Origin of the sequence: Sinosporangium album (assembly GCF_900100605.1) — a bacterium.
Taxonomy (GTDB): Bacteria; Actinomycetota; Actinomycetes; order Streptosporangiales; family Streptosporangiaceae; genus Sinosporangium; species Sinosporangium album.
Window position 1 is genome coordinate 1 of the sequence record NZ_FNCN01000016.1, and the last position, 57,671, is coordinate 57,671.

The 57,671-nt window shown below is 68.2% G+C and carries 44 protein-coding genes and 1 riboswitch (1 of these 45 running past the window's edge); of the genes, 24 read left to right on the plus strand and 20 right to left on the minus strand.

What is annotated here, in order from left to right:
• Positions 1–604 precede the first annotated feature (604 nt).
• Together BLQ73_RS17690 and BLQ73_RS17695 are read right to left on the minus strand one after the other, a co-directional pair.
• Complete coding sequence (locus tag BLQ73_RS17690; protein WP_093171578.1) at positions 605–1,465, minus strand: hypothetical protein; 861 nt, start codon at positions 1,463–1,465, stop codon at positions 605–607.
• Positions 1,462–2,010, minus strand: coding sequence for an RNA polymerase sigma factor (locus tag BLQ73_RS17695; protein ID WP_093171579.1), 549 nt, complete (start codon positions 2,008–2,010; stop codon positions 1,462–1,464). Before BLQ73_RS17695 ends, BLQ73_RS17690 begins: the two co-directional genes overlap by 4 nt.
• 1,674 nt (positions 2,011–3,684) lie before the next feature.
• On the opposite strand from BLQ73_RS17695, the gene BLQ73_RS17700 reads away from it, so the two are divergent.
• Positions 3,685–4,071 (plus strand): cell division protein SepF, encoded by a 387-nt coding sequence (locus BLQ73_RS17700; protein WP_093171580.1) that lies wholly within the window; start codon positions 3,685–3,687, stop codon positions 4,069–4,071.
• A 168-nt stretch (positions 4,072–4,239) separates the two neighbouring features.
• Here the strand turns inward: BLQ73_RS17700 and BLQ73_RS17705 are convergent, their stop codons facing one another.
• The 4 genes from BLQ73_RS17705 to plsX all read right to left on the minus strand — a co-directional run bounded on the left by BLQ73_RS17705 (position 4,240) and on the right by plsX (position 11,184).
• Positions 4,240–5,565 carry a hypothetical protein gene (locus tag BLQ73_RS17705; protein ID WP_245691163.1) on the minus strand — a complete coding sequence of 442 codons (1,326 nt, stop codon included), beginning with the start codon at positions 5,563–5,565 and terminating at the stop codon, positions 4,240–4,242.
• A 305-nt stretch (positions 5,566–5,870) separates the two neighbouring features.
• On the minus strand, positions 5,871–7,595 hold the full coding sequence (argS, locus tag BLQ73_RS17710; protein ID WP_093171581.1) for an arginine--tRNA ligase: 1,725 nt from the start codon (positions 7,593–7,595) through the stop codon (positions 5,871–5,873).
• Positions 7,596–7,613: 18 nt separating this feature from the next.
• Positions 7,614–10,088 carry an HAD-IC family P-type ATPase gene (locus BLQ73_RS17715; RefSeq protein ID WP_093171582.1) on the minus strand — a complete coding sequence of 825 codons (2,475 nt, stop codon included), beginning with the start codon at positions 10,086–10,088 and terminating at the stop codon, positions 7,614–7,616.
• A 52-nt stretch (positions 10,089–10,140) separates the two neighbouring features.
• Positions 10,141–11,184 (minus strand): phosphate acyltransferase PlsX, encoded by a 1,044-nt coding sequence (gene plsX, locus BLQ73_RS17720; protein WP_275936297.1) that lies wholly within the window; start codon positions 11,182–11,184, stop codon positions 10,141–10,143.
• A 314-nt stretch (positions 11,185–11,498) separates the two neighbouring features.
• On the opposite strand from plsX, the gene BLQ73_RS17725 reads away from it, so the two are divergent.
• Together BLQ73_RS17725 and BLQ73_RS17730 are read left to right on the plus strand one after the other, a co-directional pair.
• The gene (locus tag BLQ73_RS17725) at positions 11,499–12,818 is read left to right on the plus strand and encodes a KamA family radical SAM protein (protein WP_093171584.1); all 1,320 of its coding nucleotides are present in this window, start codon (positions 11,499–11,501) and stop codon (positions 12,816–12,818) included.
• Between the two features lie 600 nt (positions 12,819–13,418).
• On the plus strand, positions 13,419–15,857 hold the full coding sequence (locus tag BLQ73_RS17730; protein WP_093171585.1) for a hypothetical protein: 2,439 nt from the start codon (positions 13,419–13,421) through the stop codon (positions 15,855–15,857).
• Positions 15,858–15,998: 141 nt separating this feature from the next.
• Here the strand turns inward: BLQ73_RS17730 and BLQ73_RS32495 are convergent, their stop codons facing one another.
• From BLQ73_RS32495 to BLQ73_RS17745, 4 genes are all read right to left on the minus strand, one after another.
• On the minus strand, positions 15,999–16,211 hold the full coding sequence (locus BLQ73_RS32495; RefSeq protein WP_218125917.1) for a hypothetical protein: 213 nt from the start codon (positions 16,209–16,211) through the stop codon (positions 15,999–16,001).
• Positions 16,212–16,297: 86 nt separating this feature from the next.
• The gene (locus BLQ73_RS17735; RefSeq protein WP_093171586.1) at positions 16,298–16,831 is read right to left on the minus strand and encodes a YbhB/YbcL family Raf kinase inhibitor-like protein; all 534 of its coding nucleotides are present in this window, start codon (positions 16,829–16,831) and stop codon (positions 16,298–16,300) included.
• Positions 16,832–16,956: 125 nt separating this feature from the next.
• On the minus strand, positions 16,957–17,787 hold the full coding sequence (locus tag BLQ73_RS17740) for an ABC transporter ATP-binding protein (protein WP_093171587.1): 831 nt from the start codon (positions 17,785–17,787) through the stop codon (positions 16,957–16,959).
• Positions 17,780–18,715 carry an ABC transporter permease gene (locus BLQ73_RS17745; protein WP_093171588.1) on the minus strand — a complete coding sequence of 312 codons (936 nt, stop codon included), beginning with the start codon at positions 18,713–18,715 and terminating at the stop codon, positions 17,780–17,782. Before BLQ73_RS17745 ends, BLQ73_RS17740 begins: the two co-directional genes overlap by 8 nt.
• 765 nt (positions 18,716–19,480) lie before the next feature.
• On the opposite strand from BLQ73_RS17745, the gene BLQ73_RS17750 reads away from it, so the two are divergent.
• The 5 genes from BLQ73_RS17750 (at position 19,481) to BLQ73_RS17770 (ending at position 25,163) form a co-directional block, all read left to right on the plus strand.
• Positions 19,481–20,998, plus strand: a complete 1,518-nt coding sequence (locus BLQ73_RS17750; RefSeq protein WP_245691164.1) for a peptide ABC transporter substrate-binding protein — start codon at positions 19,481–19,483, stop codon at positions 20,996–20,998.
• Positions 20,999–21,225: 227 nt separating this feature from the next.
• Positions 21,226–22,167: an ABC transporter permease gene (locus BLQ73_RS17755; RefSeq protein ID WP_093171590.1), complete on the plus strand. Its 942-nt coding sequence runs from the start codon at positions 21,226–21,228 to the stop codon at positions 22,165–22,167.
• Positions 22,160–23,113, plus strand: coding sequence for an ABC transporter permease (locus tag BLQ73_RS17760; RefSeq protein ID WP_093171591.1), 954 nt, complete (start codon positions 22,160–22,162; stop codon positions 23,111–23,113). Before BLQ73_RS17755 ends, BLQ73_RS17760 begins: the two co-directional genes overlap by 8 nt.
• Before the next feature lie 12 nt (positions 23,114–23,125).
• Positions 23,126–24,163 (plus strand): ABC transporter ATP-binding protein, encoded by a 1,038-nt coding sequence (locus tag BLQ73_RS17765; RefSeq protein ID WP_218125910.1) that lies wholly within the window; start codon positions 23,126–23,128, stop codon positions 24,161–24,163.
• Positions 24,147–25,163, plus strand: a complete 1,017-nt coding sequence (locus BLQ73_RS17770) for an ABC transporter ATP-binding protein (protein WP_093171592.1) — start codon at positions 24,147–24,149, stop codon at positions 25,161–25,163. The genes BLQ73_RS17765 and BLQ73_RS17770 overlap by 17 nt, the downstream gene beginning before the upstream one ends.
• A 218-nt stretch (positions 25,164–25,381) precedes the next feature.
• Here the strand turns inward: BLQ73_RS17770 and BLQ73_RS32500 are convergent, their stop codons facing one another.
• Together BLQ73_RS32500 and BLQ73_RS17780 are read right to left on the minus strand one after the other, a co-directional pair.
• Positions 25,382–25,786 carry a hypothetical protein gene (locus tag BLQ73_RS32500; protein WP_093171593.1) on the minus strand — a complete coding sequence of 135 codons (405 nt, stop codon included), beginning with the start codon at positions 25,784–25,786 and terminating at the stop codon, positions 25,382–25,384.
• A gap of 136 nt (positions 25,787–25,922) precedes the next feature.
• Positions 25,923–27,203 carry a S8 family peptidase gene (locus BLQ73_RS17780; protein WP_143020314.1) on the minus strand — a complete coding sequence of 427 codons (1,281 nt, stop codon included), beginning with the start codon at positions 27,201–27,203 and terminating at the stop codon, positions 25,923–25,925.
• Positions 27,204–27,448: 245 nt separating this feature from the next.
• On the opposite strand from BLQ73_RS17780, the gene BLQ73_RS17785 reads away from it, so the two are divergent.
• Genes BLQ73_RS17785 through BLQ73_RS17795 form a run of 3 tightly spaced genes read left to right on the plus strand, consistent with a single transcriptional unit; the run spans position 27,449 to position 29,307 of the window.
• Entirely contained in the window at positions 27,449–27,802 is a 354-nt protein-coding gene (locus BLQ73_RS17785) for a DUF3263 domain-containing protein (protein WP_093171664.1), read from the plus strand.
• A 40-nt stretch (positions 27,803–27,842) separates the two neighbouring features.
• A complete protein-coding gene (otsB, locus tag BLQ73_RS17790) occupies positions 27,843–28,685 on the plus strand; it encodes a trehalose-phosphatase (protein WP_093171595.1) in 843 nt (280 codons plus the stop codon).
• 46 nt (positions 28,686–28,731) lie between these two features.
• Complete coding sequence (locus BLQ73_RS17795) at positions 28,732–29,307, plus strand: hypothetical protein (RefSeq protein WP_143020315.1); 576 nt, start codon at positions 28,732–28,734, stop codon at positions 29,305–29,307.
• Here BLQ73_RS17795 and BLQ73_RS17800 read toward each other — a convergent pair.
• Entirely contained in the window at positions 29,304–30,782 is a 1,479-nt protein-coding gene (locus tag BLQ73_RS17800) for an alpha,alpha-trehalose-phosphate synthase (UDP-forming) (protein WP_093171597.1), read from the minus strand. The two genes, BLQ73_RS17795 and BLQ73_RS17800, sit on opposite strands and share 4 nt — an antisense overlap.
• A 152-nt stretch (positions 30,783–30,934) precedes the next feature.
• Between BLQ73_RS17800 and BLQ73_RS17805 the strand changes: the two genes are divergently transcribed.
• The 5 genes from BLQ73_RS17805 (at position 30,935) to groL (ending at position 37,493) form a co-directional block, all read left to right on the plus strand.
• On the plus strand, positions 30,935–31,498 hold the full coding sequence (locus BLQ73_RS17805) for an RNA polymerase sigma factor (RefSeq protein ID WP_093171598.1): 564 nt from the start codon (positions 30,935–30,937) through the stop codon (positions 31,496–31,498).
• 98 nt (positions 31,499–31,596) lie between these two features.
• Positions 31,597–31,740, plus strand: a riboswitch (SAM riboswitch).
• Positions 31,741–31,754: 14 nt separating this feature from the next.
• Positions 31,755–33,023, plus strand: coding sequence for a threonine synthase (gene thrC, locus BLQ73_RS17810; RefSeq protein WP_093171599.1), 1,269 nt, complete (start codon positions 31,755–31,757; stop codon positions 33,021–33,023).
• 43 nt (positions 33,024–33,066) lie between these two features.
• Positions 33,067–33,345: a MoaD/ThiS family protein gene (locus BLQ73_RS17815; RefSeq protein WP_093171600.1), complete on the plus strand. Its 279-nt coding sequence runs from the start codon at positions 33,067–33,069 to the stop codon at positions 33,343–33,345.
• Positions 33,346–34,897: 1,552 nt separating this feature from the next.
• Entirely contained in the window at positions 34,898–35,098 is a 201-nt protein-coding gene (locus tag BLQ73_RS17820) for a cold-shock protein (protein ID WP_055507665.1), read from the plus strand.
• A 769-nt stretch (positions 35,099–35,867) separates the two neighbouring features.
• Positions 35,868–37,493, plus strand: coding sequence for a chaperonin GroEL (gene groL, locus BLQ73_RS17825; RefSeq protein ID WP_093171601.1), 1,626 nt, complete (start codon positions 35,868–35,870; stop codon positions 37,491–37,493).
• Positions 37,494–37,728: 235 nt separating this feature from the next.
• Here the strand turns inward: groL and BLQ73_RS17830 are convergent, their stop codons facing one another.
• Positions 37,729–39,822, minus strand: a complete 2,094-nt coding sequence (locus BLQ73_RS17830) for a HelD family protein (RefSeq protein WP_420820020.1) — start codon at positions 39,820–39,822, stop codon at positions 37,729–37,731.
• 277 nt (positions 39,823–40,099) lie between these two features.
• Here BLQ73_RS17830 and BLQ73_RS17835 point away from each other — a divergent pair, with 277 nt between their 5' ends.
• Positions 40,100–40,393: a hypothetical protein gene (locus BLQ73_RS17835; protein WP_093171602.1), complete on the plus strand. Its 294-nt coding sequence runs from the start codon at positions 40,100–40,102 to the stop codon at positions 40,391–40,393.
• 587 nt (positions 40,394–40,980) lie between these two features.
• Here the strand turns inward: BLQ73_RS17835 and BLQ73_RS17840 are convergent.
• From BLQ73_RS17840 to BLQ73_RS17850, 3 genes are all read right to left on the minus strand, one after another.
• The gene (locus BLQ73_RS17840) at positions 40,981–42,627 is read right to left on the minus strand and encodes a DNA repair helicase XPB (RefSeq protein WP_093171603.1); all 1,647 of its coding nucleotides are present in this window, start codon (positions 42,625–42,627) and stop codon (positions 40,981–40,983) included.
• A gap of 99 nt (positions 42,628–42,726) precedes the next feature.
• The gene (locus BLQ73_RS34635; protein WP_093171604.1) at positions 42,727–43,395 is read right to left on the minus strand and encodes a DUF4190 domain-containing protein; all 669 of its coding nucleotides are present in this window, start codon (positions 43,393–43,395) and stop codon (positions 42,727–42,729) included.
• An 89-nt stretch (positions 43,396–43,484) separates the two neighbouring features.
• Positions 43,485–45,920 carry a helicase-associated domain-containing protein gene (locus tag BLQ73_RS17850; RefSeq protein WP_093171605.1) on the minus strand — a complete coding sequence of 812 codons (2,436 nt, stop codon included), beginning with the start codon at positions 45,918–45,920 and terminating at the stop codon, positions 43,485–43,487.
• A 189-nt stretch (positions 45,921–46,109) separates the two neighbouring features.
• Here BLQ73_RS17850 and BLQ73_RS17855 point away from each other — a divergent pair, with 189 nt between their 5' ends.
• Positions 46,110–46,508: a cold-shock protein gene (locus BLQ73_RS17855; RefSeq protein WP_093171606.1), complete on the plus strand. Its 399-nt coding sequence runs from the start codon at positions 46,110–46,112 to the stop codon at positions 46,506–46,508.
• A 129-nt stretch (positions 46,509–46,637) separates the two neighbouring features.
• Here BLQ73_RS17855 and BLQ73_RS17860 read toward each other — a convergent pair whose 3' ends face one another.
• Positions 46,638–48,140 carry an MFS transporter gene (locus tag BLQ73_RS17860; protein ID WP_093171607.1) on the minus strand — a complete coding sequence of 501 codons (1,503 nt, stop codon included), beginning with the start codon at positions 48,138–48,140 and terminating at the stop codon, positions 46,638–46,640.
• Between the two features lie 211 nt (positions 48,141–48,351).
• Between BLQ73_RS17860 and BLQ73_RS17865 the strand changes: the two genes are divergently transcribed.
• Together BLQ73_RS17865 and BLQ73_RS32505 are read left to right on the plus strand one after the other, a co-directional pair.
• Positions 48,352–49,167, plus strand: a complete 816-nt coding sequence (locus tag BLQ73_RS17865; RefSeq protein WP_093171608.1) for a DUF3027 domain-containing protein — start codon at positions 48,352–48,354, stop codon at positions 49,165–49,167.
• Positions 49,168–49,207: 40 nt separating this feature from the next.
• On the plus strand, positions 49,208–52,429 hold the full coding sequence (locus BLQ73_RS32505) for a sacsin N-terminal ATP-binding-like domain-containing protein (protein ID WP_176955523.1): 3,222 nt from the start codon (positions 49,208–49,210) through the stop codon (positions 52,427–52,429).
• Between the two features lie 22 nt (positions 52,430–52,451).
• Here the strand turns inward: BLQ73_RS32505 and BLQ73_RS17875 are convergent, their stop codons facing one another.
• The gene (locus BLQ73_RS17875) at positions 52,452–52,745 is read right to left on the minus strand and encodes a DUF2530 domain-containing protein (protein WP_245691165.1); all 294 of its coding nucleotides are present in this window, start codon (positions 52,743–52,745) and stop codon (positions 52,452–52,454) included.
• 205 nt (positions 52,746–52,950) lie between these two features.
• Here BLQ73_RS17875 and BLQ73_RS17880 point away from each other — a divergent pair, with 205 nt between their 5' ends.
• The 3 genes from BLQ73_RS17880 to thpR are packed head-to-tail and all read left to right on the plus strand — an operon-like array spanning position 52,951 to position 55,395.
• Positions 52,951–53,412 (plus strand): MarR family winged helix-turn-helix transcriptional regulator, encoded by a 462-nt coding sequence (locus tag BLQ73_RS17880; protein ID WP_093171609.1) that lies wholly within the window; start codon positions 52,951–52,953, stop codon positions 53,410–53,412.
• A gap of 26 nt (positions 53,413–53,438) precedes the next feature.
• The gene (locus tag BLQ73_RS17885; RefSeq protein ID WP_245691166.1) at positions 53,439–54,869 is read left to right on the plus strand and encodes an MFS transporter; all 1,431 of its coding nucleotides are present in this window, start codon (positions 53,439–53,441) and stop codon (positions 54,867–54,869) included.
• Positions 54,823–55,395 (plus strand): RNA 2',3'-cyclic phosphodiesterase, encoded by a 573-nt coding sequence (gene thpR, locus BLQ73_RS17890; RefSeq protein ID WP_093171611.1) that lies wholly within the window; start codon positions 54,823–54,825, stop codon positions 55,393–55,395. The genes BLQ73_RS17885 and thpR overlap by 47 nt, the downstream gene beginning before the upstream one ends.
• A 120-nt stretch (positions 55,396–55,515) precedes the next feature.
• Here thpR and BLQ73_RS17895 read toward each other — a convergent pair whose 3' ends face one another.
• Positions 55,516–56,484 carry an aldo/keto reductase gene (locus BLQ73_RS17895; protein ID WP_093171612.1) on the minus strand — a complete coding sequence of 323 codons (969 nt, stop codon included), beginning with the start codon at positions 56,482–56,484 and terminating at the stop codon, positions 55,516–55,518.
• A gap of 123 nt (positions 56,485–56,607) precedes the next feature.
• Here BLQ73_RS17895 and BLQ73_RS17900 point away from each other — a divergent pair, with 123 nt between their 5' ends.
• Positions 56,608–57,671, plus strand: partial view of a hypothetical protein gene (locus BLQ73_RS17900; RefSeq protein WP_176955524.1) — the 5' portion only. The gene runs 103 nt beyond the window's last position; the window shows 1,064 of its 1,167 coding nt (coding positions 1–1,064); it begins with the start codon at positions 56,608–56,610; its stop codon lies off the right edge, out of view.

Consider the following 57,671-nt stretch of genomic DNA (forward strand, 5'->3'; position numbering starts at 1 on the left):
GGGAGGGTGTGGGAGAGTAGGTCGCCGCCGGACAATTTTATATGAGAGGGGCCATCCTGTGTGGGGTGGCCCTTTTCTTGTTTTGGGGGGTTGCCCGGGGTGGGGCGGCCCCCCTTTTTTTGTTGTTTTGGTGTTGTCGGTGGGGTGTGGGGTTGCCGGCGGGGTGTGGGGGGTTCTGGTTTTGTTTTGTGGGGGCCGGGTGGCCCCCTTTTTTTTGTGGGGATGGAGCTGGACCGCCAAGGCGCTGAGCTGCTGTTCTAGGGGCTGGCAGAGCGAAGAGAAGGACAGCCATCGCCTTCGGCGGCTCGACGACAACCTTCATCGACCCGCGGCTCTGCGCGGCCATCGCCGACCGGCTCACCGGCGGTCGGCGCGATCATCGAAACCAGAACCGATTCCTGTCGGCTTGCTCGGATCCGCGTGGCGGTCGAACACGCCAATGCGGGATAACGAAGACGGGGACCTTGGACACGGCGTCTTCCTCGCGAGTAGCCCCGACGCAAGCAATGCATCGGGGCTACCGGCGAGGAGGGACACCGCCTCCGAGGTCCCTCTCTCGTTGGGGACGCCCGGGTCCGCGTATGTCTATCGAGCTTGCATTCGGTCAGAAGCCGGGCGGCCGGGTCGCGTCCGGGCCCGGCACGACGCGTAGAACGATCACGCCGTCGTTGGAGGTTTCAGCCGATGAGACCGACCATCCTGGATCGATGCGAGAAGCAGGCACGTTCTGCTCGTTACCACCGTCCCTGCCCCCATTCCCGGTCGGCCAGTCGAGCTCATAGGCCACCTTCAAGTCATGCTTGCGCACGAGGCGCACCGCCTGTTCGACGGAGGTTCCCTGGATCTTGACACCCGCCAGCGCCTCACCCGGCCAGGTGGCATCGGCGCGGAAGGCGTACTTTTCGCCGGGCTTCGCGGGACGGCCCAGGAAGAACTGCGCGGGCCCATTGATGTCCGTGGCGATGCGGAATGCCTCCAGGCATCCATTGACGTGCTCGGCGCAATCGGACACGATCGCCGCCGCGCCCGCCTCAAGGTCAGGCCTGTCGAACCCGAAGACGGGTTCTTGTTCCTGCGGCGACACGGGGACCAGCCTCACTGTGACCTCATCCAGACCGACCGTGTGGAAGGCCTTTTCCAGTTCGGCGGGCGTGGGATCACGGACGGTGATGTAGAAGGAGTACCAGTCGCCATCGCGGTCGATCGTCACGGCCTGGGTGGCATACACCTGCTCGGATGCTCCAAGCAGGGACGGCCCGACGACCAGGGCCCCGGCCAGAACGACGGTCGCCGCCAACCCGAGCAGAGCCCGGCGTGGAGTCGGCACGAAACGCCGCCGGGCCGGAACCCGCTCCAACAGGACGATCTCCGCTAGCAGCGCGTCCGCCCCCGCGGAGAACGCGCGGCCGGCCAGATCCTTGTCCAGCACCCTCGCCCGGTCCTTGAAGATCTGGTCGTAGTTCACCGTGACTCCTTCTCGATGAGAGTCCGCGCTTCGACACAGACTGTTGGGCGGATCTTCTTCAGGGCCTTGGCGAAGCGCTTGCGGGCCCGGTGCAGGCGGACGCGGGCGGCGTTGCGCGAGCACCCCAGCACCTCGGCGATCTGTCCGGAGTCGAGCTCCTCCCAGATGGCCAGAGCCAGCAGCTCGCGATCATCGTCCGAAAGCGTGTCCATGGCCTGGCGCACCTCGTCAGGCCCGCTCAGGGGGGAGGTCGCAGGGTAGTGAGATTCGGCTTCGGCGGTGAGCTCGGCGTGCCGGGTGGCTCTGCGTCGCTCGCCACGGCGGTGGTTGGCCAGGACCCGCCGGGCCACGCCGTACAGCCAGAGAGTGCCGGCCTCGCCGTGCGGGAGCTCATCCATCCGCCGCCAGGCGATCACATAGGTCTCGGCCACGACATCGGCCGCGTCCTCGGCGGACGAACAGCGCCGCATGGCGTAGCCGAAGATCTGCTCGTAGGTTCGCCGGTAGACGGCCTCGAACCGAGGCCGGTTGTCTGTTTCATCCACGCGTCATCCTCGTCAGACCTTTCGAACGCACAGGGGGTTTCAATCACTATGTGTCCGCGAGTGGCCGCAGAATTACAGGCCCGCACGATTCACGTTCTGCCAGCACTTCATCAGGAGCGGTTCAGAGCCCGAAAGGTCAGTGGCCGTGCGTACGCACCGTTACGGCGAGAAGCGCGCCGATGCGGACCGTGTTCAGCTGAGGTGCTGAAGTTGATGGAGGGCGAGCGGCCCAAGCAGCCCGCCCTCACACGCTCAGGGCAAAGGGGGCATGAGGCTGCGCCGACTGCAACTGAATACCATCCCGGATCCACGGCGCGACGTGCAGGTGCTCGTGTCCCGATGCACCGGGGCGAGGCGGGGGCGGGAGGTCGGCTTCTGCGGTGGGCGCGCTGTCGGCCAGGACCCAGGTTTGCAGAAGGAGCGTGGTACGGCGGGGTGCTGGATCACTGGATCGAGGAGTGGCGGGGGCTGACTTCCTTCTGAGGCTGGGAAGCCGCTTTTCCGGGTTTCCGGGTTTCCGGTTGCGCGGTGTGGCTGGGGGCCGGGCAGGGGCAGGCGGTTGGTGGTTCGCGGGGAGTGGTGCCTGTAGCCCGATGATGTATGTGCTCTTGCCGGTTTGCGGTCTGTCTGAGGGGGCTCGGGTGATCCGCTCGGTGGACAATTGTCGGCCGCCGCGGGGGATGGTGGGGTGAATCCTGTTAACGGTGGCGATGTAAGCGGTTTCTGTGGTTCGGGGGTGAAAATGGGAGGGGTCGGTTTACCGGGGTGAGGGATTTGTTGATTTGCGGTTCCAGGGGATGGGTGGTGTGGATTATTCGGGGTGTTTGGTGTGGATGTATTGGCTTGACGGCAGGGCTTTGGTGGCGGCTTTGGGGATGGGGATAGGACTCGCTGGAGCCGTCAAAGGTTGTAGCTGATTTTGGCGTCGGCTCGGCTTACTTGCAAGTAGGCTGAGGGGAAGTCTTTGCCTCTGGGGCGGGTGTTCGGCGACTCGCAATCAGGTGGTCCGTGATGTTTATTTTTGTATTCATCGCTGATTGTTGGGCGCTCGTGCTGCTTATTCATGGGTCGCCATGACATGCCTGCCGGAGGGGAAAGTTGGTTTTCTCTGTCGAGGTGGTGGCCGTCGATGTCGTATATGGGGGGCGCGGCGCTATAGGTCGGTCGAGGGGGTGAGGTTTATGGGGCTCGTGCCATACCTGGGGGTGGGGTCTGTGTGTCGGGCTTGTGGTCTGTAGTTCGCTGCTTCAGGCTCGGTTCTGGCCTGGTGTATTTGGGTGAGCGGCTGAAAATTTCGGCTGTGTGAATTCTTTTGCATTCGAGGCTTCTGGATGGGTCGGTCTCTGGGGGCACCCTTCGGGCTGGGTGGGGGCCCGTGGTATGGGTGGTCGTGGTAGGTGGGGTTGGTGCTGAAAATTGGTGAAATTCGGGGTGATGTGGAGGTGAGACGAAGCTCGATTGGGGGAAGGCTCGGGTGGATGTACCGCTGCGCGGTGGTTCGTGGGGTTCCTTGCCTGGGGAGGGCGAGGGTTTAACCAGGTGAAACTAGGGCGCAAGCCGTACAAACTGGAATGGGCACTGGGCGTGTCGCATGGCGAACTCCGAATCGTCGGTTACCGTCAAATGTGTCGGGACTAGCCGTATGCGGCGAGTTCCTGGGGAAAGGACAAGCCGATGGGGACAGTGCGCAAGGTGGCAAGTTACCTTGGCCTGGGCGGAGCCGACGAGTATGACGACGTCTACGATGATGATGACGTCGAGTATGAAGAGTGGGCGCCCGCCTCGGAGCGTGCGGCGAAGCGATGGGGGAGTGTCAGCACGCCAAGCAAGATCTTGATGATTCAGCCGCGGAAGTACAACAGCGACGCGCCGCTGATCGGGCGGCACTTTCGGGATGGTCAGGCGGTCATCCTGGATGTCTCGGACATGCCTGCGCCGGATGCGACGCGGATGGTGGACTTCGCCGCGGGGTTGGCGTTCGGGTGCGAGGGGCGCATCGACCGGATCGCGGAGAAGGTGTTCCTGTTGGCGCCGTCCACCGTTGAGGTGGACCTTCTGTGAGCCGCGGGCGCCCTGGGCTGCTGCTGTACGGCTGACGCGCTGTGACGACGGTCCCCGTCCATGCCGCTTGGCGACCACGATGTATGCCTTCCCCAGGCCGCAGTGGTCTCCCCCCAAGCGCAGCGGGATGGAGCGACCGCTGCCGGCGGGCGATAGCCGCATGCGGGTTCAGCCGGCGCGCGGGCCTCGGCGGAGGAGGCGGGTGAGTTCGGTGAGGTCGGACGCCGCGGTTTCGGCGCGCTGTTCGGCTTCGCGCGCGTAGTCGTGCAGGGCCCACACGGCGCCTTGGGCGAGGTCGCGGAGTTCGGCTATGCGGGCTGTGACGTAGGCGTCGTCGGCGAGTCGCTGTTTTCGGCGAGCCCACAGGCGGTGGCCGGCGACGGCGGCGAGGATCGGGGCGGGTGCGACGAAGAACCACGATGCGGCCACGCCGACGATGATGGCGACCGCGCTGAGGGCGAGCAGGACATAGGGCAGGGCGAGGCCGCCGCGCCGCGGGGTGCCCTCGGCGAGGATCGCCTGCTCGGCCGCGGCGAGGGAGTCGACATCGGGGCCTTCGGGGTGCAGCAGGATCCGGTGGCCGAGCACGGGCACGCTGACGCTGGACGGCGGCGGGTGCTGGGTGAGGTGCTGCTGCTGTTCCGCCATGGAGCGGATGGCGGAGGTGACGACGTGGAGGGCGATGGTCGTCAGGTGGGGGTCGGCGCCCGGTCGCAGGTCGTCGAGGAGGTGGCTGGCGAGGGAGGCCATGGGGGCCTCGGGGCCGGAGGCGCCGATCAGGGTGCGCAGCACCGCCAGGGGCTCGTCGTGTGACCAGGCCGCGGTGGGGCGGGCACCGCGGTTGTGCAGGGGAGCGGTGGAGTGCTCCTTGGCCTGGCGGGTCGAGGTGATCTCGATGCATCGGGCTTTGAGCCGGGTGAGCCGGGCCGACGCCTGGGTGGGGGTGGCGATGTCGGGCACTTCCGCGAGTTCGGGGAAGTCGGACAGGGACGACGGGATGACGACGGCGGGTTCGTCCGGCACGAGGGCCCGCAGCCATTCTTCGGGTTGAGCCTGGTCTGCCACGGCCACGCCGTCGAGCTTGCGGAGCACGAAGATTTTCCCGGCCGGGCCGTATGCGCCTTTGGCGGCGGCGACCCAGAGGCCGCGTTGTCCGTGGGTGACGGGCTTGTCGACGGACAGCTCGCCGAAGGCCGTGCCGAGCCAGGAGGCGTGGATGCGGTCGCCGTAGCCCGCCACGGCCAGGGCGAGGCAGAGGAAGAGGGCTGTGCGCTGCTCGTCGCGCTGTGCGGCCTTGGCGAGGTCGGGGAGGGCGTCTTCGTTGTGGAGGAGGGCCACGAGGGCGGAGGCCGCCGGGGCGAGCCAGAGGTCGGGCACGTCGTCGAAGCTGGGGGGCGGGGGAGGCACGATGCCGTGGGCGGCGAGGCTGGCCAGCAGCGCCTCGGCGTAGCGGTGCAGCTCCGTCGCAGCCTGGGGATTCGCAGTTAGGTCCATGCTCAAGCGGAGAACTCCCCAATGACGTGAGGAGCGCGCATCCCCGTCGAGCTCATGGCGGCCCGGCCCGTCGGCCGGCCTGTGGGGAGGCACACTCCAATGACCGCGCAAAGCCTAACCCGAGGAGAGGCCATGCGTGAGGTAGGCACGCCCAGAGGGGGACATGTCCGGAGGGGATCATACATAGCTCAGCAGTGACGGACGCGGCGTATGCCCAGACGGCTCTGCGGCCACGCACATCGGTCAGGGGGCCGGCGCGCGCCGTACGGCACGGCCGTACGGCCCGGCCGGGCCGTACGGGGGAGTCACATGCGGTCGGGGACGGGGACGCCGAGAAGGGCCATGCCCGTTTCGAGCACCGTGAGGGCGTTGGCGCACTGGGCGAGGCGCGAGGCGCGGATGTCGGCGGGCACATCGGATCGCAGAATCGGGCACTGCTCGTAGAACACGCTGAACGCGCTGGCCGTTTCGAAGAGGTATGCGCACAGACGGTGGGGTTCGACGGCCTTGGCGGTGTGTTCGACGACGCTGCCGAAGCCGAGCAGTTGGAGGGCCAGGGCCCGCTCGGCGGGGTCGGTGAGGACGATGGGCCCGCCGGCCGCCTTCGGCTCGACGCCGGCCTTGCGGAAGACGGACCGGATCCGCGCCGTGGCGTATTGCATGTAGGGGCCGGTGTTTCCGGTGAGGCCGAGCATGCGGTCGAAGTCGAAGATGTATTCGCTGTCGTGGCTGACCGAAAGATCGGCGTATTTCACTGCGCCGATGCCCACGGCCTGAGCGATCTCATCCCGCGTGGCCTCGTCGTATCCCCGATCGCTGATCGCCGCCGCGGCGCGCTCGACGGCTTCGTTGAGCAGGTCCATCAGCTTGACGGACTCGCCGGAGCGGGTGCGGAACCTGCGGCCGTCGCTGCCGAGCATCATGCCGATCTGGACGTGCTCGGCGGCGACGGAGTCGGGCAGCCACTCGGCCTGGCGGGCTGCGGCGAAGACCATCTGGAAGTGCAGCGACTGGTCGGCGCCGACCACATAGAGGATGCGGTCGGCCTTGAGGTCGCGCACCCGGTGGCGGATGGCGGCGAGGTCGGTCGTGGCGTAGCCGTATCCGCCGTCGCTCTTGCGGATGATCAGAGGGAGCGGGCGGTCGTCGCTGCCGGTGAACCCGGGGGGGAACACGCACAGCGCGCCCTCGCTGATGCGGGCGACGCCGGCCTTCTCCAGCTCGTCGCAGGTGTCGGCCAGCATCGGGTTGTACATGCTTTCGCCGGCGATGTCCTTGTCCGTCAGCGTGACGTCGAGCATCGCGTAGATCTTGTTGAAGTAGCGGATCGTGGCGTCCATGAAGACGTGCCAGAGCCGGATGGTCTCGGGATCCTCCGATTGGAGGGTCACGACGCGCTGCCGTGCGCGCTGCTGGAACGCCGGGTCGGACTCGAACTTGGCCCGGGCCGCCTGGTAGAACTCGCTGCCCTCGCCGGCTTCGAGCTGCGCCACGGCGGCGGGCTCACCCACGTCGAGCAGGTGCTCGATGAGCATGCCGAACGGCGTGCCCCAGTCGCCGAGGTGGTTCTGCCTGATGACGGTGTGGCCGAGGAACTCCAGGGTGCGGGCCAGCGCGTCGCCCACGATCGTGGTGCGCAGGTGCCCGACGTGCATCTCCTTGGCGGCGTTGGGCGCGGAGTAGTCGATGACGATGGTTTGAGCCGCGTCCGTGTGCCCGACGCCGCCGCGCTGGTCGCCGACGAGCCGCTGGGTCTGCTCGGTGATCCACTCATCGCTCAGCGTCAGGTTGATGAAGCCGGGCCCGCTGACCTCGACGGCACCCGGGAAGTCGAGGTGGTCGACGATGCTCTGCGCAACGTCCCGCGGCGATCGTCGCAGCCGCTTGGCCAGGCTCAACGCGACGTTCGCCTGGTAGTCGGCGAACTGGGAGGGCCGGATCAGCGGATCTGCGTCGGCGTGCTCGGAACCCAGCGCGGAGGCCATCGCCCGCTGGAGGATTCCGGTGAGCACAAGCTGCGGGTCGGTCATGAGGTCAAGCGTATCGGCTCACCCACGCGGTTCTCCCTGCCTTCCACCGCCCTCGGTCCGCCTGCCGAGGCCGTCGGGCGCGGCCTGCGCCCCAGGGCTCACGGCGGGTGCGGGCGGGGCCGTGGGCTCGGCGGGACGCCTGTGGTTGCGTACGAGGGCGACGACGGCGGTCAGCACTCCGGCGGCGACGATGCCGAGGCCGAGGGCGGTGAGATCGTTGACCACGTCGCCCGGCTGGAGCGCGAACAGGTCACGCGTGAACGGCAGCGCCATGGCCAGCATGAACAGTCCGGCCATGGACGCCACCAGGGCGACCCGCCACCAGGTCACGGCCCTGCCGGAGGGCGTCGTCTCGACGTACGGCCTGGCGATGAGGACCAGCACCCACCACGAGGCGACGAACAGGGTGATCACGCCCGCCGTACGCGCGAGGGTGAGATCGGGGGAGTACACGTGCGCGAGGGCGAACGACCCGAAGGTGGCCAGCGCGCAGGTCACTCCGGCCGGTACGGCAAAGCGCAGCACACGCCGTACGAACCCCGGGCGTGAGCGCTCGACGCATGGGGCGAGGGCGAGGAAGAACGCGGGGATGCCGATGGTGAACGCGTTGACCAGGGTGGAGTGGCGTGGCGCGAACGGGAAGGCCAGGCCGACGACGCCGGTGAGCAGGGATAGCACGATCGCGTAGAACGTCTTGGTCAGGAAGAGGTTCGACACCCGTTCGATGTTGGCGAGCACCCGGCGGCCCTCGCCGACGACGTGGGGGAGCGTCGCGAAGCTGTCGTCGAGCAGGACGACCTGGGCGACGGCCTTGGTGGCCCCGCTGCCCGAGCCCATGGCGACGCCGAGGTCGGCGTCTTTCAGCGCGAGCACGTCGTTGACCCCGTCGCCGGTCATGGCCACGGTGTGTCCGCGTGACTGGAGCGCGCTGACGAACAGGCGTTTCTGCTGCGGGCTGACCCGGCCGAAGACGGTGTGGGTCTCCAGGATCTCGGCGAGTTTGTGCTGGTCGTCTTCCGGGAGGGTGCGGGCGTCGATGGCCCGGTCTCCGCCGGGGATGTTCAGGGAGGTGGCGATGGCCGCGACGGACTCGGGGTTGTCACCCGAGATGATCTTCAGGGTGACGTTCTGCTTGGCGAAGTAGGCGAGGGTCTCGGGGGCTTCGGGCCGGATGCGCTGGCTCAGCGTGACCAGGGCGGCGGCCGACAGCGGGCCGAGCTCGTCGGGGCGGGCGAGGGCGCCGTCATCGGCCCGGCACAGGGCCAGCACGCGCAGGCCGGTGGTGGCCAGGTCGGCGGCGGCGCCGTACCCGGGGGTGCCTGGTTCGAGCAGGATGTCGGGGGCGCCGAGCACCCAGGCGCCGTGCGTCTCGAACTCGGTGCCGCTCCACTTGCGGGCGGAGGAGAACGGCACGCTGGCCCGGGCGATCCAGCCGGGGGAGTCGTCGTAGCGCGCCCGGACGGCCAGAGCGGTGGCGTTGGGCCTCGGGTCGGCGTTGGCGAGCGCCGCGAGCGCGTCGTGCACGGGAAGGCGGTCATCCAGGACGATCACCTCGGAGAGGTCCATGCCGCCGGCGGTGAGGGTGCCGGTCTTGTCGAGGCAGAGGACGTCCACCCGGGCCAGACCCTCGATGGCCGGAAGCTCCTGGATAAGGCATTTGCGACGGCCGAGGCGGATCACGCCGACGGCGAACGCGATGCTGGTCATCAGCACGAGTCCTTCGGGGATCATCGTCACGATCCCGGCCACCGCGCTGGTGAGGGCTTCGGAGAAGGTCGTGTCGCGCCGGAGCTGACTGTAGATCAGCAGCAGGCCGATGGGGATCACGAGCCACGTGATGTATTTGATGAACTTGTTGACGCCGTCGCGAAGCTCGGAGTGGGCGAGGGAGAACCGGCTGGCCTCCTCCGAGAGCCTGGCGGCGTAGGCATCTCGCCCGACCTTGGTCGCGATATAGCCGCCGACGCCGGCCACGACGAAGCTCCCGGAGAGCACGGAAGCGCCCGGCTGCTTGTGCACCGGGTCGGCCTCGCCCGTGAGGAGCGACTCGTCGATCTCCAGCCCGTGCGAGGAGGTGACCTCGCCGTCCACGAGCAGCCGGTCGCCGGGGCCCAGCAGTACGAGGTCGCCGAGCACCACCTCCCGGGGTGGAATCTCCCGTTCGGTGTCGTCGCGGCGCACCCGCACGGGCACTTCACCTACGACGGCGAGCCGGTCGAGGGTGCGCTTGGCGCGCACCTCCTGCACGATGCCGATGCCCGTGTTGGCTACGATGATCAGGCCGAAGAGGCTGTCCTGCCACGCGCCGAAGACCAGGATCAGCACCCACAGCACGCCGATCACCGCGTTGAACAGGGTGAAGACGTTCGCGCGGACGATGGCGCCGTAGGACCTACTCGATCTGCGGGGCAGGTCGTTCACCTGACCCGCCGCGACCCTGCGTGTCACCTCCGCAGAGGTGAGTCCTGTCCTCGTCTGTCCGCGGCTGACCACGCGCTCTCCCCTGACGGCCGTCGTGGAATACCCAGACTACGGGGGAAATCGATCACCAAAGTCGGTGCGGCCGATGGGTGGTGGCGATCCGCTCGCTGATGCGTGTGACGACGCCCTGCCGGACGAGCGTCGAGGCGAGATCGCAGGCCGCGCTGATGCCCGCGGCCCTCGCCGCGCCGTGCGCGATCACGACAGTGCCGTTCAACCCGAGGAGTACGGCACCGCCGTAATGTTCGGAGTCGAGGCGTCGGTGCAGGTCGCGGATGCGTGACCGCTGGAGGAACGCTCCGATTTTAGCCGTTGTGCTGCTGGCGATGGCTTCCCGCAGCTCACCAAAGGCGTAGCGGACGGCGCCTTCCATCGTTTTGAGCGCGACGTTGCCGGTGAAGCCATCGGTCACGATCACGTCGGCTACGCCAGTGAGCAGGTCGTGGCCCTCCACATTGCCGGTGAACTCGACGCCGGGGGCGGTGGACAGCAGCTCATGGGCACGTTTGACAAGCTTGTTCCCCTTTTCGGCCTCGCTGCCGATGGTCAGCAGGGCGACTCGGGGACGTCTGATGTTCAGGCCGGCTTCGGCGTAGGCGACCCCGAGATGCGCGAACTGCACAAGCATCTCTGGTTTGACCTCGGCGTTGGCTCCGGCGTCCAGCAGGATCGTCGGGTGGGGGAGGGTCGGCAGCATGACGGCGATCGCGGGGCGCGGCACACCGGTCAGGCCGCGAAGCCGGAGGCGCCCTGTGGCCACGACTCCCGCCGTCGATCCGGCGGAGACGACCGCCGAGGCGTCGCCCCGCCGTACGAGGTGGCAGGCGACGGCGATGCTGGAACGCGGGCGGCGCAGGCTGGCGAGCGCCCCTTCGTCCATGGCCAGGGCCTCCTCGGCGCGCACGATGGGGATCTCGGACGCGGCGCCGTGGCGTGTCAGAGCCTCGTGGAGGGGGCGGGGCGCTCCGACGAGGACAACGGATAGCCCCCGTTCCCTGACGGCGTGGACGGCTCCCGCCACGATCTCGTCCGGGGCGTGGTCGCCGCCCATGGCGTCAAGTGCGATGGGTGCCTGCTCTGAGCCGGTGTCACCCTCGTTATCTGGCAATCAGCCACCTCTATGGAAGAACTCTCCTCGCATCGTAGGCACGCTGCGCACCCTGATTGACCAGTGGGTAGGGCGCTGGTCTCCTTTGATCTTGAATGCCCTTGCTGTAGGCGTATGCGGTGATCCGCCTGGGAACCGCCGGACAACACCGCGTGAGGTGTCAATCTTGGTCAGGACTTTGCATAAATGACCATGAACTGGGCTGATGCGGAAACTCTTGGTGTAACTGTACCGTCCGGGTATGTGAGTATTTTTAGTTCACAGAACATCATTGAAGGGTTTCTACCAGGCGAAACACCGAAGGGGACGGCTTAGTGATCCTGGATCAGAGGGGCGGGGACCGATTCCGGGCCTACTCCACTAAACATCTGGACGAACTCCTCCGACGCGCCGACCTCGGCGAGGAGGAGCGACTCCGGATCAGGGCGGTGGCCACCGTGCTGCCGTTCCGTACCAACACCTACGTCGTGGAAGACCTCATCGACTGGTCCAACGTGCCCTGCGACCCGATATACCGACTGGTCTTCCCTCAGGCGGACATGCTGCCTGAAGCCGATGTCGTACGGCTGGCGGCCATGCTGCGTGACGAGGTCCCCGCTCGGGAGCTCAACGCCGCGGCGCACGAGGTGCGCATGAAGCTCAACCCGCAGCCGGCGGGCCAACTCGATCTGAACATGCCGCGCCTGGGCGCGGAGCCCCTGCCGGGCATGCAGCACAAGTATCCAGAGACCGTGCTCTTCTTCCCTAAGCAGGGGCAGACCTGCCACGCCTACTGCACCTACTGCTTCAGGTGGGCGCAGTTCGTCGACGAGCCGGAGCTGAAGATGGCCTCGGGGGACGTCGAGTCGCTGGTGGCCTACCTCCAGGCCCACCCCGAGGTGACGAGCGTGCTGCTCACCGGGGGAGACCCGATGATCATGAGGGGGACGGTCCTCAAGCGCTACATCGAACCCCTCCTCGAACTCAAGCAACTCGAATCCATCCGCATCGGCACGAAGTCGCTCGCGTACTGGCCGCAGCGCTTCGTCACCGACCCTGACGCCGACGAGACCCTGGAGCTGTTCTCGCGGGTGACCAAGGCGGGCAAGAACCTGGCGTTCATGGCCCACTTCTCGCACCCCCGCGAGATGGAACCCGAGATTGTGGAACGTGCCGTGTCCAGAATCCTCGACACGGGAACCGTGATCAGGACCCAGGCACCCCTGATCCGCACGGTCAACGACAGCCCTGACGTGTGGTCGGTCATGTGGCGGCGCCAAGTCACGCTGGGCATGGTGCCGTACTACATGTTCGTAGAACGTGACACAGGCCCGCAGGACTACTTCGCGGTGCCGCTGGCGAGGGCCTACGAGATCTTCCGCGACGCCTACGCGGGCGTGTCGGGGCTATGCCGTACGGCCAGGGGACCGTCGATGTCGGCCACGCCGGGCAAGGTGTGCGTGGACGGTATCGCGGAGATCGGGGGGCAGCGGGTGTTCGTGCTCCACCTCATCCAGGCGCGAGACCCGGCACTCGTGGGGAGGCCGTTCTTCGCGAGATACGACCCTCAGGCCACCTGGCTCACCGACCTCCGCCCGGCTTTCGCGGACCGCTTCCCCTTCGACGCGGTGGCGGACAGGCGAATCTCGGCCTGATTTGCGGCTGTCACGGTCAAGTCGGCGTCTGCCAACCGGAAAATCTGCAAGCGCTCGTCACCGTGCCTGTTTTCCCGGTGGTTTCCGGCTGTTTTCCAGCATATTGGAAAGCGGTTGTGCGTGGCGATAAGGGTTAACCGGTGAATGTGCGGTGGGGGATGGCCGGAAACGGGTCCGCATGCTGATTTTCGGCCCCGACCCGGGGTGCTCACGTCCCGGGCGAGGCTGCCTCCAGAAGGGGCTCATATGCCTCTGACCTGGTATCACGCGGCCCATAGGGTCCTTGGGTGCCGCCGCCTGCGGTGATACAAATACCCGAGCAAGTGAGCCGGAACGCACGCTCCGTGGATGGTGCCCCACGGCGAGTGCTTTTTCGTCCTCGGGTGCCCGCCTGTCGGTCGGTCGCCTCGGACAGGTGCATGGCCTGGCCGTCAGGCGGCCCTTCGGTGCGGCTCGCCGACCGGATGGAGAATGCTCAGTGCGCCACCGGTTTACGGGGGATTGATTCATGTTTCGAAGTTTCCGTCCCGATGGCAGCCACGCCTTGCGGGCCGGATGCGGAGAAAGCTGAATCGCTTAACAAGCCGGGAGGCTTTCGTCATGAATAGAGCGCTTCAGGTGGCGGTGGTAACGGCGGGCTTCGGCCTCGCTGCGGCCTTCGCCGCACCGGTCCAGGCGCAGTCCGCCTCGATCGACGGCCCGCTGCCCGGGGAGGTCACCTCCCCGATCGCGGCCGACAGGATGGCCCACCCGATGTCCCACGTCGTCACCCAGGCCCACAAGCCGGGCTCCCCGCCGCCCAGCGCGGGGATCCTGGCGCCCGCGGGCCCGATCGGCGCGGTCCAGGGAGCCGTCCGCGACCGCGAGGTGTGGGCGCACGGCATGCCGCAGGTGTGGCGTGACATGCCCACGTCTGCCCACACCGGGGCAAACACGATGGTCCGCGACATGGCGCACGCACAGGCCATCGTTCGCGACATGGCACATGCGGGCGCGCCCGTGCGTGACATGGCGCACTCCGCGCACTCCGCGGAGGTCAAGGCTCACGAGGCCGCGCAGGTCAAGGCCCACGAGGCCGCCCCGAGCGAGGCCCGTCGGGCCGCCGCCCAGGGTGAGGCTCAGCAGGCTGCCGAGCAGAAGGAGTGGAACGCTCCGCAGCGGGCCTTCGACATCCCGGCGTCGGCCCATGTGACAGCGGTACGCGAGCAGGGACACGCGCCCATGCGTGACTCTGGCCGGTCCATGCACTCCACCTGGCAGCAGCAGCCGGAGACGCCGAAGGAGCAGGCCCGCGACATCCCGATGCACGCGCAGGCCATGCCGGAGGCGGCTCGTCCGGCCGCAGAGGCCGCGCAGCAGGCCCAGCAGGCCCAGCAGGCCCAGCCTTTCGAGCACGTGGCCAAGCCCGGTCACTTCGCGAGGGCTGAGCAGCATGTGGCCAAGCCTGAGCAGGTGCAGGCTCACCAGGGTGAGCACTTCGCCCATGGGCAGCATGTGGTTCAGGGTGAGCAGGTTCAGCGGGAGCACGTGGCCAAGCCTGGTCACGTTGTTCAGGGTGAGCATGTCGCCCAGGCTCAGCACGAGGTGGCCAAGCCCGGTCACGCGGTGCGGCCCGAGCACGTCGCGCAGGCCGAGCAGGTGCAGGCTCACCAGGGTGAGCACTTCGCCCGTGGGCAGCATGTGGCCCAGGGTGAGCACTTCACGCACGGTCAGTACGTGGCCAAGCCCGAGCACATCGTGCGGGCCGAGCAGGTGCAGGCTCACCAGGGTGAGCACTTCGCCCATGGGCAGCATGTGGCCCAGGGTGAGCACTTCACGCACGGTCAGTACGTGGCCAAGCCCGAGCACATCGTGCGGGCCGAGCAGCATGTGGCCAAGCCTGAGCACATCGTGCGGGCCGAGCAGCATGTGGCCAAGCCCGAGCACATCGTGCGGGCCGAGCAGGTGCAGGCTCACCAGGGTGAGCACTTCGCCCATGGGCAGCATGTGGTTCAGGGTGAGCAGGTTCAGCGGGAGCACGTGGCCAAGCCTGGTCACGTTGTTCAGGGTGAGCATGTCGCCCAGGCTCAACACCAGGTGGCCAAGCCCGGTCACGTGGCCAAGCCCGAGCACATCGTGCGGGCCGAGCAGCATGTGGCCAAGCCCGAGCACATCGTGAGGGCCGAGCAGGTGCAGGCTCACCAGGGCGAGCACTTCGCCCACGGCCGGCACGTGGCTCAGGGCGAGCAGGCGAAGGCCCACCAGGGTCCCGTGCCGGCGCAGCCCGTGGTGGAGGCCCACCGCGGTGCCGAGCAGGGTGTCTGGCGTCCCGGTGTTCGTGAGTGGCAGGTGGCCGCCCACATCCCGGGCATGCCCACCGCGCAGCACCGTCCCGCGGCCGAGCCGGTGAGCTGGCAGGCGGTGTGGGTGGCCAAGCCCGTGAGCGGCGTCCCCGCGATGGGTGCCGGTGACGTGTTCAAGGAGTCGGTCGAGAAGATGGCCCGCGACATGAAGTGGGCCATGCAGGACGTGGAGCGTGCCATCCACGCGCTGTCGACGTCCGTCGGCCAGGCGTCCCACGTGATGTCCGCGGTCCACGGCCCGGCCGCTGCGGCCCAGCAGGCCGCTCCGTCGGCGGCTCAGGCCGCGTGGCAGGGCGCTGCCGCCGCTCAGGCCGACCAGGTCCGCGAGATGGCGGGTCAGGCTCGGAACAAGGCGGCGTGGTCGGGCATGGTCTCGGCTCCGCAGGCCGGTGACAAGGCCGCGTGGTCGGCTGCGGCTCCGGTGGTCAAGGCGTGGGAGGCCGTCGGCCGGGTGCACGACATGGTCGCCCAGGCTCAGGTCACCGCCGCGCAGGGCCGTGACAAGGCCGCCTGGTGGGCTTCGGCCCCCGCGGCCGAGGCGTGGAACGCTGCCGGGCAGGCGCGCGACATGGCCGCTCCCGCTCGTGACAAGGCGGCGGCCCCGGTCGCCCAGCCGGTCGCGGTCAAGGAGGCTCAGGCCATCGCCGAGGTCGCGGCACCGCTGATCAAGGCTGTCGCTCCGCAGACGGGCAGCTGACGGTCGGAGTCGGCCTTGAAGGGGTGACCTGACAGGCCGAGGCGCCGCAACACGCGCTGTGACATGCGCTGCAACACAGGGCCGGGGCCCAGGGACGCTGTCCCTGGGCCCCGGTTCGCCGTGTGGGCCGACCCCCCCGGGTCAGATGTGCGGTGCCCGGACCCAGGTGCGCCGGGCTATCTGGACCTGCAGCCGGGCCATTTGCCGGTGCAGCTCGACGAGTTGCTCGACCAGTTTGGCGCGAGGCAGCTCGGATGGGTCCTCGGCGGCCAGATGGTCGATCGCGGAAGACAGCTCAAGCATCGTGCCCTCCAAAGTCGCGAGCTTGTGGTGTGAGCCGACGCGTTGACGCATCGTCTCGAATAGACGTTCGAATGCTATCGGAAATCCGCGTGACCCGTTGGCATATACGACGCCGGTGTGGCGGGATCGGTTTAGCCTCAGGACTCGTAGATCGGCGCGATGTAGCCGCGGGCGAGGGTGTTCGCGGTGATGTTGAAGCCGACGAGGGCGGGGGGCGTGTCGCTGTCCACGCCGAGGCGGTCGACGCCGAGGGCGTGCACGGCGAACAGGTAGCGGTGCGGGGAGCCGGGCGGGGGCGCGGCTCCGCCGTACTCCTTCCTTGGGTAGTCGTTGCGGGTGTGGACCGCACCCGTGGGAAGGCCCTTGAAGTCGCCGCTGCCGGCGCCGGAGGGCAGCTCGGTGATCTCGGGCGGCAGGTCGATGAGCAGCCAGTGCCAGAAGCCGCTGCCGGTCGGGGCGTCGGGGTCGAAGCAGGTGACCGCGTAGCTCTTGGTGCCGCTCGGGGCGCCGGACCAGCGCAGGTGGGGGGAGATGTTCTGGCCCTTCATGCCCCAGTCGTTGAAGACGTGCTTGTCCGAGAGGCGTTCGCCGTCGCGGATGTCGTCGCTTTCGACGGTGAGGGCGGGGACTTCGGGCAGGTAGTCGTAGGGGATCGGCGGTTGTTTGGACACCGTTGGCCTCCCGGCGGACGATGATCGATGTTGTGGACCATCTTGGTCGCCCGCCGGTCGGTGTACAAACGTCGAACCGGTGCGTCAGCCTTGGGGAGTCGCGTCAGCCTTCGTTGTGGGTCGCCTCAGCCCTTGTTGTAGGCGGCGAGGACCGTCTCGGGGTCGCCGTCCATCCGGATCTTGCCCTTGTGCAGCCAGATGACCCTGTTGCAGGTCTCCTCGATCACGTCGAGGTTGTGCGCGACGAGGAAGACGGTGCCGGCCTCGGCGCGCATCTGCTTGATGCGCTCCTGGCTCTTGCGCTTGAATTCGCGGTCGCCGGTGGCGAGGGCCTCGTCGATGAGCAGTACGTCGTGGGTCTTGGCCGAGGCGATGGCGAAGCGGAGCCGCGCTCCCATTCCGGACGAATAGGTGGACATGGGAAATTGGACGAAATCCCCGATGCCGGAGAAGTCGACGATGGCATCGAATCGCTGCTTGACCTGTGTGGGGTTCATGCCCATGGCGTAGCAGCCGAGGACGATGTTGCGCTCTCCGGTCAACTCGCGCATGAGAGCGGCGTTGACGCCCAGCAGGGAGGGCTGGCCGTCGGTGTAGACGGCGCCCTTGTGCGGGGGGAGCAATCCGGCGATCGCTCGCAGAAGGGTCGACTTGCCGGAGCCGTTGCGGCCGACGATGCCGATGGCGTCACCGTGGTAGGCCACGAACGACACGCCCTTGACGGCGTGGACCTCTTTCATCTGGGGGCGGCCCTGCCTGCGGAGGAGGCGCATGAGGGCGTTGGCGGCGTTGCCTTTCTCCTGGTCGGTCGTGGCGCCGTAGACGCGGTAGACGATGTGCAGGTCGTCGACGATGACCGTGGGGGTGCCAGTCGGTTCGGGGGCCGGGCGCGGCGGGGACTTCGGGGTCTGCTGGGATTCCTCCACAGGGAACAGCTCCTTGGTCAGCTCAGCCACGGCCGTACCTCTCCTCGGCCCGCCAGAAGTACCAGAAACCGAAGAACAGCGCGAACACTGCCCAGAATACGCAAGCGAACCAGATCCACGGGCGGGGGGAGTGGTCCTGGATCAGAATGTCGCGCATGGCCTCGATATAGGCGGCGGCCGGGTTGGCGTACATGATTTCGGCGACCCATTGGGGCAGACCTGCGCTCTGGACCACCTTGTCCTGGATGGAAAAGAACACGCCGGAGGTGTACAGCCAGGTGCGCATAATGAACGGCAGGAGCTGGTTCAGGTCTCGGGCGCTCGCGCCGACACGCGCGAGCACCAGGCTTGCGCCCAGGTTGAAGAAGGTCTGAAGCGTCAGCACGACCGGGATGAGCAGCCAGGCGAGGGTGATGGGCTCCCCAGTGATCAGCACCAGGCCGAACAGGATTCCCATAGAGATCAGGAGCTGCTGGAGCTCCTGGATGGTGTACGCCAACGGCAGTGCGGCCCGGGGGAAGTGCAGTGCCCTGATCAGCGACAGGTTGCCTGAGATCGATTTGGCACCGCCCGTCACCGAGCGCTGGGTGAAGGTGAAGACGAACATCCCGGTGATCAGGAATGCCGGGTAATTTTCGATGTCCTTGCTCGCGCCCAGGATGAGGCCGAACATCAGCCAGTAGATGAGGGCGTTGAGCAGGGGCGTCAGAACCTGCCAGAGCTGGCCGAGCGCAGAGTTGCTGTACTTGGAGACGTTGCGCGAGGTCGCGTACGTCATGATGAAGTGCCGTCGTTCCCACAGTTGGCGCAGGTAGACGGGCAGACTGGGGCGTGCGATGGCACGCCGAAGTCCGTAGCGTTTGGCGAGCTTGGCCAGTGGCTCCTTGCCCCATGGGGGGGTGCCGCCATTCCGGCCGCCCGCCTGGGCGTCCGCGATGGCGGATTCCGGCTGGCTCATGGCATGGACTCTATTGGATATGCGTGGGCGGGAATGCTGGACGTTGGTGCGCGCGGCTGCCGCCGCACATGGTTGGACGTGATCTCCAAGGGGAGGGGTTCCAGGGTGTTTGTGTGGATTGATCCCTGGCACCTGCGACCCCGCAGTGCCGTGTCATCTTCGTCACATCCCGCGCCCAGCCGACGGGCCGCGGCGATCGGCCACCTGATCTTGTCAGGATCGCGACGTGCGGCCCGGGGAGCCCAAGAGGACAAAGAATCCTCGGCGGGTCAACGGTAGCCCAGGACATGGACGCGTGCGGGCATTGGCGGGAGCACTGTCCCCGGAAGGGTACCTTAACTCGTCCATTTTTATGCTGTTCGTGTCTGTTTGGGTGGTTTGTACCTGTTTGGGGCTTTATTGCCAAGCAAGCTGGTATGACGTGTGGCGCCCGACAGACGCACGTGTGACCGAACTGCAACGCGCCAGAGACTCCCTGGTGAGAAGTAGTGAGGGATGGTAGCGATCGACTGGCAGGGCGTCAGCCGGTTTGACCAGGTCAGCCAACCCGGGGACGACACCTCCCCTGGAGCGGGCCGCGTTGCCCACGGCGCGGTTCGAGGCATCGCCCACCTGTAGAGGGAGGATCTACAAACAATGCGTGTTACTAAGGGCCTACAGCTAGTCGCCGGTACCGCGCTGTTGGCACTCGCGGTCGCCGCGTGTGGTGGCGGCAGTGGTACCCAGAAAGACGGTGCCGCCGGCGGCGGTGAGACGCCGGTCCGCATGAAGATCGGTGAACCGCAGAAGCTGTTCTACCCCGGGGACACCACTGAGACCGAAGGTTCGGAGGTCCTCGCTGCGATCTTCGCACCGTTGGTGAAGTACGACGAGAACAAGAAGCCTGTTGAGGACGTCGCGGAGTCGATCACGACGACCGACAACAAGGTGTGGACCGTCAAGCTCAAGCCGGGTTTCACCTGGCACAACGGTGAGCCCCTCATCGCGCAGAACTATGTAGATGCCTGGAACTTCGCCGCCAACCAGGACAACGGCCAGCGCAGCAGCTACTTCTTCGGCCGGGTCGACGGCTACAAGGACGTGGCCCCGGGCGAGGGCAAGACGCCCACGAGCAAGACCATGAGGGGCCTTAAGGCCGTCGACGACACCACCTTCGAGGTCACCCTCACCGACCCGTTCTCGCAGTTCAAGACGATGCTCGGCTACACCGCCTTCTACCCGCTGCCCAAGGCCGCCTTCAACCCCTCGGGCAAGGTGACCGAGGAATTCGCCAAGAAGCCGATCGGCCAGGGCCTCTTCCAGATCGACAAGCCCTACAACAAGGGCACCGACGCGACGATCGACCTGACCCGCTTCGACAAGTATCCGGGCACGAAGCCGTCGTTCACCAAGCTTCAGTTCAAGGTCTACACCAGCGCGGAGACCTCCTACAACGACCTGCGCGCCGGCAACCTCGACATCCAGGACCAGCTTCCCGCCTCCGCCATCGCGACCGCCAAGGCCGAGCTCGGTGACCGCTACCTCGACCAGCCTGACGCGGGCATCGGCTACATCGGGTTCCCGCTCAAGTCGAACAAGGAATTCCAGAACGCCAAGGTGCGTGAGGCCGTCTCCATGGCGATCGACCGGAAGACGATCGCCGAGACCGTCTTCTCCGGCACCCGCGCCCCCGCCGACGACTTCATCAACCCGGCCATCGACGGCTACACCCAGGGCGCCTGCAAGGCCTGCGTCTATGACCCGACCAAGGCCAAGCAGCTGTACACCGAGGCGAACGGTCCGAAGAAGCTGGAGCTCGGCTACAACAACGACGGCGGCCACAAGGAGTGGGTCGAGGCCGTCGCCAACAACGTCCGCGCCGCCCTGGGCGTCGAGGTGGTGGTGAAGCCGTTTGAGAAGTTCGGCAACATTCTCGATGACCTGGATGCCGAGAAGTACACGGGCATGTTCCGCATCGGCTGGGCCGTCGACTATCCGTCTCCGGAGAACTACCTGACCCCGCTCTTCTCGACGGGGGCCATCGGCGGCGGCGGCTCGAACCACTCGCGCTACTCCAACCCCGAGTTCGACAAGCTCGTCGCCAAGGGAGACACCGCGGCCACGCCGGAAGAGGGCATCGAGTTCTACAAGCAGGCGAGCGCGATCCTGAACAAGGACCTGCCTTACATCCCCGTCTACTTCTACCGCCTCAACTCGGCCTTCTCCCAGCACGTCAAGGGCGTCAAGATCGACCTGCTCAACCACGTCGTCTGGACCGCTGTCACGAAGACGAGTGGGTCCTAGGGGGACTCTTTCGGAGGCGGGTGACTAATGTGCATTTTTCATTCATTTAGATGATCTCGAAGGCTGGGTAAGTCCTGATCGGGGACTGCGTAAGGCCGTTCGGAGGAACGCGGAATGTGATGGAAAATGCTTACCCGCCCTGACGGGCTCACATTTGGGGGCAGTCGCTCGGCACCGCGCACGTTTGGTGCGAGAGACTGCCCTCAAGGCATGTACGGGAGGCTTGAATGGGCCGTTATGTCATAAGGCGCCTGTTGCAGGCGATACCAGTTCTGCTGGGTGCCACATTTTTGATCTTCGCCGTCGTCTTCGCTCTTCCGGGCGACCCGATCGGGGCGCTCGCCGGGGACAAGCGCATGGATCCGGCGTTCGCTGCGGTGCTGCGCGAGCAATATCATCTGAATGATCCGCTTCTGCTCCAATATTGGCACTACATCAGTGGCGTCTTCCAGGGAGACTTCGGCACCACCTTCTCCAAGGTTCCCGTCTCCGAGCTGATGGCGGGGAAATTCCAGGTCACCATCAACCTGGCGCTGACCGCCCTCGTGCTTGAGGCGGTCATCGGCATCGGCCTCGGCCTCTGGGCCGCGCTGCGCCAGGGCAAGGCCACCGACACCGCGATCCTCGCCGTCACGCTGCTGCTCATCTCGGTGCCGGTTCTCGTCACCGGGTTCGTGCTTCAGCTTCTCCTCGGAGTTCAGCTCAAGAAGTCCACGGGAATCGACTTCTTCCCGGTCGCGGGAGCCTTTGATGGCTGGCGCAGTTATCTGCTGCCCGGATTCGTGCTCGCCGGCGTCTCCATCGCCTACCTCACGAGGCTGACCAGAACAAGCCTGGTGGAGACGCTGCGGGCGGATTACATCCGTACGGCGATCGCCAAAGGCATGCCACGCCGCAGGGTGATCGGCCGGCACGCGCTGCGCAACGCGCTGATCCCCCTGATCACGTATCTGGGGGCCGACCTCGGTGCGCTGATGGGCGGCGCCATCATCACCGAGACCATCTTCAATCTGAACGGCATCGGCCAGCAGCTCTACCAGTCGGTCTATCTGAGAGAGCAACCCGTCGTCGTGGGCATCGTCACGATCCTGGTGCTGGTCTACATCGTGGCCAACTTGATCGTTGACCTGCTGTACGCCGTGCTCGACCCGAGGATTCGCTATGAGTGAGACCACACCCGCGATGCCGGTCACCGCGACCGCGGCGGTCGGTTCACCGCCTCCGCCGCTCGCTCCGGAGACCAAACCCGGCTACGTCGAGAAGCCTGCGAGCCTGTGGAGCGACGCGTGGTATGACCTGCGGCGGCGTCCGCTGTTCATCATGTCGTCGATCCTGATCGCGGTCCTGGTGGTCATGGCGCTCTTCCCGAGCCTGTTCACGTCCATCAACCCGATGGACGCCACCACCTGCCAGCTCAGTACGGCACGGCAGCCTCCGAGCGCGGCCCACTGGTTCGGCAAGGACAACCTCGGGTGCGACGTTTACGCGCGCACAATCTACGGCGCCCGCATCTCGATCATCGTCGGCATCACTACGACGATCGTGACGGCGATGGTGGGCGGCCTGCTCGGCCTGATCGCCGGTTTCGCCGGCGGGGCGACCGACTCGGTGATGTCCCGGGTGACCGAGATCTTCTTCGCCATCCCCAGCATCCTCGGCGCGCTGCTGATCCTGGCGGTGTTCCGGACGGGGAACGTGTGGACGGTCATGCTGGCTCTCGCCGTACTGGCGTGGCCGATGACGTTCCGCATCATGCGGGCGGCGGTCATCACGGCGAAGAGCCAGGACTATGTGGTGGCGGCCAGGGCGCTCGGGGCGGGCAGCGGGCGGCTGATGTTCCGCCATATCCTGCCGAACGCCGTGACGCCGGTGATCGTCGTCGCGACCATCAACCTCGGCATGTTCATCTCGGCGGAGGCGGCCCTGTCCTTCCTCGGAGTGGGCATCCAATCGCCCGACATATCCTGGGGCGTGATGATCTCGGATGCTCGTCCGAGGTTCCTTGAGGCGGCCGGACCTCTGCTGTTCCCCGCCGCGTTCCTGAGTGTCACTGTTCTCGCGTTCATCATGCTCGGCGACGCCGTTCGTGACGCACTCGACCCGAAACTGCGTTAGGAGGGGATTTCCATGATGACGACACACACCGATGTGTTGCCGACCGAGGGAGGGTTGGGCAACACTCCGCTGCTCGCCGTCGACAACCTGCACGTGGAGTTCTCCACCAGGCAGGGAGTGGTCAAGGCGGTCAACGGCGTCAGCTACGACCTCTACCAGGGGGAGACCCTGGCGGTGCTGGGCGAGTCCGGCTCCGGCAAGTCGGTGACCGCACAGGCGATCATGGGCATCCTGGACATGCCTCCGGCCCGTATCCCGCACGGCGAGATCCGTTTCCGGGGCACCGACATGCTCAAGCTGACGGACGAGGCCCGCTCGCAGATCCGCGGACAGCGCATCGCGATGATCTTCCAGGACGCGCTGTCGGCGTTGAACCCGGTCTTCACCGTGGGGTGGCAGATCGGGGAGATGTTCCGGGTGCACCGGGGCATGTCCAAGCGGGACGCGCAGAAGAAGGCCATCGAGCTGATGGACCGGGTGCGCATCCCCGCGGCGAAGCAGCGGGTGCACGACTATCCGCACCAGTTCTCCGGTGGCATGCGCCAGCGCATCATGATCGCGATGTCGATCGCGCTGGACCCCGAGGTGCTGATCGCCGACGAGCCGACCACCGCGCTCGATGTGACCGTGCAGGCGCAGATCATGGAGCTGCTGGCCGAGCTCCAGCGCGAGAGCAACATGGGTCTGATCCTGATCACGCACGACCTCGGTGTCGTCGCCGACGTCGCCGACAAGATCGCCGTCATGTACGGCGGGCGCATCGTGGAGAAGGCCCTGGTCCACGACGTCTACCGCACCCCGGCGCACCCCTACTCCAAGGGGCTGCTGGACTCGATCCCCCGGGTGGACCTCAAAGGTCAGGAGCTCTACGCGATCAAGGGTCTGCCGCCGAACCTCCTCGCCATGCCGCCGGGGTGCGCGTTCAACCCGCGCTGCCCGTACCGCCAGGACAACTGCGTGTCGGAGGCCCCGCCGCTCTACGAGATCAGCCACACGCGGAGCAGCGCCTGCCACTACTGGAGGGAGGTCCTCGATGGCAGCCACGAGTGAACCGATCCTTGAGGTGCGCGACCTCGTCAAGCACTTCGCCCTGACGCAGGGCATCCTCGTGAGGCGCCAGATCGGCGCGATCAAGGCGGTCGACGGCGTCTCCTTCGACCTGCGGCCGGGAGAGACGCTCGGCATCGTGGGAGAGTCCGGCTGCGGCAAGTCCACGCTGGCCAAGCTGCTCATGGCGTTGGAGCGCCCGACGTCCGGCTCGGTGAAGATCAACGGCAGGGACATGGCCAAGGCCCGGGGGCGCGAGCTCAAGAGCATGCGGCGCAATGTCCAGATGGTGATGCAGGACCCGTACACCTCGCTCAACCCGAGGATGACGGTCGGCGACATCATCGGCGAGCCGTACGAGATCCACCCGGAGGTGGCGCCCAAGGGCATGCGCCGCCGCAAGGTGCAGGATCTCCTGGAGCTCGTCGGGCTCAACCCCGACCACATCAACCGCTATCCGCACCAGTTCTCCGGCGGACAGCGTCAGCGCATCGGCATCGCCCGAGGGCTGGCGCTCCAGCCGCAGATCATCATCTGCGACGAGCCGGTCTCGGCGCTCGACGTGTCGATCCAGGCGCAGGTGATCAACCTGTTGGAGCGGCTGCAGAACGAGCTCAACCTGGCGTACATCTTCATCGCCCACGACCTGTCGGTGGTGCGCCACATCTCCGACCGGGTGGCCGTGATGTATCTCGGCAAGCTCGTGGAGCTCGGCGGCGACGTCGAGATCTACGATCGGCCGTCACACCCCTACACGCAGGCGCTGCTGTCGGCGGTGCCGGTGCCGAACCCCGACGGCAGGGAGAGGCGCGAGCGCATCATCCTGCAGGGCGATCCGCCGTCTCCGGCGAACCCGCCCACGGGGTGCAGGTTCCGCACTCGCTGCTGGAAGGCGCAGGACATCTGCGCCGAGCAGGAGCCTCCGCTGGAGGTCCGGCCCGCGACCGACCACCGGGTGGCCTGTCACTTCGCCGAGGTCCACGACGTGGTTCAGGCGCACTGAGCCGCCCGGTCGACTAGTGGAAGGGCCCTCCACCATCCGGACCGGTGGAGGGCCTCATCTGTTCGTCAACCCCGATTCTCGAAGAAGAGGGTGTCGTCCGCTGGGACGGCCCCGCCCATCAGCGTCACCGTTGGCACCACGGGGGGCCGGTAAGGACCTGGAAGTGGTTGTGGTGGTGGCCGAACAGGTGGCCGTGGACGCGGCCGGGCGAGCACGGGCTAGCGCGCAGCGGTGTTGTGGAAGTGGTTGTGGTGGTGGTTGTGGTGGTGACCGTGGACGTGGCCGTGGACGTGGCCGTAGTGGCCGCCGTAGTAGCCGCCGACGAGGTGGCCGCCGACGAGGTGGGCACCGATGTGGCCGCCGCCGATGTGGCCCCCGATGATGTGGCCGCCACCGATGTGTCCGCCACCGATGTGGCCGCCGATGTGCCCGCCCTTGTAGTGGTGGCCGCCGAACACGGACTGGATCGGCGACCCGAGGAGGCCGACGTTCAGGCAGTTAGCGACACCGATGAGGTTGTTGCTGCTGCAGTTTGAACTGATGGTGTCAGCGGTGGCGGTCGCGGCAGGGCCGAAGACCGCGAGGCCGACGATGGCGGAGCCGGCGAGAATGCGACGGATCATTGTGTTTCCCCCAAAGACTTCTCGGATACGGCTGCCCCGTGTCCGAGCGACTATGTGCCGCCAAGAATTATGTCCAAGCCGTTGAGCTTCTTCGGTGCGCGAATGCCATATTTAAGTCGCACGGCAAGGACATTTATCAGTCCGTGACGAACGGGTTCGCGGCTTGCCTTGATTGCGACTCGCGCCCTTCCGCTCCGCTTCCCTTAGTTAACTCAGGGATGTGATCGCCCGCCATTTCCGCGGCAGCGGCGAGAGCGCCGCTCGCATCGGCGATGCCCAGGAAGGGCGGACCCCCGACGGGGCGGCGCATGGCGGACCTTTCAATGGCATTACGTACCTGAAGAGATGAAAGATGGGGATACTCTGCTCGGATCAAGGCGGCGATACCGGCGACCATTGCGGAGGCCGAACTTGTGCCGTCCCCGATGGCATAGGAGTTGGATCCCGTCGCGGTCAATATCCCGGAACCTGGGGCTAGAACCGATACATAATCCGAAACATTGGAATAGGGGGTTATTCGCAGGCGATCGTCGACCGCGCCCACAGCGAGGACATCCGGATATGCAGCCGGATAAGTGCGCCCGTTGCCTTTCGCGCCGTCGTTTCCGGCCGAGGCGACGAGTACGGCACCGCGCGTGACCGCATAGCGCACGGCGGCCGATTCGGCGGCAGAGCCCTCCTGCGAGCTGTGGCCGCCCCCGAGCGACATGTTGATGACGGTCGCGCCGAGGTCCACCGCGCGCCGGATGCCCTCGGCCAGTGCGCCGTTGTCCCGCTGCCGCCGGGGATCGTCGCTCTCCAGCGCGACCCTGATGGACAGGACGTTGGCGGCGGGGGCCACGCCCATCACGCCGCGGGCGTGCTCGGGGCCGTGGCCGCGGCCCGCGATCAGGCTGGCCATCGCGGTGCCGTGCCTGCCCCAGGCGTGTGCCGTACGGGCGATGCCGGTCAGGTCGGGGCCGTCGATGACGGCGCCGATGAGGTCGGGATGGGTGGAATGTATGCCGGTGTCGAGTACGGCCACGGTCACTCCCTCGCCCTTGGTGTGCCGCCAGACCTGCGGCACGTGCAGTGCGCCGAGCGCCCACTGCGCGGGGCGGGACAGGCGGTGGAGTGAGGGGAGGGAGGGGAGCGGGGTGGCTTCGGGCGGGGGGAGGGGGCCCCGGAACATGGCCGCCGCCGCGCAGAGCGGCAGCAGTATGAGCGCGGCCTGGATGGTGCGGCGATAGGTCGAGGGGGAGGTCCGGTTGGGCTTCGGGGTGGTTCGCGGGGTGGGCTTCGGGCTGGGGGCGGTACGGCGCGCGTGGCGCGCGCCGTACCGTCGCATGCGTCGAATGCGCACGTCGATCACTGGTTGGGCCTCGGTGTCCTGGGTCGCCGCGGCCGGGCGGGCGAGTTGTGAAGGGGGATCACGCACGGTGCCGGACCGCTGACGCGGCGGAACCGGCGCGCGCACATTGTGACACGAGGCTGTCGGGTGAGTCCGATGCTTCGGTAAACAAAGAGATACGTACAGTAACGAGGCTTATGCCCGTCAAGTGCGCTATGGGGTGGGCGAGAGCCGTACGTGAACACCCGCAAATTGCCTACTACGATGGCGACGGGCCGTTCGCGTGCGCCGTGATCGCCGTGGACCGGACCGAGGAGGAGAGCGAGAACAGCATGGACACCGCGCCGATCCCACCCGAAAACCCTGACAATGCGGACAACTCTGATAATCCTGACAGTGTGGAGCAGGAGGGCAGCCCCCAGCAGACCACCGCAGAACTCACCGATCGGGAGCGGGAGATCCTCGCCTTCGAGCGCCAGTGGTGGCGCTACGCAGGAGCCAAAGAGCAGGCCATCAGGGAGAGTTTCGGGTTTTCGACGACTCGCTACTACCAGCTCCTCGGTGAGTTAATCGAGCGGCCCGAGGCGATGGCCCACGATCCCATGCTGATCAAACGGCTGCGCAGGCTGCGGGCGACGCGGCAGCGCGAGCGCACCACCCGCCGCCTCGGGACGCGCCGCACGTGATGGGGATGGGACCCACGATTTCGGGGTACGGCTCGCCAACATGAGCACGCTGCCGCATCCGACCACCGAAGCCGGGGCCGCCGGACTCAGCGCGATCCTGGCCGACCCCTCCGGCGCGGTGATCGCCCTTGACTTCGACGGCACCCTCTCGCCGATCGTCGCCGATCCCGCCTCCGCGCGCATCCACCCCTTCGCCCCCGCCGCCCTCGTCGAGCTGGGCCGCCGTACCCGCGCCGTCGTGATCGTGACCGGCCGTCCCGCCGCCCTGGCGATCTCGTACGGCAGGAGCCCCGGTGGCCTCGGCCTCGACGACGTGCCGGGCCTGGTCGTCCTCGGACAGTACGGCGTCGAACGCTGGGAGAGCGACGTGGTCACCGCTCCGCCGCCGCCCGAGGGCGTGGCGCGGGCGCGCAGGGCGCTGCCCTCGGTGCTCGCCGCCCTCGGGCCGTCGCTTCGCGGCGTGTGGGTGGAGGACAAGGGGCGGGCTCTCGCCGTACACACGCGGCGGACGCCCGATCCGCAGGGTTCGCTGGAGACGTTGCGCGCGCCGCTCGTGTCCCTCGCCGCCGAGCACGGGCTGACGGTCGAGCCGGGGCGGTTCGTGCTGGAGCTACGGCCGACCGGTACGGACAAGGGCGATGCGCTCGGCGCGTTCCTGGTGGAGAAGTCGGCGAGGTCGGTGTTGTTCGCCGGCGATGACCTCGGGGATCTCGCGGCTTTCGCGGCGGTCCGGGGGAGTGGGCTGCCGGGTGTCACGGTGTGCAGTGGTTCGGCGGAGGTCACCGAGCTGGCGAAGCAGGCGGACCTGGTCGTCGATGGACCGTCCGGGGTCGTCGGGCTGTTGAGCGCGCTGGTGGCGGCGATAGATGGAAAATCCACGTAGCGAATACCAAGCGTTTTGCAAGTTAACGCCGCTAATGTCGCGGCTCATGTGGAAGAAGGCAATTGTTCTTGCGGTGGCGGCCGGCACCGCTCTCGCCGTACCCGCCCCCGCCGCGGCCTCGAGCACCAAACCCCTGCCTCTGCGTGGGGGCTTGACCCTGCAGATCCCCTCGACGTGGAAGGTCGTGACCAAGGGCGACTGGACCCGGGTGGTGACAGGCGCGTGCGCCAAGCCCCAAGGACCGTATTTCACCAGCGGATGCCGGAGCTTCTGGGTGCTCGGCCCCAAGGTCATCAAGACTGGACACCTAGGCGTCAAGCCGTACAAGGCCGCGCAGCCCTTCTATCCCACCGGTGACCTGGGGGCCTGCCCGCAGAACGGGAAGTACGTCCAGGTTCACGGCAAACCCACCGCGATCGGATATCGGGTGATCGGCGGCGACCGCAAGGCGCATTACCGCTCGTGGCCCGGCCGCTGCGTCGTCGACGCCACAGGGGAGCACAAGTTCTTCTTCACACAGCGGGAATGGTTCGTCCCCAGGTCCGGCATACTCATCGTCGACCAATGGAGGACGCCCGGACTCGCGGCCATCCTGAAGTCCGCGACCTGGAGCCGGACCTAGAGCGCCCCGAGCTGGTCGGCGAACCACGAGCGCGGCGGCAGCGCCGTCGCCGCCGCGCGCAGCCGATCGGCTCTCTCGGCCCGCTCGGACTCCGGCATCACCAGGGCCTCGTGCAGAGCGGCTGCGGTGGCCGACACGTCGTAGGGGTTGACGAGGATCGCGTCGCCGCCGAGCTCCGCGGCGGCGCCCGCCTCGCGTGACAGCACCAGCGCCGCCCGCGCCGACAGCACCGGCCCCTCCTTGGCCACCAGGTTCATACCATCGCGGATGGGGTTGACCAGCAGGACATCGGCCAGCCGGAAGGCCGCGAGCGACCGCGCGTAGTCGTCGTGCACGTTGAGCACGAGCGGATCCCAGTCGGGGGTGCCGAATTCGTCTTCGATCTCCTGCGCGCACCGCTGCACCGCGGCGGTGTATTCGCGATATTCAGGCAGGTCATGCCGGGACGGATAGGCGAAGGCGAGATGCACCACCTTGCCGTGCCACTCCGGATGCTCGGCCAGAAATTCGCGGTAGGCCATGAGACCCCGCACGATGTTCTTGGAAAGCTCCGTGCGGTCGATCCGGACGATCACCTGGCGGTCTCCGACCCGTTCCTTCAACGCGCTCAGCTGCGCCTCCACATCGGGCTCCGAAGCCCGAGACCACAGCTCGCGCCCGTCCACGCCGAGCGGATGCACCCCGATGCGGGTGGTTCTGCCGCCGTGGGTCACCGTACGGCTGCCGCGGTCGACCGCGGCCCCGAGCAGCGCCTCGCAGCAGTCCATGAACGCCGCCGCCCACCGGTCGCACAGGAACCCCGCCCGGTCGGCCCCCAGCACGCCCGCCAGCACCTCGGCCCCCACATCGCCCGGCAGCAGGGAGAAGTAGTCCGGCGGGGCCCACGGCGTGTGCGAGAAGTGCGCGATCCGCAGATCCGGCCGCGACTTCCGCAGCATCTCCGGCACCAGCGTCAAGTGGTAGTCCTGCACCATGACGCGCGCCCCAGGCCCGGCCTCCTCGGCGAGCGCCGCCGCGAACGCCTCGTTGTAGGCCCGGTAGGACTCCCACTCCCGGCGGAACCTGAGGTCGAACCTCGGAGAGTTGGCGGTGTCGTAGAGCAGGTGGTGGACGAACCACAGGGTCGAGTTGGCGATGGCGTTGTAGGCCCGGTGAAAGGTGGCGGGAGGGATGTCCAGCATGCGCAGCGGGCCGGTGTCATAGCCGATGCGGTCCACCCTGCCGCCGGGCGCCAGCCGTACGGCACTGCGGTCGCCCTCGGACAGCGCGGCGCATATCCATAGGACACCGGGGAAGTCTGGCGTGCTTTCGGCGGCGATTCCGGACAGGCCGGAGACCAGGCCGCCGCCACCGCGGCGGAGGGTCAGCCCTCCGTCGTCGGCCGCGGTGAAGGACACCGGGCCCCTGTTGGAGGCCAGAAGCACCATGTCGTCCACGGAGTCGTCCACGGAATCCTCGTGTGAAGCGCTGTTCATGGAAACCTGCCCCTCGCCCGCCCTTGCCGAAAGATTAACCAGACTTGACCTCCGACCATAGGATGTCGTGGGGCTACGGCAGAGGGCGGCCTTCGCCGGCGGCCTCCCACACCGCAGCCTAGACGGATCACATTCACGCGACGGGACTGGCGATGGCGCTGGATGACACGACCGAGGATCTGGCCCGGGACGCGGCCAGAGGCGATCACCGTGCACTTGGCGAGCTGCTCAAACAGATCGAGCCACATGTGATGCGCCACTGTGCTCGCATCCTGCCTTATCGGCAGGACGCGGAGGAGGCATGCCAGGACACCCTGCTCGCGGTCGCCCGCAACATCTCCCGCTTCGAAGGGCGTTCCCGGTTCAGCACCTGGCTGCACATCGTGACCGCCAACTGCGCGCGCACGACGTATCGCTCCCTCAAGCGGCGCGCGGCCGAGCAGTCGTCGGACGACCTGCCGACCCAGCGGCCCGATCCGAGGCGGGTCAGCGTGATCGCCGGCTCCAGGCTGGATCTCCTCGACGCGATGGAGGCGCTCGAAACCGACAAGCCCGACCTGGCGCAGGCGCTGGTGCTCCGCGACATCTGCCAACTCGACTACGCGGAGGTGGCCGAGCAGTTGGGCATCCCCCTCGGAACAGCGAAGTCGCGCATCCATCAGGCGCGCAAGTTCGTGCAGGCAGCTCTTGGCTCCGAGTATGGCATCTCGTTGTGAGAGCGTGACCATCTCACGTGGCGAGACGCCTCCCCGGGCATCACTACCAGCGTTGTAGAGTCTTATCGACCCGCATGCCGGGTTCACAACTTCATATTTGCTCATCCAGAGGGGTGGAGGGACCGGCCCTGCGAAGCCCCGGCAACCCTCCCGGACAAGGTTCTCGCGCCGATCGCGGGGTCAGCCGGGACAGGTGCCAATTCCGGCCCGCGACCAGGGTGGTCGCCGGGCGAAGATGAGGGAAAGGCCTCGCTTCATGGCGCTCGCAACAACAGAGACCCCCGCAGCCGTCGATTTCGGTCCCGCCTCCGCGCTCTCCTGTCGCGAGTGCGGCACTCGCTACGATCTAGGTCCGAGCTTCGCCTGTCTGGAGTGTTTCGGCCCCCTGGAGATCGCCTACGAGTTCGGCAGGGTCACCCGCGAGCAGATCGCCGCCGGCCCCACCAGCGTCTGGCGCTATCGCGACCTGCTCCCCGTCCCCGCCGACGTCGCCGCCAAGCCCAACCTCGCCCCGGGCTGGACCAAGCTCGTCAAGGCCGACAATCTCGCCCGTGAGCTGGGACTGCGCTCCCTCCACATCAAGGACGACTCGGGCAACCCCACGCACTCCTTCAAGGACCGCGTCGTGGCCATCGCCCTGGAGGCCGCACGCAACTTCGGCTTCCACACGCTGTCGTGCTCCTCGACCGGCAACCTCGCCGGCGCCGTCACCGCTGCCGCCGCCCGCGCCGGGCTCTCGGCCTGCGTGTTCATCCCCGCCGACCTTGAAGAGGCCAAGATCGTGATGGCCTCCGTCTACGGGGGCAAACTGGTAGGGATCGAGGGCACGTATGACGACGTCAACCGGTTCTGCTCGGAGCTGATCGGCGACCCGCTCGGCGACAAGTGGGGGTTTGTCAACGTCAACCTCCGGCCGTACTACGCCGAGGGCTCCAAGACCCTGGCGTATGAGATCGCCGAGCAGCTCGGCTGGCGCCTCCCCGAGCAGATCGTCATCCCCGTCGCCTCCGGCTCTCAGCTCACCAAGATTGACAAGGGCTTCCGCGAGCTCGTGAAGCTCGGCCTCGTCGAGGACACCCCCGTCAAGATCTTCGGTGCTCAGGCCGCGGGCTGCTCTCCGGTCTCCACCGCCTTCAAGGCCGGCCACGACGTCGTCCAGCCGGTCAAGCCCAACACCATCGCCAAATCCCTCGCCATCGGCAACCCCGCCGACGGCCCCTACGTGCTCGACATCGCCCGCCGCACCGGCGGAGCCATCGAAGACGTCGACGACACCGAGGTGGTCGACGCCATCCGGCTGCTCGCCCGCACCGAGGGCATCTTCGGCGAGACCGCCGGCGGCGTGACCGTGGGGGTGCTGCGCAAACTGGTCGCCCAAGGCGCACTCGACCCCGACGCCGAGACCGTCGTCCTCAACACCGGCGACGGCCTCAAGACCCTCGACGCCGTGGCCGCCCACGCCCGGCCCGCCGCCGTGATCCGGCCCTCCCTTGAGGCGTTCCGTACGGCTGTCGCCGACGCCTGACCCCTCGGCTCCCGATACCTCGACCGACGAAAGCGAGTGCAAGATGAGCGTTTCCGTGCGCATCCCCACGATCCTCCGCACCTACACCAACGGGGCCGCCGAGGTCGCCGGTGAGGGCTCGACCCTGCGCGACGTCCTCGCCAAGCTCGACGCCGACTACCCGGGCATCGGCGCCAGAATCCTTGACGACAGCGGGAAGATCCGCCGTTTCGTCAATGTCTACGTCGGCGATGAAGACGTGCGTTTCGCCGACGGTCTCGACACCGCGACCCCCGCCGGAGTCCAGGTCTCCGTCATCCCCGCCGTCGCGGGCGGTTGCTGAACCTTCATCGCTCGTCCCGTCGTGGCCGGTGGTCCTCGGACCCCGGCCACGCGCGTGTCCGGGGGGAGTCGGCGGAGGATCGGTAGAGGGGCGGTAGAGGGGCGGCGGGCAGTCGGCGTGGCGTGCCGCTGTTCCGAGCGATGCGCTGATCGCCGTCGCGTCGGCTGCCTGCTCGCGGTCCGTGTGGTGTCCGTGTCGTCGCGGGTGATGCTGGGCCGACACCCGTTGTGAGCTGCGAGGACGGCGTTCGATCCGCTGATCCGCGCCCTTTGCGGCGCCTGTCGCCCTGTGGCCCGTTCCCCTGCCCGCCTTGTTCCGGTCCTTGTTCCAGCCCTTGTTCCGGCCGCTGTGCTCGGCTGCGCGGCGGTGCTCTCGCGTGCTCTCGCGTGCTCTCGCGGTCCTCCGCGTGACCCCCTGCCCGGCTCTGGTACGGCCGGCGTACGGCCTATGGGCCACCCTTGGGCTACGTGTCACATCGGTGGGGCTTTGGAGTCGGCGGCCGGGGGATTCGAGCCGGGACATTGGAACAGTGCAAGGGCCGTATTGGGCCCAGGGACTAAGCCGACCCTGTCCGGTAGTCGGCCTGTGTCGTGTTCCCGAACGCCTTGTCGCTGGCAGAGGAGGAGAGTAGGCAATTCGAGGGTTCCTCTTGCCGAGTGCTTCCCGTGGACTCACTTCTTCCTCTTCTCTGCCCTCTTCTATGTACCGTTCCTCGGACAATGGTGAGCGTTTTCCGGGCCGTTCGGCGATGCATGCGGGCGCCGTCCGTGGCGGCCCGGTCGACAGCGGAGGCTCGCGTTCGTGTGCATGTCATCAGGTGGTCGCCAGGCATTAACTGAACGGGTGAGGAGTTCGTCGTCCATGCTTATGCGTGTGCTTTTGCCCGTGCTTATGCCCATGCAAGTGCGGGTGCGAATGCAGGTGCAGGTGCAGGTGCGAATGCAGGTGCAACAGAACTTTGACGGGATCGGCCGGCGCTGTCTTCCCGGCGGTAACCACCCCCGATGCCCCTCCCCCGAGAGGGCGCTCCCCCCATCGTCCCCCTCATTGGCCGACCGAACCATGCCTTGCGTGCGACCTTGTCGAAGCTGTCATCTGGTAAGTCCGCCACTCGACCGGCACGGCCTCTCAAGCTGAGCATTATCGCAGGTCAGAGGTGTGATGGCGACGTTATGCAGACGTGCTGGGTATGTGGCGGTGCCGTATCGGAACGTTCCAGTAAACCACCATAAGTCGTGCGATATCGCCCTTATCGGACTCTGGGGTCCGGTTGCCCTCTCGGATGCTTTTCATCGGAGGCAGTGGTTTAGGTCACATGCTACATAATGCAGTTTTTGACTAACTAAACGTCAGGGGATAATTCTCTGATCCCGCTAACCGTTCGCTGCAAGAAGTAGTTTGTGGATTGACTCTGTTGCCCCATGGGTTCCCACAGGTATGGTCGAGGGCGATCGACGTAGCGGAGTCCGCTTCTAGCGGCTTACGCATCGGAGGTCGCGGGCCACGCAAGAGGAATGGGTGTGGTCCAGAGCCCAGTAAGAGGAGTCGGAAAGTGGCGCAGGGCACCGTCAAATGGTTCAACGCGGACAAGGGCTACGGCTTCATCGCGGTCGACGGTGGTAAGGATGTGTTCGTCCATTACTCGGCGATCTTGATGGACGGTTATCGAGCACTTGAGCAAGGTCAGCGCGTCGAGTTCGAGATCACCCAGGGCCAGAAGGGGCCTCAGGCTGAATCCGTACGCACTGTCTGACTTGGCTGTCGTTCAGCAAGAGCGTCGCGAGATCCGATAGATCACACGGCAACGCAGTCCGTGAGGATCTATCGGCGCCTCGTTGACTCGAACATCGGGCCCGGTTCATGCGCACCCCGCGCGAACCGGGCCCCATGCATGCGACACCTGAGAGCCTCCCTCGCGCCCGAGTCGGGTCACGTTCAGCGGACCGGATTTCGGATCGGCGCTCGGCCCGGCCCTTCGCCTTGACCGGGCCTCCTGGTCTCCGCGGCCTCCTCCTGGGGGTCGGATCCGTTCCGGGGGCCTGATCCGCCGTGAGCAACGGCGGATGGGCCTTCAGCGTCTGGAATCGCCTTCACGTGGCTGCCGCCCTGCCGTGCCGCCCTGCCGTGCCGCCCTGCCGTACCGCCCTGCCGTACCGCCCTGCCGTGCCGCCCTGCCGTACCGCTCCCCGTCTCGGGACGACTTTCCGGCCCGTCTCCCGGCGTGCCCCCCGAGGGCGGGGAGCGTGGCGTTTGGGCATGAGGTGGGAGGAATAGGACGTGGCCTGGATGTGAATTCTTGCGAGCGTTTGGGGCAGGTCAGGGGGGATGGAGCTTGCACTCTCAAGGGTAGAGTGCTAAACAGTTCGTTGGCACTCTCCTGGTGAGAGTGACAAACCGGGATCGGGGCGATGGGGCCTGGCCGATCACGACGACTGGTGTCGTGGAGAGGCGGGTTCACATGCCGTCGCGGGCGTCGGCTCGATCCGCTGCAAGCCACCCTGTTATCTGGGAGGTCTAGCCGTATGGCAGCCAAGATGATCGCGTTCGACGAGGACGCCCGGCGCGGTCTTGAGCGCGGAATGAACCAGCTCGCCGACGCCGTCAAGGTGACCCTCGGTCCCAAGGGCCGCAACGTCGTTCTGGAGAAGAAGTGGGGCGCCCCCACGATCACCAACGACGGTGTGTCCATCGCCAAGGAGATCGAGCTCGAGGACCCGTGGGAGAAGATCGGCGCCGAGCTCGTCAAGGAAGTCGCCAAGAAGACCGACGACGTCGCGGGTGACGGCACCACGACCGCCACCGTGCTCGCCCAGGCGCTGGTTCGCGAGGGTCTGCGCAACGTCGCCGCCGGCGCCAACCCGATGGCCCTGAAGAAGGGCATCGAGGCCGCCGTCGAGCGCGTCAGCGAGGAGCTCTCCAAGCTGGCCAAGGACGTGGAGACCAAGGCGCAGATCGCGTCGACCGCCTCCATCTCCGCCGGCGACGCCCAGATCGGCGAGATGATCGCCGAGGCCATGGACAAGGTCGGCAAGGAAGGCGTCATCACCGTCGAGGAGAGCAACACCTTCGGCCTTGAGCTTGAGCTCACCGAGGGCATGCGCTTCGACAAGGGTTACATCTCGCACTACTTCGCGACCGACCCGGAGCGCATGGAGGCGGTGCTTGAGGACCCCTACATCCTCATCGTCAACTCCAAGGTCTCGGCCAACAAGGACCTGCTGCCCCTGCTCGACAAGGTCGTGCAGTCCGGCAAGCCGCTCCTGATCATCGCTGAGGACGTCGAGGGCGAGGCCCTGGCCACCCTGGTCGTCAACAAGATCCGCGGCCTGTTCCGCTCGGTCGCCGTCAAGGCCCCGGGCTTCGGCGACCGCCGCAAGGCCATGCTCGGCGACATCGCCATCCTCACCGGTGGCCAGGTCATCGCCGAGGAGGTCGGCCTCAAGCTGGAGACCGCCACCCTCGACCTGCTGGGCCGCGCCCGCAAGGTCGTGGTCAGCAAGGACGAGACCACCATCGTCGACGGCGCCGGCGACGCCGAGCAGATCGCGGGCCGCGTCAACCAGATCCGCGCCGAGATCGACAACACCGACTCCGACTACGACCGCGAGAAGCTCCAGGAGCGTCTCGCCAAGCTCGCCGGCGGCGTGGCCGTCATCAAGGCGGGTGCGGCCACCGAGGTCGAGCTCAAGGAGCGCAAGCACCGCATCGAGGACGCCGTCCGCAACGCGAAGGCGGCCGTCGAGGAGGGCATCGTCCCCGGCGGCGGCGTGGCGCTGCTGCAGGCCGGCGCCAAGGCGTTCGACAAGCTGGAGCTGGGCGGCGACGAGGCCACCGGCGCCTCGATCGTGAAGAAGGCGCTTGAGGAGCCGCTGAAGCAGATCGCGGTCAACGCCGGCCTTGAGGGCGGCGTCGTGGTCGAGCGCGTCCGCAACCTCACCCCGGGTGAGGGCCTCAACGCGGCCTCCGGCGACTACGTCAACATGTTCGAGGCGGGCATCATCGACCCGGCCAAGGTGACCCGTTCCGCTCTGCAGAACGCGGCCTCCATCGCGGCGCTGTTCCTCACCACCGAGGCCGTCATCGCCGAGAAGCCCGAGAAGGAGAAGGCCCCGGCCATGCCGGGCGGCGGCGGGGACATGGACTTCTAAGTCCTTTCTCTCAGCCTTCTAGAAAAGGTGGCCCCCGGCACCGGGGCCACCTTTTCTCGCATTGTGGGTCTCGTCATGGGGGTCGGCACGCCCCCGACCCTCACGATTCAGGCCATCGGTCACCCTCGGTGAGGGTTCCCGGCGTGGCCGAAACCGCCCGCCGACTGCCCTCCGTAGGCACGCCTCCCGTGGGCGTGAGCCGTACGGGCACGGGCTGCCGCTGCGCGAGCGGCCGTCAGTCCCGCAGGAGGGCGGGCAGGGGCGTCGCGTGGACGACGGTGAGGGAGGTGACGGCTCTGGTCAGGGCGACGTAGAGCCGGGCGAGGCCACGCTCTTCGGCGGCGGCGATGTCGGCGGGTTCGACGACGATGACGTGGTCGTATTCGAGGCCCTTGGCGAGGCCGGCGGGGACGAGGGTGAGCCGGTGGTCGTCGTGGGCGTCGGGGGTGAGCACGGTGTGGGGCTGCCCGGCCTCGGTGAGTGCGGTGGAGAGGGCGGGGAGGCTGTGGTCGGCCGCGATGAGGCCGATGGAGCCTTCGCGGGTGAGGACGTGGGTGACGGTGCCGGTGAGGGTGTCGGCGAGGGCTTCGGGGGCGGGGGCCTCGTGCACGCTGAGTGAGCCGGCGCCGGGGCGCAGTGACTGCGGGGGCGCGAGGTCGGGGGCGACGGCGGGGAGCAGTCTGGCCGCGTAGTCGAGGATCTCGCGGGGCACGCGGAATCCGAGGGTCAGTTCGGTGACGGTGCCGTCGTCGATGTCGAGGTGGGTGAGCACCTCCTTCCACGACCGGGTGGACCAGGGGGTGGTGCCTTGGGCGAGGTCGCCGAGCACGGTGGCGGAGCCGTTGCGGCAGCGGCGGCCGAGGGCGCGCAGTTGCATGGGGGAGAGGTCTTGGGCTTCGTCGACGATGAGGTGGCCGATGGAGGCCGGCCGGTCGATGAGGTCGGCCAGCTCGTCGAGGAGCGACGCGTCGGCCACGGTCCAGCGGGCGGTCTTCCAGGAGCGCGGGAGTCTGCGCTGAAGTAGAAGGTCGCGTTCGTCCGGGGTGAGGGTGTCGCGGGAGGCAGCGGCCAGGAAGTCGGCGTCGGTGAACAGCCGATGCAGCACCTGTTCGGGGGTGAGCTTGGGCCACACCTGGTCGACGAGGCGCTTGACCGGCTGTGATCGCGTGACGGAGTCGTGCACCCGGTCGTCGGGGGATCCGCCTCTGCGTTCCATGCCGACGAGTACGGCGTGGGCCAGCCGCCGGGCGAGCGCCGTACGGCCTGGGCCGTAGCGGGTGGTGCCGCGCAGGCCGGCCACGATTTCGCGGACTTCGTAGTCGGCGACGCGGTAGCGGTGGGCGCCTTTGCTGAACACCAGTCCCTCGGAGGGTTTGACGACGTGCAGCCAGAGTGCGCGGCGCAGGACGTCGGCCATGCGGGGGTCGCTTTTGAGGGCGGCGATGGCCGGGTCTTCGGGTGTCGTGTGGCCGCCGAGGAGGTCGACGACGGTGGTCTGGCCTACTTTGACCTCGCCGAGGGCGGGGAGGACGGAGGAGATGTAGGAGAGGAATGCCCGGTTGGGGCCGACGATCACCACTCCGGAGCGGGTGAGGCGTTCTCGATGGGTGAAGAGCAGGTAGGCGGCCCGGTGGAGGCCGACCGCGGTCTTCCCGGTGCCCGGTGCGCCTTGGACGCAGATGGTCTGCGCGAGGTTGGAGCGTACGATCTCGTCCTGGTCCGGCTGGATGGTCGCGACGATGTCGCGCATCGGGCCGGTGCGGGGTCGTTCGATCTCCTCGGTGAGGATGCGGGAGGGGCCCAGGGGTTCGCCTTGGGTGAGTGGCTCGTCCTCGAAGGCGGTGATCTCTCCGCCTCTGTAGCCGAAACGCCGCCGTAGCGCGACTCCCATGGGGTCGCTCGGCCCGGCCTGGTAGAACGCGCGGGACACGGGGGCGCGCCAGTCGATGACCAGCGGTCTGCTCGCCTGGTCGTGGACGTGGCGGCGGCCGACGTAGAGCGTGGTGGGCAGGTCGTCGTCGGCGTCGCGGTCGAGCCGCCCGAAGAACAGCGGCGTGTCGGGGTGGTCGGCGAGTGCGGCGACGCGCTGGTCGAGGAGGAAGCGCAGCGTCTGCTCCGATACCCAGTCGGCCGCCGCGTCGGAGGACAGCGACTGGGCGTGTTCGCGCATGGTGCGGAGCGCTTCCCGGGACCGTGTGAGGTGGGCGCGTTCCGCGGTGAGCACGGCGTCCTCGGCGCCGGTTTCCGCGGGTGCGGCGCCATATGCAGGGGACGGCGGCGGGCTTTGCGGGTTTTCGGGTATGTCGGGGGCGAGTCGATGTCCGGACACGCGTCCTCTCCTCAGGCGTGATGGTGAACGGTCATGGAGGGGAAACTCGCCAGATTACTCGTGTCGTCCGGATGGGTTCCACCTGTTATTTGCCATGCCGTACTCGAACTGTGACTTTTGGGCCTCGTGAGCGCTGATCGTGTTCGGCCAGGTCAGAGGAGTTGTGTGGATGGGTGCTCAAAGATGGGCGGAAAAGGCGAACTAAGAATTGCCCGGCGTGGGTAGATGACCGGGCGTGACACGTGCACAGGTAGGGATCTCTCCCGTCATACCGACCGTGGCGAGTCTCCTGCTTGCGGTCCTGTGGGGCTTCTCGGTGTTCGCGGGGTGGGGCCTGGAGGCGTTCTGTCCCATCGAGAAGAGGGACGGCGGTTGCTTCGCGCGGTTGGGCGTGGTTGCGGCGGTATCGAGTTTGTTCGCCATGGTTGCCGGATGCTGTACGGCGGCAGCCTGGTTGGCGCCCTCTGTCCGCCGTGAAGTCGCGCGCTTCCGCGTGGCCATCGGTGTGGCGATTGCCGCATGGGTGGCAGCGGAAGGCACACTGTTCATTGGCGGAATGCTCATTCAGTAGCCATTCCCATACTAAGCGTGATTGTGTTCAGCCTCTCGCCAAGATTCGTGGAAAAAGGCGGGCAAGCCTGGTGAATTCAGCAGATCATGGGGTATGTCGCAAGCTGGTCATCAGACCAGGCGAGGGGGTGGTTCTCTTGTCCAAGATCCGTGGTATTTCGTGGACCTAGGTCGTGAGTACTTTTCATCCTCTGTCGCGAGCCGCTATCGGCCATGACTCGAATGTGAGCGGACTTCACGAGAGTCGTTGTGACCGTTTACGCGGCCCGTGCATGGGGTGGGGAGTGCCTTAGGTGTACGCCCAGTGGCGTGTCCCGATGACACACCCGCGGGCGGCATATCGAGCGCCTTCATCCCCCGGCGAGTCGTACGGCATTGCCGAATCAGACCAGGTCAGCGGCCTGGCCGGGTCTCGGCGTGCCGTCGGTCGTGGGTGGGATGAAGCGTTTCCTCTTCACCGGAGTGTTCACCGGAGCGTCCGATATGACGTCCGATGTGATCGCGCTCTTGTGAAGTCGGCGAGGTCGATTCCGCATGCCCGGAACCGGGCGAGAACATGCTCAAACCCCGCTACCTATGCCCCGCTACCTATGCCTCGTCCAGCACGTCGTCCGCGTCCACGATCCGGTAGGCGTAGCCCTGTTCGGCGAGGAACCGCTGCCGGTGGGCGGCGAAGTCCTGATCGACCGTGTCGCGGCTGACGACCGAGTAGAACCGTGCCCCGCCTCCGTCGGACTTGGGACGCAGCACCCGGCCGAGGCGCTGCGCCTCCTCCTGCCGGGAGCCGAAGGTGCCCGACACCTGGATCGCGACCGAGGCCTCCGGAAGGTCGATCGAGAAGTTCGCCACCTTGGAGACCACGAGCACCTGGATCTCCTTGTCGCGGAACGCCTGGAACAGCCGTTCGCGTTCGCGCACCCGCGTCTCCCCCTTGATCACCGGGGCGTCGAGGTGCTCGGCCAGCTCGTCGAGCTGGTCGATGTATTGCCCGATCACCAGCACCTGCTCGCCGAGATGCCGTCTGACCAGCGCCTCGGTGATGCGCATCTTGGTCGGTGTCGTCGCGCAGAACCGGTAGCGCTCCTCGGCCTCGGCCATTGCGTAGCTCAGCCGTTCGTCATCGGTCAGTGTGACCCTGACCTCGACACAGTCGGCCGGGGCGATCCACCCCTGGTTCTCCATCTCCTTCCACGGCGCGTCGTAGCGCTTGGGCCCGATCAAGGAGAAGACATCCCCTTCGCGGCCGTCCTCGCGGACCAGCGTCGCGGTCAGCCCGATACGCCGCCTCGCCTGCAGGTCGGCCGTCATACGGAAGATCGGGGCCGGCAGCAGGTGGACCTCGTCGTAGACGATGAGGCCCCAGTCGCGCGCGTCGAACAACTCCAGGTGGCGGTAGACGCCCTTCCTGCGCGTCGTCATCACCTGGTAGGTGGCGATGGTGACGGGCCGGATCTCCTTCTTCGAGCCGGTGTACTCGCCGATCTCGTCTTCCGTCAGCGACGTGCGGCGCAGCAGCTCCTGCTTCCACTGGTGGGCCGACACCGTGTTGGTGACCAGGATGAGCGTCGTGGCCGACGCGCGGGCCATGGCCGCGGCGCCCACGATCGTCTTGCCCGCACCGCAGGGCAGCACGACAACGCCCGACCCGCCGTGCCAGAACGCGTCGGCGGCCTCGCGCTGGTAGGGGCGGAGCGTCCACCCCTCCTCGGCGAGGTCGATCGGGTGCCGCTCGCCGTCGACGTATCCGGCGAGGTCCTCGGCGGGCCACCCCAGCTTGAGCAGCGCCTGCTTCAGCGTGCCCCGCTCACTCGGGTGCACCGCGACCGTGTCGGCGTCGACGCGTTCGCCCAGCATCGGGGCGATCTTCTTGGCCCGCAGCACCTCTTCCAGCACGGCGCGGTCGGTGCTGGTCAGCACCAGGCCGTGCACGGGGTGCTTCTCCAGCCGAAGTCTGCCGAACCGCGACATCGTCTCGGCCACGTCGACCAGCAGCGCGTGCGGCACCGGGTAGCGGCTGTGGGTGATCAGGGCGTCGACCACCTGCTCGGCGTCGTGTCCGGCCGCTCTGGCGTTCCACAGGGCGAGCGGCGTCACCCGGTAGGTGTGCACATGCTCGGGGGCGCGCTCCAGCTCCGCGAACGGCGCGATCGCCTTGCGGCACTCGTCGGCCCTCTCGTGGTCGACTTCGAGGAGCAACGTCTTGTCCGATTGGACGATCAGCGGGCCATCATTCACTGTGCGGACTCCAGGTCTGTACGGCTAACGCATATCCAACACCCGCGCCGACCGAATCAGTCCCGTTATCCGAAAAGACCCCGTGATCTTGGCGGTCGGTTAGTAAAACGTCAGCGCGAAGACGATCCACAAGACGAATCCCACGACCAAAAGCGCCGCGTTGGCGCCGATCGCGATCCACGCGCCCTTCAGGAGCCGCCGCGCGCTCGGCGGGTCCTGATCCGCTTTGTTCAAGGCGTTGATCGAGAGGATGAGTCCGATGATGCCACCGATGCTGACCCAGCAGCTCAGCGCCAGGACGGCGCTGATCACCAGGGCGACGATGGCGTGTGTTCTGGGGCTGTTCGGATGGGGCTGCGGCGGGCCGTATCCGGAGTAGCCGTACTCAGTCGGCGGGCCGTAGGGGTTGCCGTAGTCCACGGGGCCGTGGCCGGACGGGTCGTATGGCTGGCCGTACGGCTGCGCCGCGTAGTCCGGCCGGCCGTAACCAGGGTGACCGTAACCGGGCTGCCCATAGTCGGGCTGACCGTAACCGGGTTGCCCGTAGTCCGGCTGACCGTAGTCCGGCTGACCGTAACCGGGCTCGTGGCCGTACGGCGTGCCGGGGTGCGGCGGGGGCGGGTGTCCCCCCGCCTCCGGGCCGTAGTGCGGGCCGGAGTCATAGGCGCGGGTGCGGGGCTGCTCGTGCGGCGAGCCGTACTGAGGCCCTGCGCCGTATGGACTGTTCCAAGGGTCGGGGTTGCCCTCAGGGGGCTGGCCGCTGTTCACGTGGCTCCGCTTCCTGTCGCCGTGAATGGATCGCACTTAGCACGATAGTCAACATGGGTGACAGCCAGCGCGGACCTGGGCGAAAGCGATCAGTCGTTGATATCGGCGATTCCGGTGATGCGGTGAAGCTGGAAGCGGTGTACGGCCGCGCGCGTCTCATCGTAAGCCGTGAGATATCCGGCCTCGATGCGTGCCGGTTCGAGGATGCGGCTGGAGGCGTTGCCCTGTGAGTCCAGGTAGCCGATCCACACCCGGGTGCCCTGCTTGATGGCCTCTTGCAGCGCGGCGATGGTCGCGGTCGACGGCGTGCGCGGCACCTGGCCCGCCGGCGCGCCGGTCGGTTTCCGCCGGGCCAGATGGGCCGCGTCCCCCGCCCGCATCGCGCGTACGGCCGCCGCCACGACCTCGGTGGACAGCCCGGAGAACGACGAGGTGACCTTCGCCGGCGGTGCCGCTTCGGCGCGGCGGGTGTCGAGCTGGGCGATGACCACATCGCCGTCGAGGGACTCGGCCACCGGCGCGTATCCCATGGCGCGCAGGGCGTCGACCAGCGCGACCCGCGTGGTGCGCGAGGCGATGACCGTGGGGGCGAGCCGCCGCAGCCGCAGCGGGACGGAACGTTTGTCCGCCGTGACCTGGTCGAGGAGCGCGGGGTCGTCGCACCGGATGTAGGCCGATGCCGTACCGACCCGGATGCGTCCGTGGCGACGGGCGACATCGGAGACGAGGTAGGACAGCGGTTGCGGCACGGGCGTGGCCGAATGGCTTTCCAGCATGGACAGCAGATCGCCGGCGCTGTGCCCCGCGTCGAGAGCCCGGCGGATCGACTGCTCGCCGAACCTGTAGACCGTCGCCCCTCCGGTCGACTCGACATCGGCGGTGATCGCCAGCCAGCGGTTCAGCTCGGCGGTGAGCGGCCCGGGGGCGACAGCCGTGAGATCGGCCTGAAGCAGCACGTGATCGACGGGCTCGGGCAGCAGCGGGCCGAGCAGGTCGGCCGCGGACCCGGGCTGCCGCCGCGCGCCGTTGCCCGCCGCGGCGGCCGGGCCGGCAGAGGCGCTCCGCAGCAGGGCCGCGCCATGCGCCGCCAGCGCGCCGAGGCCGGTGACCCCGAGCACCTCAGCCTCTTTGAGGGCGAACTCCACCAGCCGGTCGCGGTTGGGCTTGCGTCTGCGGGGCTGCTCCCAGGTCAGGCGGTCGAGCACGGCGGCCGGGGCGGGAGCGAGGCCGCGTTCGGCGTCGGCCAGCACGCCGAGCGCCGCCGTACGCACCTCCGGAGCCGCGGAGCGGCGCAGATCCGGGTGGAGGGCGTTGAGCAGCCGGTCCCGGTCGTCCCGCTCACCGACCACGCCGGGCACCCGGTCGGTGGTCAACCACGCCGACGTGAGCACGGCCCAGCGGTCCTCGGTGCTCTTGACCCGCCACATGTCGTATGCCGTCGTGGGCAGCCAGTCGCCGTCCACCCCGCCGCCCGCCGCGATCAGGCCCGCGGCGAAGGCCACCTCGACCACCAGCGCGGCGACGGCCTCCGACACGTCGAGGAGCGTCGCGACGCGCTTCAGATCGCGTACGGCGAGGCCGCCCGTGCGCAGCACCCCCGGCGGGTCGAATCCCCACCTCTCACACAGGTCCTCCACGGAGCGGACAAAGGCGAACGCCTGTGCCGCCGCCGTACGGTCGGCGAGGTCAGGGTCGCGCCGCTTCCCCGTGAGCGGGGGCGGCTCGGGCGACAGGTCGCGGTGGAGCCGTCCACCGCGCAGGAACAGCCCGACCTCCTTGGGAAGGGCCACACTCTCGTCACCGGTGGCAGCCAGCAGCCCCCTGGCCAGAAGCTCCTCGATGGGGGACTTGGCCGAGGCCGCGGTCACCTCGCGCCGCGCGTTGGGCACCCTGCCGCTGGGCGGCCCCCAGGCGAGCTCGGCGAGGGCGGCGCGTGCCTGCGGCGAGACCTCCGCCACCAGGCGTTCGACGGTGCGGAGGTCGTCGAGGACCCCCGCGAGCCGCCCGCGGGCCGCCGCGGAGTCCGCGAAAGGGGCGGGCGTGCCCGCTCCCACATCGCGGATGATCGCCTCCAGCCGCTCCTGCGGATAGTGCCGGAACACCTCCACCGCCGGCGGGCCCAGCCCCGCCGGGCTCTCCAGTACCTCCCGCACGCCCGGCGCCACGTCGAGGGCCTCGCGCCTGCCGTACACCAGAGCCAGCGCGCACAGCCTGTCCACGGCGGCCGAGACGCGTGCCGCGAGCCCGGCGCTGCGGCCGTCGCCGGGGAGGGCGCGACTCAGGGAGCAGACCAGCGCGTCCAGGGAGGTGGGGCCGCAGTGAACGGTGAGTGTCTCCACCACGGCAAGCGTGAAGCGGTCAAGCCTGTCGAGCACGCGGCCGATCGCCGAGGGGCTCGTCGCCCGCGCCGCCAGCCCCGCGAGGTGGGCGGGCACGGGTGTGACCAGCTCAGGGCGCGCCGAAGTGAGAGCGCACAACTGCTCGTCATCGCGCTCACGCAACCATTGAATGAACTCGTCGCTCACTCATTCCATGGTAGGAGGAACGGGACGCAGGCCAACCATCGCAATAGGGAGAGCATGCGCTTATCGTGGAGATCGGGGATGGAGGGGCGCGGATCCCAATTCGGGGTTGATTCGACGGTCGCTCAATGCCTCGTGTGGGCATAACCTACATCCATTCACTTTCACGACAGTCTGAACGAGGTCACCCCTGTGCCGAGTGGCAAGGTCAAGTGGTACGACGCCGACAAGGGATTCGGCTTCCTCACCCGCGACGACGGCGGTGAGGTCTTCGTCCATTCCTCCGCACTCCCCAGCGGGGTCGACTCCCTTAAGCCCGGCCAGAAGGTCGAGTTCGGTGTGGCCGAGGGACGCCGCGGCCAACAGGCGCTTTCCGTGCGCGTCCTCGAACAGCCCCCGACACTGGCCAAGGCTCCCAGGGCCAAGGGAAAGCGGAAAAAGCCCGACGAGATGGTCGTCATCGTTGAAGATTTGATCAAGCTTTTGGACGCGATCTCCACGTCCTACCAGAAGGGCAAGCACCCCGACGCCACGCACGCGCACAAGATCGCGACGGTGCTCCGCGCGGTGGCGGACGACCTGGAGGGCTGAGCGAGCGCCCTTCAGGTCTGCGCGGAGGCCCTCCGGGCCTCCTGTGTGCGGGGGGCTTGCGCTGTGGGCGCGACCGGGCGGCGTGCGGAGCACGGCCGACAAGACGTACGGCACGGCCCCGCCGTCCGGTCACCCGAACGGGTTGGCCAGCGGCTTCGTACGTTCGACGGTGGGTTGGTTGTCGACATCCTCCCCGTGGACGCGCGAACGAGCCGTCCGCCGGTTCGCCGAGCCCCGGCTCCGGGACAGGCGCAGCCGACGCGCGATGAGCAGCCACGCCAACGTCAGCCCCGTCACGGCGGCCACCCCGGCCAGCCCCGCCGGGCCGCGCGAGAGCAGCGACATGACCAGCCCGGCGACACCGCCCAGCACCCAGCCGAGCTGGAGGAGCGCTTCCACCACCCCGAAGGTGGACGAGCGCACCTCCTCCCCGATCTCCCGCTGCACGATCGCGTCCAGCGCCAGCTTGCCGAGTTCCTGGGCGAAAGCCGCGACCAGCGCCACGGCCACGCCGGCCCACAGGCCGAAGAGGTAGGCCGCCACCGCGGCGGTCGCGGTGCAGAGGCCGAGCGAGGCGAGCACGGCGATCTGCGGCGACCTGGCACGTATCAGGGACGCCGCGGCGGCCCCCGCCAGGCCGCCCGCGCCCGCGGCCACCGCCAGCAGGGCGATGGTGCCCTCGGCGGGGAGGCCGGGGAGATGCTTGTCCTGGACCAGGAAAAGTAGATAAAAGAGGAGGAACCCTGAGAAGACCCGGATGGCGGCGTTGGCCCTCAGTGCCTCCGATACCACGGGACCGACCCTGAGCAGGGTGCGCCACCGCGCGATCTTCGCGCCCTCCTCGTCGACCTCGGCCTCTTCGAGATCGGGGGAGTCGATGTGGCGCGGGAGCCGTACGGCCTGGACCCCGAGCACCAGGAACAGCACCATGGCCCCGCGCAGCACCCACTCCGCCCCGAGCCAGGCCACAAGGCCCGCCCCGATGGGCAGGGCCACCCCCGCTGTGACCAGCGAGAACAGGGCAACCCTGGCGTTGGCGGTCACCAGTGTGGTGTTGGCGGGCAGCACGCTCGGCATGATCGCCGCTCGGGACACGTTGTACGCCTTGGACAGCACCAGCACGCCCAGGGCCGCGGGGAACAGGGTGATCACGTCACCGGGGCGTACGGCGGCTGCCATCGCGAAGCACAGCAGGCCCCTGGCGAACAGGGTGCCCGCCATGACGTAGCGGCGGCCGGAACGGAAACGATCCAACACGGGGCCGACAAAAGGGGCCAGCACGGCGAACGGCACCATTGTGATCAAGAGGTAGAGCGCCACGTGGCCGCGCGCCTCGTCGACCGGCAACCCGAAGAACAGCGTGCCTGCCAGCGCCACCGTGATCAGCGCGTCGCCCGCGCTGTGCGCGGCGGTCACCTCGATCAGACGGCCAAGCCCCGTACGGCCCGCCCCGCCGGCGTGCGTCAACCGCCGCGTCGCCCTGCCGACACTCCGTGTCGCCCCCGCGGCGCCCCGGCCGACCTTGCGCGACGTGCCCGCGGCCCCTCTCCCGGCACGCACAGTGACCCGCCCCGCCCGGGAAGCCCCTCGACCGAAACCCCGGGCCACCTCCCCGATCTTCCGCCAGTTCATCACAGTTTCATTATGCGGCGGTCATTCATGTCGGGTTGGGACCTGCTTTGGGTGGGTTGGTGGGGCGGTGGGAGGACGGGCGGGGGTGGGGCGATGGCTCGGGGCGGGCTGGGAGGCGTTTTTTGGGGGTGGAAGGGCTGTTGGGGGGATGTGTTGCAGGTTTGGTGTGGTGCTGGGTGCTGGCCGGTGTGGGGATGGGTGAGAATGAAGTGTGAGCCGTACTCGATCCCGCACCCCAGCACTCGACCAGGCATGCGTCGACGCCGTCGAGTTGGCCCGTGTGGCCGCGCAGCAGATCGCCAGGCCGGGTGAGGTCGGCGAGCATCTGGGTTATGAGGGCGAGGGTGACCGGGTCGTCACGCATTACTTCGCGTGCCTGGACCGCGCCTACCGGGGATGGCGCTGGGCGGTGACGGTGGCGCGGGCGTCGCGGGCGCGGCATGTGACGGTGAGTGAGACCGTGTTGCTGCCCGGGGCGGAGGCGCTGATGCCGCCGGCGTGGGTGCCGTGGAGCGAGCGGCTGCGCCCCGGGGATCTCGGGGTGGGGGATCTGCTGCCGACGTCGGCGGACGACGACCGGCTGGCGCCGGGGTTCAGTTCCGACGACGACACCGACCACCAGATGTTCTTCGAGTACGGCCTGGGCCGTGCCCGTGTGCTTTCCCCGCTGGGGAGGGATCAGGCGGTGCGGCGCTGGCACTCGGGCGAGTCGGGCCCGCATTCGCCGTTGGCGCACGCGGCGCCGGCGCAGTGCTCGACGTGCGGTTTCTATTGGCCGCTCGCGGGGGCGCTGAGGATGGGGTTCGGGGTGTGCGCGAATGAGTACGCGCCGGACGACGGCAAGGTGGTGGCCGCCGATCACGGGTGCGGGGCGCATTCCGAGGCGGCCGTGATGCCTCCGACTCTTGAGCAGCCGCCCCCGATCCTCGATGATCTTGGCTATGACCTGATGGAGGCCGACGACGAGGCCACCGATCTGACCGGGTCGGTCGAAGAGGATGTGTCTGAGCCTTTCGGTCACTCCTGACGACCGGCCGACGCCCCCACCTCTTCCTGGGACCACATACATGACCGATATTTCTGGTAGTGATGTCGCGGCCCCTGCCACAGCATCCGGTGACGACGTGTTCGGGGTCGCCCGGATGCGGGCGGCCGTGCTGGACGCCTGGTCGGCGTCGCCCGCAAGGTTTCGTGAGGACGCCAACGCCGAGGAGGACTTCGCCCTCGGCGGCTACCGCGACCGGTTGATCGTGGAGTTGGCGCAGAACGCGGCGGACGCCGCCCTGCGGGCGGGAGTGCCGGGACGGCTGCGCCTGGTGTTGAAAGACGGGGTCCTGACGGCGTCGAACACCGGCGCCCCGCTCGACGCCGCCGGTGTCGAGGGGCTGGCGACGCTGCGGGTCTCGGCCAAACACGACCAGAAGGGCGCCGCGGGCAGGTTCGGCGTGGGGTTCGCGGCGGTGGTGTCGGTCTGCGACGCCCCGCTGATCGGGTCCCGCGCGACCGGTGCCGTGCGATGGTCGCGCGAGGAGACCGCCGCGCTCGTGGCCGGCCTGCCCTCCCTGTCCGGGGTGCTGCGCGACCGCGAGGGCCATGTGCCCATGCTGCGCCTGCCGTTCGCCGCCGAGCCTCCGGAGGTGCCGGAGGGCTTCGACACGGTCGTACGGCTGCCGCTGCGCGACAAGACCGCCGAGGAGAGCGTCCGGCGGATGCTGGACGAGACCGATGCGGCGCTGCCGCTGGGCATGCCCGCGCTCGGCGTGATCGAGATCGACGTGGACGGTGACACCCGCACCGTCGCCGCCGACAACTGGCGTGTCGTCTCGGCGTCGGGGGAGTTCACCCCGGAGCAGGTGGCGGAGCTGTTCGCCGACAGGCCGACGGAGGAGCGGGCGAGGCCGTACTGGTCGGTGCGCTGGGCGGTGCCGCTGGCGGCGTCCGGTGAGCCGCTGCCCCTGCCGGCGGGCGTGCCGCCGGTGGTGCACGCGCCGACGCCCAGCGACGAGCCGCTCGACCTGCCGGCGCTGCTCATCGCGACGTTCCCCATGGCGACCGACCGCAGGCATGTGGCGAAGGGGCCGCTGACGGCGTTCCTCGTCGAGCGTGCGGCCGAGAGCTACCTGGAGCTGCTCTCCGGGCTGCCCCGCACGCCCGCGCTGCTGGGGCTGGTCCCGGGGCTGATGGGCAAGGCGGAGCTCGACGCGGACATCCGGCGCGCGATCCTGCGCCGGCTGCCCGATACGCCGCTGCTGCCGGCGTTGTCGGCCCCGGCCGAGCCGCGGGGCACCGGACCCGTGGACCCGTTCGAGCTGCTCAACGAGCCGGAGAAGACGGCGCGGCCCGCCGGCGACGAACCCGACGGGTGGTGGCGCCCGTTCGAGGGCGCGGTGGCGGGCCGCCAGGCCACGTCGGTCGCGGGGTCGGCCGAGCTGCTCGACCTCGTGGCGCCGGTGGTGCCCGGCCTGCTGCCCGCCGACTGGCCTTCGCGCCATCCGGCGCTGACCACGCTCGGGGTCAGGCGGGTGGAGCTGGCCGAGGTGATCGAGCTTCTGTCGGGCGACGCGGTCGAGGGCCGCGACCCGGCGTGGTGGCGTTCGCTGTACGACGTGCTGCCGGCCGACGACCCGGAGGCCATCGGCGCGCTGCCGGTCCCGCTGGCCGATGGGCGGCTGGTGCGCGGGGCGAGGGGCACCCTCGTGCTGACGGAGGGGTCGTCGTCCCTGGACCCGGCCGTGCTGGCGCCGCTCGGGCTGCGCGTCGTCCACCCCGACGCGGCCCATCCGCTGCTGTCGCGCCTCGGGGCGGCCGAGGCGACTCCGCGCACGGTGCTCGACGACCCGCTGACCCGGGCCGCGGTGGCCGAGTCGATCGACAGCGGGGAGGCCGAGCCGGTGGCGGCAGCCGTACTCGCCCTGGTGGAGGCGGCGGGGCTGACGGCGGGGGAGGCCCCGTGGCTGGGGGATCTGGCGCTGCGGAGTGAGGCCGGTGAGTTGTATCCCGCCGGCGAGCTGCTGCTGGCCGGTGGCACGCTGGCGGGCCTGGTCGAGGAGGACACGCCGTTCGGGGTGGCCGCGCCCGACCTGGTGGAGCGTTACGGGCCGCGCGTGCTGGCCGCGGCGGGGGTGCTCGACGGGTTCGCGGTGGCCAACGACACCGACGTGCTGTTCGACCTCGATGAGTGCGATCACGGGCTCGACCGCGAGGAGGAGTGGCTCGAGGCGGTGCTCGACATGATGCCCGAGCTCGACGTGCCGCCGGTCGCGCCGGAGTTCACCGCGATCAGGGACCTGGAATACGTCGCGGACTGGAAGGCCGCCCTGGCGCTGCTGACCCGTCCGCCGCTGCGCGCCGCCTTGCATCCGCTGCGCGTGGTGTCGGGGGGCGAGACCATCGAGGTCCCCTCGTATACCGCGTGGTGGCTCAGCACCCACCCGGTGCTCGGCGGGCACACGCCCACCTCGCTGCGGGTGGCCGACGGCGATCCGCTGCTGTTCGGCCTGTACGGCGAAGCCCCCGCGGGCCTCGACCCCGCGGCCCTGTCCATGATCGGTGTGCGCACGACGCTGGCCGACCTGCTCGCCGAGCGCGGCGGCCCCGAGGAGCTGCTCGATCTGCTCGCCGATCCCGATCTCGAGGTCGACCGGGCGCAGCTCCGCTCCCTGTGGATCGCGCTCGCGGCCGTGGACCCGGCGAGGGTCGAGCCGCCGGGCGCGGTGCGGGCGGTGCTGCACGGCGAGATCGTCGTGGCCGATGCCGAGGACGGGCATCTGGTGGGCGGCTCGGGAACGGGCGGCTCGGGAACGGGCGGCTCGGGAACGGACGGCTCTGCAACGGGCGGCTCTGGCGCGGGTGGCGCGGGAGGGCCCGTGGTGGTGGAGGCGCCCGACCTGCTTTCGCGCGTGGCGGACCGGCCGCTGCTGCTGGCGCCGTTCGATCTCGCCGAGGCGCTGTCGGAGCTGCTGGACCTGCCGCTGGCCGGCGAGGTCGTGGCGGGCGAGGTGACCTCGTCCGGCACCGTACGGCAGGTGCCGGCGGCGGTGCGCTCGCTGCTGCCGACGGCGCCGTCGACCTATGTGGAGCACGACGAGCTGCTGGTGGACGGCGTCCCGGCCTCGTGGAGGTTCTTCGAGGGAGCGGTGCACTGCTCGGGGGTCGACGGTCTCGCGCGCGGACTCGCCTGGGCGGCGGGCCACTGGGCCGACCGGCTGGCCGTGGCCGCGCTGCTGCGCGACCCCGACGCGGTGCCGCTGCTGCTGGCCGAGGCCGACCTCGACAGTTTGAACGGCTGACGCGAGGCGGACGGCCGGCGCGTCACACGGTGGCGGGCCCCTGCGGGGGGTCGCCACCCGGCCGTTCGTCGTCGCCCGCGCGCACCGGTGCGGCGCGGGCCGCGGCGCGGCGGTCTTTGCGGCGGATGAACCAGACCCCGAACGCTCCGCCGACGATGCCGGCCACGCATGTCCACACCCACCAGCTCTGCTCCAGGTCGGGCTGGAACACGAGCAGCACGATCAGCGCGAGCGCCCAGATCCCCGTGCCGACGAGCACGGTCGCCATGTCGTTGGTCTTCAGCGGCTCGGGGTCGGGTCGGCGCGGCTGGCTCACGCATACACCCTACTTCGCCACCGTTCCCCGGCTCCGCGCCCACTCTCGGTAGGGCGCCGCGGAGTCATGATCGCGATGTGCGGTCCCGACTCACGGTGGGGGATTGGTCGCGGAGAGAGGTGAGTAGGCTCGGCGTCTGCCGGAAAACTGTGGTGCTTGGAGGGAATGCCATGGAAGCGTATATAGTTAGCAAAGGTAATGAGACATGCTAACGAACCCTCCCAAGGTAAGCCCGGTCGCGAACCTGCGAAGCGACGTCGGGTTGGCTTCCGCGCTACGAGTAACGCTGGCGCGGCTGAACAGAAGACTGCGAAGACAGTCGGCGAAGCACTCGCTGACTCCCACGCAGCTCGCGACGCTCGTCGCGGTGGATCGGCATTCCGCGATAACCCCCGGCGAATTGGCCGAGCAAGAGAAGGTACAACCGCCCTCGATGACAAGGGTGATCGCCGCGCTGGCCGCGCGCGGCTTGGTCTCCCGCACTCCCCATCCGACCGACAGGCGGCAAGTGACCGTCACCGTGACCGAAGCCGGGCTGGCGCTGTTGAAGGAGGAGCGCCGACTCAAAGAGGCCTGGCTGGCACAGAGGTTGAAGGAGTTGACTCCCGAGGAGAGAACGGTGCTGCGGCAGGCGGCACCGATCTTGGAGAAGCTCAGCAAGATCTAGCGGACCCCGACGAACGCCGCGCGGTCGTGCCGAAGGCACGGCCGCGACCCGACCAAGCCGCCGAGCCTTGGCGGGAGAGTCGGCCCGGAACGGGAGCGCGGGTCGAACCTGGAAGTGACGAAACCGGTGCGGGCGACGCCGCGGACGCGGCGGTCGAGATCGCCGCGCCGGCTGCGGAGGCCGACGCCGTACCCGCTCGGGGTGGGATGTTCCGATCCCTGCGGATCTACAACTACCGCCTGTTCGCGAGCGGCGGCGTGGTGTCCAACACCGGGACGTGGATGCAGCGCACCGCGCAGGACCTGCTGATCCTCGACCTGACCAAGGGCAGCGCGGCGGCGCTCGGCCTGGCGACGACGCTGCAGTTCATGCCGCAGTTGCTGTTCGGGCTGTGGGGCGGGGGGCTGGCCGACCGCTATCCCAAGCGGCCGGTCCTGATCATCGCGCAGTCGATCATGGGTGTGCTGGCGCTGACGCTCGGCCTGCTCGTGGTGACCGGGACCGTGGCCGAATGGCACGTCTACGCGATGGCGTTCGTGGTCGGCATGGTCGCCTGTGTCGAGGTGCCGACGCGGCAGTCGTTCGTCGCGGAGATGGTCGGCAAGGCCGACCTGCCCAACGCGATCGCCCTCAACGGCTCGATCTTCAACCTGGCCCGTGTGGTCGGCCCCGCCCTAGCCGGTGTGCTGATCTACGCGCTGGGCGGGCCCGGGCCGATCTTCCTGGTGAACGCGGTGTCGTTCGCCGCGGTGATCTCCGGGTTGATCTTCATGCGCAAGGCGGAGCTCAATCCGTCGGAGCGCGTGCCGCGGGCCAAGGGGCAGCTCCGGGAGGGGCTGCGCTATGTGCTCGACCGCCCGGAACTGCTGATGCCGATGCTTCTGATCGGCTTCGTCTCCATGTTCGCGCAGAGCTTCGGCATGTCGATAGCGCTGATGGCGGGCACAGTGTTCGACGCGGGCGCCGCGTCGTTCGGGGTGGCCTCAAGCGCGTTCGCGATCGGTGCTCTCGCCGGTGCGCTGCTCGCCGCGCGCCGGGTCAAGCCGAGCAGGAAGTTGATCGTCGGGGGCGCGGTGAGCTTCGCATTGCTCCAGATGCTCTCGGCTCTCATGCCGTGGTATCCGCTTTACCTCGCCGCGCTGATCCCCGCCGGCATGGCGATGATCACCGTGAACACCGCGGCCAACGCGGCCGTGCAGATCGCGACCTCGGCGGAGATGCGTGGGCGTGTGATGGGCATATACGTCCTGGTCTTCACCGGAGGCGTTCCCGTCGGCGCCACCGTACTCGGCTGGCTCGCCGAGCTCGGCGGGCCCCGTGCCGGTGTGATGATGACCGGAGTGCTGACCTTGGCCGGCGTCGGCCTGGCCACGGCGCTCACCAAGGTGATCACGCGCAGGAGGAGCTCACGTGCGGTTGTTCGTGGCGTTGCTGCCGCCCCGGGCGGCGCTCGCTGAGGTCGAACGGCTGGTCGCGCCGCACCGCGACGACTGGCCGGGGCTGCGCTGGACCGACCCCGGGCTCTGGCACCTCACCCTCACATTCATGGGTGAGGTGCCGGACGGGCTCCGGCCCGATCTGGAGGTACGGCTGGCGCGGGCGGCCTCGCGCCGCCCGCCCATGACGCTGGCGTTCGCCGGGGCGGGGGCCTTCCCGTCCCGGGGGCGCGCCCGGGTCTTCTGGGCGGGCGTCAATGGGCCACGCCCGGCCCTGACTCGGCTGGCGGAGTCCGTCGAGGCCGCCGCCCGGCGTGCGGGGGCCTCGCAGGGGGAGGCGCGGCCGTACCACCCGCACCTCACCCTGGCCCGCACGCGGGCGCGTACCGGCGGTGAGGATGTGAGACCGCTGGTCGAGGCCCTGGAGGCGTTCGAGGGGACGCCGTGGCGGGCCGAGGAGATCCACCTCATGCGCAGCATGCTGGGACGTCCTGTGCGATATGACTCACTCGCGTCCTGGCCGCTTCGTGGCCCTAACACCGCCTAGGCGGGGTTAGGCTCCATGGCGTGGAACGTCCTCGCCGCTGGTTGCTGCCCACCGTCCTCGGGCTGCTCGTGCTGATCGTGGTGATCGGCGCCGCCCTGACGTGACCCTCGGGCCCGCCGGCTACCAGGCGTAGGCTTCGGGAGCGGTCTTGTAACCGGGGAAGATCTCGTCGATCCGCGTCAACGCGCCGTCGTCCAACGTGATCTTGAGTGCTCGAAGTGAGCCTTCGAGCTGGTCGAGCGTGCGCGGGCCGATGATCGGCGCGGTGACGGCCCTCTGATGGAGCAGCCAGGCCAGGCCGACGTGTGCCGGGTCCTCGCCGAGCTCATCGCAGAACGCCTCGTAGAGTTCGATTTTGTCCCGGTGTTTCTCCAACTCCTTGGTGATGAACTCCGACGCCGACCGGCCCTTGTCGGTTTTGCGGAGCACGCCGCCCAGCAGTCCGCCCGCGAGCGGACTCCACGGAATAAGGCCCACCCCGTAGTCCTCGCACGCGGGGATCACCTCAAGCTCGGGCGCGCGAACAATCAGGTTGTAATGCGTCTGCTCCGACACCAGGCCAAAGGAATGGCGCCGCCGTGCCGATTCCTGTGCTTTGACGATGTGCCAGCCCGCGAAGTTGGACGACCCCACATAGAGGATCTTGCCCTGCTGCCGCAGGACGTCCATGGCCTCCCAGAACTCTTCGAAAGGCGTGCTTCTATCGATGTGATGCGCCTGGTAGACATCGATGTAATCAGTGTGGAGGCGTTTCAACGAGGCGTCGCAGGCGCGGCGGATGTTCAGCGCCGACAGCAGGTTCTCGTTCGGCCAGTCGCCCATCGAGCCGTAGAGCTTCGTCGCGATGACGGTTTTCTCCCGGCGGGCTCCGCCTTTGGCGAACCACCGGCCGATGATCTGCTCGGTGACCCCCTCGCCTTTCTTCCAGCCGTAGACGTTGGCCGTGTCGAAAAAGTTGATTCCGAGGTCGAGGGCCCGGTCCATGATTGTGTGGGAGTCCTCTTCGGAGGTCTCCCGGCCGAAGTTCATGGTGCCGAGACAGAGCCGGCTGACCGACAGCCCGCTGCGTCCGAGGTTCACATAGTCCATGAGTTTCAGCGTAGATACCCGGAGTGCACTCCAGGAGAGCCCACGCCGGTCCGATGTTGATCTTCTCTGTGGGAGTTCATCCTCCGGTGCGGGCATCAGCGGATAACAGGGCATGATGGCGGCATGGGGACACGACGGGGGCGCGTTTATCGCCGAGTCCGACGGATCACTGTCGCCGGGGCCCTGTCGGCCTCGGTGCTCGCCGTCTGCGCCGTCCCCGCCTTAGGAGCTTCGTCCAAGGAGTCCGCGGCGCCGTCCGAGGGGGCCGCGGGCTCTGCGGGGCCCGTGTCCTCGGCCGTGTCCTCGGCCGTGTCCTCGGCAGTCTCCTCGGCCGCGCCCGAGGAGACCGAGAAGCTCGCCTTCAGGATCACTGACAGCCGCATCGGCGAGTCGAGCGGCCTGGCCGTCTCGCCGACGCACGACGGCGTGATCTACACCCACAACGACAGCAGCGACGGCCCCGTCTTCTACGCGCTCGGGCCGAACGGCCGCACCAAGGCGAGGTTCACGCTCAAGGGGGCCGTCGCCCGCGACTGGGAGGGCATGGCGGCCTCCGTCGAACCGGGGACCGGGCGGGGCGTGCTGTGGTTCGCCGATATTGGCGACAACTTCAACGGCGCCTGGCCGGACTACTCGGTGTACAAGGTCTACGAGCCGACGTCGATGACCGGTGGCGCGCTTGAGGCGGTCCGCTACCGCTTCCGCTACGCCGACGGAAACCGCAACGCCGAAGGCGTGATGGTGAACCCGCGCACCGGCCGGCTCTACATCGTCAGCAAGGAGTTCAGCGGCTCCATCTACGAGGCGCCGAAGCAACTGCGCACCGACCGGGTGAACATGCTCCGCCGCGTGGGGTCGGCCCCCATCATGGCGACCGACGCCGCCTACGCCCCCGACGGGTCGAGTTTCATTATCCGCACCTATCTCTCCGCCTCGCTCTACCGCGCGCCGGATGAGCTGATCGCACGGGTGTCGATGCCCGCCGTACGGCAGGCCGAGACGATCGCCTACACCCGCGACGGAAAGGCGGTGCTCACCGGCACCGAAGGGGCCGGAAGCCCGGTTTACCGCGTTCCGCTCCCGGCGGAGGCGTATCCCACCCCGACGCCGAGCCTCACCCCGTCGCGGGCGGCGGCCGAGAAGAGGGATGACGGGACGGACGCCGCCGCCGCGCGCGCCGACGAGGG

Bases quoted from the DNA above. Each gene is read 5' to 3' on its own strand.
- BLQ73_RS17700 (WP_093171580.1), top strand. From the start codon at position 3,685: ATGGGGACAGTGCGCAAGGTGGCAAGTTACCTTGGCCTGGGCGGAGCC.
- BLQ73_RS17705 (WP_245691163.1), bottom strand. From the start codon at position 5,565: ATGGACCTAACTGCGAATCCCCAGGCTGCGACGGAGCTGCACCGCTAC.
- argS (WP_093171581.1), bottom strand. From the start codon at position 7,595: ATGACCGACCCGCAGCTTGTGCTCACCGGAATCCTCCAGCGGGCGATG.
- BLQ73_RS17730 (WP_093171585.1), top strand. From the start codon at position 13,419: ATGAATAGAGCGCTTCAGGTGGCGGTGGTAACGGCGGGCTTCGGCCTC.
- BLQ73_RS32495 (WP_218125917.1), bottom strand. From the start codon at position 16,211: ATGCGTCAACGCGTCGGCTCACACCACAAGCTCGCGACTTTGGAGGGC.
- BLQ73_RS17745 (WP_093171588.1), bottom strand. From the start codon at position 18,715: ATGAGCCAGCCGGAATCCGCCATCGCGGACGCCCAGGCGGGCGGCCGG.
- BLQ73_RS17750 (WP_245691164.1), top strand. From the start codon at position 19,481: ATGAAGATCGGTGAACCGCAGAAGCTGTTCTACCCCGGGGACACCACT.
- BLQ73_RS17755 (WP_093171590.1), top strand. From the start codon at position 21,226: ATGGGCCGTTATGTCATAAGGCGCCTGTTGCAGGCGATACCAGTTCTG.
- BLQ73_RS17760 (WP_093171591.1), top strand. From the start codon at position 22,160: ATGAGTGAGACCACACCCGCGATGCCGGTCACCGCGACCGCGGCGGTC.
- BLQ73_RS17765 (WP_218125910.1), top strand. From the start codon at position 23,126: ATGATGACGACACACACCGATGTGTTGCCGACCGAGGGAGGGTTGGGC.
- BLQ73_RS17770 (WP_093171592.1), top strand. From the start codon at position 24,147: ATGGCAGCCACGAGTGAACCGATCCTTGAGGTGCGCGACCTCGTCAAG.
- BLQ73_RS32500 (WP_093171593.1), bottom strand. From the start codon at position 25,786: ATGATCCGTCGCATTCTCGCCGGCTCCGCCATCGTCGGCCTCGCGGTC.
- BLQ73_RS17785 (WP_093171664.1), top strand. From the start codon at position 27,449: ATGGACACCGCGCCGATCCCACCCGAAAACCCTGACAATGCGGACAAC.
- otsB (WP_093171595.1), top strand. From the start codon at position 27,843: ATGAGCACGCTGCCGCATCCGACCACCGAAGCCGGGGCCGCCGGACTC.
- BLQ73_RS17795 (WP_143020315.1), top strand. From the start codon at position 28,732: ATGTGGAAGAAGGCAATTGTTCTTGCGGTGGCGGCCGGCACCGCTCTC.
- BLQ73_RS17800 (WP_093171597.1), bottom strand. From the start codon at position 30,782: ATGAACAGCGCTTCACACGAGGATTCCGTGGACGACTCCGTGGACGAC.
- BLQ73_RS17805 (WP_093171598.1), top strand. From the start codon at position 30,935: ATGGCGCTGGATGACACGACCGAGGATCTGGCCCGGGACGCGGCCAGA.
- thrC (WP_093171599.1), top strand. From the start codon at position 31,755: ATGGCGCTCGCAACAACAGAGACCCCCGCAGCCGTCGATTTCGGTCCC.
- BLQ73_RS17815 (WP_093171600.1), top strand. From the start codon at position 33,067: ATGAGCGTTTCCGTGCGCATCCCCACGATCCTCCGCACCTACACCAAC.
- groL (WP_093171601.1), top strand. From the start codon at position 35,868: ATGGCAGCCAAGATGATCGCGTTCGACGAGGACGCCCGGCGCGGTCTT.
- BLQ73_RS17860 (WP_093171607.1), bottom strand. From the start codon at position 48,140: ATGAACTGGCGGAAGATCGGGGAGGTGGCCCGGGGTTTCGGTCGAGGG.
- BLQ73_RS32505 (WP_176955523.1), top strand. From the start codon at position 49,208: ATGACCGATATTTCTGGTAGTGATGTCGCGGCCCCTGCCACAGCATCC.
- BLQ73_RS17880 (WP_093171609.1), top strand. From the start codon at position 52,951: ATGCTAACGAACCCTCCCAAGGTAAGCCCGGTCGCGAACCTGCGAAGC.
- BLQ73_RS17895 (WP_093171612.1), bottom strand. From the start codon at position 56,484: ATGGACTATGTGAACCTCGGACGCAGCGGGCTGTCGGTCAGCCGGCTC.